The 57,671-nt window shown below is 41.4% G+C and carries 51 protein-coding genes; 18 read left to right on the top strand and 33 right to left on the bottom strand.

All coding sequences use genetic code 11. The features are described 5' to 3' along the window. Positions 1–241: 241 nt before the first annotated feature. The 4 genes from BUC20_RS21500 to BUC20_RS21515 form a co-directional block, all read right to left on the bottom strand. Positions 242–1,366 carry a FecR family protein gene (locus tag BUC20_RS21500; protein WP_073233101.1) on the bottom strand — a complete coding sequence of 375 codons (1,125 nt, stop codon included), beginning with the start codon at positions 1,364–1,366 and terminating at the stop codon, positions 242–244. Positions 1,367–1,439: 73 nt separating this feature from the next. Beyond that, positions 1,440–2,033: an RNA polymerase sigma factor gene (locus BUC20_RS21505; RefSeq protein WP_073233102.1), complete on the bottom strand. Its 594-nt coding sequence runs from the start codon at positions 2,031–2,033 to the stop codon at positions 1,440–1,442. A 217-nt stretch (positions 2,034–2,250) separates the two neighbouring features. After that, positions 2,251–3,267, bottom strand: a complete 1,017-nt coding sequence (locus BUC20_RS21510; protein ID WP_073233103.1) for a hypothetical protein — start codon at positions 3,265–3,267, stop codon at positions 2,251–2,253. 56 nt (positions 3,268–3,323) lie between these two features. Then, positions 3,324–3,923, bottom strand: coding sequence for a hypothetical protein (locus tag BUC20_RS21515; protein WP_073233104.1), 600 nt, complete (start codon positions 3,921–3,923; stop codon positions 3,324–3,326). 211 nt (positions 3,924–4,134) lie between these two features. Between BUC20_RS21515 and BUC20_RS21520 the strand changes: the two genes are divergently transcribed. Together BUC20_RS21520 and trxA are read left to right on the top strand one after the other, a co-directional pair. Continuing rightward, the gene (locus tag BUC20_RS21520) at positions 4,135–4,431 is read left to right on the top strand and encodes a Dabb family protein (protein ID WP_073233105.1); all 297 of its coding nucleotides are present in this window, start codon (positions 4,135–4,137) and stop codon (positions 4,429–4,431) included. Positions 4,432–4,494: 63 nt separating this feature from the next. Continuing rightward, positions 4,495–4,785 carry a thioredoxin gene (gene trxA / locus BUC20_RS21525; protein ID WP_073233106.1) on the top strand — a complete coding sequence of 97 codons (291 nt, stop codon included), beginning with the start codon at positions 4,495–4,497 and terminating at the stop codon, positions 4,783–4,785. Here the strand turns inward: trxA and BUC20_RS21530 are convergent. Together BUC20_RS21530 and BUC20_RS21535 are read right to left on the bottom strand one after the other, a co-directional pair. Next, a complete protein-coding gene (locus BUC20_RS21530; protein ID WP_073233107.1) occupies positions 4,778–6,484 on the bottom strand; it encodes an ArnT family glycosyltransferase in 1,707 nt (568 codons plus the stop codon). The genes trxA and BUC20_RS21530 overlap by 8 nt on opposite strands. Positions 6,485–6,498: 14 nt before the next feature. Further along, positions 6,499–7,008, bottom strand: coding sequence for a GtrA family protein (locus BUC20_RS21535; RefSeq protein ID WP_234994569.1), 510 nt, complete (start codon positions 7,006–7,008; stop codon positions 6,499–6,501). A gap of 316 nt (positions 7,009–7,324) precedes the next feature. On the opposite strand from BUC20_RS21535, the gene BUC20_RS21540 reads away from it, so the two are divergent. Further along, positions 7,325–7,717 carry a hypothetical protein gene (locus BUC20_RS21540; RefSeq protein WP_073233108.1) on the top strand — a complete coding sequence of 131 codons (393 nt, stop codon included), beginning with the start codon at positions 7,325–7,327 and terminating at the stop codon, positions 7,715–7,717. Between the two features lie 116 nt (positions 7,718–7,833). On the opposite strand, the gene BUC20_RS21545 is transcribed toward BUC20_RS21540, so the two are convergent. The 4 genes from BUC20_RS21545 to BUC20_RS21560 form a co-directional block, all read right to left on the bottom strand. Then, positions 7,834–9,342 (bottom strand): SusD/RagB family nutrient-binding outer membrane lipoprotein, encoded by a 1,509-nt coding sequence (locus BUC20_RS21545; RefSeq protein ID WP_073233109.1) that lies wholly within the window; start codon positions 9,340–9,342, stop codon positions 7,834–7,836. A gap of 10 nt (positions 9,343–9,352) precedes the next feature. After that, positions 9,353–12,469 (bottom strand): SusC/RagA family TonB-linked outer membrane protein, encoded by a 3,117-nt coding sequence (locus BUC20_RS21550; RefSeq protein ID WP_084529133.1) that lies wholly within the window; start codon positions 12,467–12,469, stop codon positions 9,353–9,355. Between the two features lie 83 nt (positions 12,470–12,552). Continuing rightward, on the bottom strand, positions 12,553–13,737 hold the full coding sequence (locus BUC20_RS21555; RefSeq protein ID WP_073233110.1) for a glycoside hydrolase family 130 protein: 1,185 nt from the start codon (positions 13,735–13,737) through the stop codon (positions 12,553–12,555). A 24-nt stretch (positions 13,738–13,761) separates the two neighbouring features. Next, positions 13,762–15,591: a sodium:solute symporter family protein gene (locus BUC20_RS21560; protein WP_073233111.1), complete on the bottom strand. Its 1,830-nt coding sequence runs from the start codon at positions 15,589–15,591 to the stop codon at positions 13,762–13,764. Between the two features lie 163 nt (positions 15,592–15,754). On the opposite strand from BUC20_RS21560, the gene BUC20_RS21565 reads away from it, so the two are divergent. Continuing rightward, complete coding sequence (locus BUC20_RS21565) at positions 15,755–16,633, top strand: AraC family transcriptional regulator (RefSeq protein ID WP_234994570.1); 879 nt, start codon at positions 15,755–15,757, stop codon at positions 16,631–16,633. Between the two features lie 73 nt (positions 16,634–16,706). On the opposite strand, the gene BUC20_RS21570 is transcribed toward BUC20_RS21565, so the two are convergent. The 8 genes from BUC20_RS21570 to BUC20_RS21605 form a co-directional block, all read right to left on the bottom strand. Next, positions 16,707–17,645 carry a DUF5007 domain-containing protein gene (locus BUC20_RS21570; RefSeq protein ID WP_073233113.1) on the bottom strand — a complete coding sequence of 313 codons (939 nt, stop codon included), beginning with the start codon at positions 17,643–17,645 and terminating at the stop codon, positions 16,707–16,709. A gap of 5 nt (positions 17,646–17,650) precedes the next feature. Continuing rightward, positions 17,651–18,325 (bottom strand): fasciclin domain-containing protein, encoded by a 675-nt coding sequence (locus BUC20_RS21575; RefSeq protein ID WP_159441141.1) that lies wholly within the window; start codon positions 18,323–18,325, stop codon positions 17,651–17,653. Between the two features lie 28 nt (positions 18,326–18,353). Next, positions 18,354–19,799 carry a RagB/SusD family nutrient uptake outer membrane protein gene (locus BUC20_RS21580; RefSeq protein ID WP_073233115.1) on the bottom strand — a complete coding sequence of 482 codons (1,446 nt, stop codon included), beginning with the start codon at positions 19,797–19,799 and terminating at the stop codon, positions 18,354–18,356. A gap of 11 nt (positions 19,800–19,810) precedes the next feature. Next, positions 19,811–23,335 (bottom strand): SusC/RagA family TonB-linked outer membrane protein, encoded by a 3,525-nt coding sequence (locus tag BUC20_RS21585; protein ID WP_073233116.1) that lies wholly within the window; start codon positions 23,333–23,335, stop codon positions 19,811–19,813. A gap of 237 nt (positions 23,336–23,572) precedes the next feature. Further along, positions 23,573–24,772 (bottom strand): FecR family protein, encoded by a 1,200-nt coding sequence (locus BUC20_RS21590; RefSeq protein WP_073233117.1) that lies wholly within the window; start codon positions 24,770–24,772, stop codon positions 23,573–23,575. A 78-nt stretch (positions 24,773–24,850) separates the two neighbouring features. Then, the gene (locus BUC20_RS21595) at positions 24,851–25,465 is read right to left on the bottom strand and encodes an RNA polymerase sigma factor (protein ID WP_073233118.1); all 615 of its coding nucleotides are present in this window, start codon (positions 25,463–25,465) and stop codon (positions 24,851–24,853) included. Positions 25,466–25,566: 101 nt separating this feature from the next. Continuing rightward, positions 25,567–26,256, bottom strand: a complete 690-nt coding sequence (locus BUC20_RS21600; RefSeq protein WP_073233119.1) for an MCP four helix bundle domain-containing protein — start codon at positions 26,254–26,256, stop codon at positions 25,567–25,569. Between the two features lie 25 nt (positions 26,257–26,281). Beyond that, on the bottom strand, positions 26,282–27,715 hold the full coding sequence (locus BUC20_RS21605; protein WP_073233120.1) for an ATP-dependent DNA helicase: 1,434 nt from the start codon (positions 27,713–27,715) through the stop codon (positions 26,282–26,284). A 68-nt stretch (positions 27,716–27,783) separates the two neighbouring features. On the opposite strand from BUC20_RS21605, the gene BUC20_RS21610 reads away from it, so the two are divergent. From BUC20_RS21610 to coaD, 3 genes are read left to right on the top strand one after another with little or no spacing between them, the layout of a single operon-like run. Beyond that, entirely contained in the window at positions 27,784–28,614 is an 831-nt protein-coding gene (locus tag BUC20_RS21610) for a DUF3822 family protein (RefSeq protein ID WP_073233121.1), read from the top strand. Then, on the top strand, positions 28,605–29,144 hold the full coding sequence (locus tag BUC20_RS21615; protein ID WP_073233122.1) for an RsmD family RNA methyltransferase: 540 nt from the start codon (positions 28,605–28,607) through the stop codon (positions 29,142–29,144). The genes BUC20_RS21610 and BUC20_RS21615 overlap by 10 nt, the downstream gene beginning before the upstream one ends. A 1-nt stretch (position 29,145) precedes the next feature. Then, on the top strand, positions 29,146–29,607 hold the full coding sequence (gene coaD, locus BUC20_RS21620) for a pantetheine-phosphate adenylyltransferase (RefSeq protein WP_073233123.1): 462 nt from the start codon (positions 29,146–29,148) through the stop codon (positions 29,605–29,607). Here coaD and BUC20_RS21625 read toward each other — a convergent pair. Next, positions 29,578–30,210 (bottom strand): NUDIX hydrolase, encoded by a 633-nt coding sequence (locus BUC20_RS21625; RefSeq protein ID WP_084529137.1) that lies wholly within the window; start codon positions 30,208–30,210, stop codon positions 29,578–29,580. The two genes, coaD and BUC20_RS21625, sit on opposite strands and share 30 nt — an antisense overlap. A gap of 351 nt (positions 30,211–30,561) precedes the next feature. Here BUC20_RS21625 and pyrE point away from each other — a divergent pair, with 351 nt between their 5' ends. Both pyrE and BUC20_RS21635 read left to right on the top strand, forming a co-directional pair. Continuing rightward, entirely contained in the window at positions 30,562–31,221 is a 660-nt protein-coding gene (gene pyrE, locus BUC20_RS21630; RefSeq protein ID WP_073233125.1) for an orotate phosphoribosyltransferase, read from the top strand. A gap of 7 nt (positions 31,222–31,228) precedes the next feature. After that, the gene (locus BUC20_RS21635; protein WP_073233126.1) at positions 31,229–31,627 is read left to right on the top strand and encodes an SRPBCC family protein; all 399 of its coding nucleotides are present in this window, start codon (positions 31,229–31,231) and stop codon (positions 31,625–31,627) included. Between the two features lie 70 nt (positions 31,628–31,697). Here BUC20_RS21635 and BUC20_RS21640 read toward each other — a convergent pair whose 3' ends face one another. From BUC20_RS21640 to BUC20_RS21680, 9 genes are all read right to left on the bottom strand, one after another. Continuing rightward, positions 31,698–32,405, bottom strand: a complete 708-nt coding sequence (locus BUC20_RS21640; protein ID WP_073233127.1) for a HEAT repeat domain-containing protein — start codon at positions 32,403–32,405, stop codon at positions 31,698–31,700. A 15-nt stretch (positions 32,406–32,420) separates the two neighbouring features. Further along, positions 32,421–33,062 (bottom strand): hypothetical protein, encoded by a 642-nt coding sequence (locus tag BUC20_RS21645; protein WP_073233128.1) that lies wholly within the window; start codon positions 33,060–33,062, stop codon positions 32,421–32,423. 28 nt (positions 33,063–33,090) lie between these two features. Further along, positions 33,091–33,807 carry a HEAT repeat domain-containing protein gene (locus BUC20_RS21650; protein WP_073233129.1) on the bottom strand — a complete coding sequence of 239 codons (717 nt, stop codon included), beginning with the start codon at positions 33,805–33,807 and terminating at the stop codon, positions 33,091–33,093. Positions 33,808–33,837: 30 nt separating this feature from the next. Next, the gene (locus BUC20_RS21655; RefSeq protein WP_073233130.1) at positions 33,838–34,674 is read right to left on the bottom strand and encodes a hypothetical protein; all 837 of its coding nucleotides are present in this window, start codon (positions 34,672–34,674) and stop codon (positions 33,838–33,840) included. Between the two features lie 103 nt (positions 34,675–34,777). Further along, entirely contained in the window at positions 34,778–35,281 is a 504-nt protein-coding gene (locus tag BUC20_RS21660) for a hypothetical protein (RefSeq protein WP_143166874.1), read from the bottom strand. A gap of 444 nt (positions 35,282–35,725) precedes the next feature. Next, the gene (locus tag BUC20_RS21665; protein WP_073233132.1) at positions 35,726–36,325 is read right to left on the bottom strand and encodes a DUF4082 domain-containing protein; all 600 of its coding nucleotides are present in this window, start codon (positions 36,323–36,325) and stop codon (positions 35,726–35,728) included. Between the two features lie 82 nt (positions 36,326–36,407). After that, a complete protein-coding gene (locus BUC20_RS21670; protein WP_234994571.1) occupies positions 36,408–37,148 on the bottom strand; it encodes an endonuclease/exonuclease/phosphatase family protein in 741 nt (246 codons plus the stop codon). 120 nt (positions 37,149–37,268) lie between these two features. Continuing rightward, positions 37,269–38,489, bottom strand: coding sequence for an MFS transporter (locus BUC20_RS21675; RefSeq protein WP_073233134.1), 1,221 nt, complete (start codon positions 38,487–38,489; stop codon positions 37,269–37,271). A 17-nt stretch (positions 38,490–38,506) separates the two neighbouring features. Then, positions 38,507–38,848 carry a DUF1801 domain-containing protein gene (locus BUC20_RS21680; RefSeq protein WP_073233135.1) on the bottom strand — a complete coding sequence of 114 codons (342 nt, stop codon included), beginning with the start codon at positions 38,846–38,848 and terminating at the stop codon, positions 38,507–38,509. Between the two features lie 398 nt (positions 38,849–39,246). Between BUC20_RS21680 and clpB the strand changes: the two genes are divergently transcribed. The 3 genes from clpB (at position 39,247) to BUC20_RS21695 (ending at position 43,425) form a co-directional block, all read left to right on the top strand. Then, the gene (clpB, locus tag BUC20_RS21685; RefSeq protein ID WP_073233136.1) at positions 39,247–41,841 is read left to right on the top strand and encodes an ATP-dependent chaperone ClpB; all 2,595 of its coding nucleotides are present in this window, start codon (positions 39,247–39,249) and stop codon (positions 41,839–41,841) included. 157 nt (positions 41,842–41,998) lie between these two features. Beyond that, positions 41,999–42,673, top strand: a complete 675-nt coding sequence (locus tag BUC20_RS21690; RefSeq protein ID WP_073233137.1) for an outer membrane beta-barrel protein — start codon at positions 41,999–42,001, stop codon at positions 42,671–42,673. A gap of 92 nt (positions 42,674–42,765) precedes the next feature. Beyond that, a complete protein-coding gene (locus BUC20_RS21695; protein WP_073233138.1) occupies positions 42,766–43,425 on the top strand; it encodes an outer membrane beta-barrel protein in 660 nt (219 codons plus the stop codon). A gap of 109 nt (positions 43,426–43,534) precedes the next feature. Here BUC20_RS21695 and BUC20_RS21700 read toward each other — a convergent pair whose 3' ends face one another. Next, the gene (locus BUC20_RS21700) at positions 43,535–44,737 is read right to left on the bottom strand and encodes an MFS transporter (RefSeq protein ID WP_073233958.1); all 1,203 of its coding nucleotides are present in this window, start codon (positions 44,735–44,737) and stop codon (positions 43,535–43,537) included. A 138-nt stretch (positions 44,738–44,875) separates the two neighbouring features. Between BUC20_RS21700 and BUC20_RS21705 the strand changes: the two genes are divergently transcribed. Together BUC20_RS21705 and BUC20_RS21710 are read left to right on the top strand one after the other, a co-directional pair. Then, complete coding sequence (locus BUC20_RS21705) at positions 44,876–47,161, top strand: glycosyltransferase family 4 protein (protein WP_073233139.1); 2,286 nt, start codon at positions 44,876–44,878, stop codon at positions 47,159–47,161. Positions 47,162–47,163: 2 nt separating this feature from the next. Next, complete coding sequence (locus tag BUC20_RS21710) at positions 47,164–48,177, top strand: glycosyltransferase family 4 protein (protein ID WP_073233140.1); 1,014 nt, start codon at positions 47,164–47,166, stop codon at positions 48,175–48,177. Here the strand turns inward: BUC20_RS21710 and BUC20_RS21715 are convergent. Further along, on the bottom strand, positions 48,167–49,717 hold the full coding sequence (locus BUC20_RS21715; RefSeq protein ID WP_073233141.1) for a glycoside hydrolase family 130 protein: 1,551 nt from the start codon (positions 49,715–49,717) through the stop codon (positions 48,167–48,169). The genes BUC20_RS21710 and BUC20_RS21715 overlap by 11 nt on opposite strands. A 426-nt stretch (positions 49,718–50,143) precedes the next feature. Between BUC20_RS21715 and BUC20_RS21720 the strand changes: the two genes are divergently transcribed. Both BUC20_RS21720 and BUC20_RS21725 read left to right on the top strand, forming a co-directional pair. Continuing rightward, a complete protein-coding gene (locus BUC20_RS21720; protein WP_073233961.1) occupies positions 50,144–50,785 on the top strand; it encodes an outer membrane beta-barrel protein in 642 nt (213 codons plus the stop codon). A 132-nt stretch (positions 50,786–50,917) separates the two neighbouring features. Then, on the top strand, positions 50,918–52,021 hold the full coding sequence (locus tag BUC20_RS21725; protein WP_073233142.1) for a C1 family peptidase: 1,104 nt from the start codon (positions 50,918–50,920) through the stop codon (positions 52,019–52,021). 109 nt (positions 52,022–52,130) lie between these two features. Here BUC20_RS21725 and BUC20_RS21730 read toward each other — a convergent pair whose 3' ends face one another. After that, positions 52,131–54,635, bottom strand: a complete 2,505-nt coding sequence (locus BUC20_RS21730; protein WP_084529139.1) for a S9 family peptidase — start codon at positions 54,633–54,635, stop codon at positions 52,131–52,133. Positions 54,636–54,801: 166 nt separating this feature from the next. On the opposite strand from BUC20_RS21730, the gene BUC20_RS21735 reads away from it, so the two are divergent. Both BUC20_RS21735 and BUC20_RS21740 read left to right on the top strand, forming a co-directional pair. Next, a complete protein-coding gene (locus BUC20_RS21735) occupies positions 54,802–55,692 on the top strand; it encodes a polysaccharide deacetylase family protein (RefSeq protein WP_073233144.1) in 891 nt (296 codons plus the stop codon). Positions 55,693–55,724: 32 nt separating this feature from the next. Beyond that, on the top strand, positions 55,725–56,588 hold the full coding sequence (locus BUC20_RS21740; RefSeq protein ID WP_073233145.1) for a polysaccharide deacetylase family protein: 864 nt from the start codon (positions 55,725–55,727) through the stop codon (positions 56,586–56,588). On the opposite strand, the gene BUC20_RS21745 is transcribed toward BUC20_RS21740, so the two are convergent. Together BUC20_RS21745 and BUC20_RS21750 are read right to left on the bottom strand one after the other, a co-directional pair. Beyond that, the gene (locus BUC20_RS21745; protein ID WP_073233146.1) at positions 56,581–57,033 is read right to left on the bottom strand and encodes a 3-oxoacyl-ACP synthase; all 453 of its coding nucleotides are present in this window, start codon (positions 57,031–57,033) and stop codon (positions 56,581–56,583) included. The two genes, BUC20_RS21740 and BUC20_RS21745, sit on opposite strands and share 8 nt — an antisense overlap. Before the next feature lie 3 nt (positions 57,034–57,036). Then, positions 57,037–57,615 carry a nitroreductase family protein gene (locus BUC20_RS21750; RefSeq protein WP_073233147.1) on the bottom strand — a complete coding sequence of 193 codons (579 nt, stop codon included), beginning with the start codon at positions 57,613–57,615 and terminating at the stop codon, positions 57,037–57,039. Positions 57,616–57,671: the final 56 nt, after the last annotated feature.

Here is a 57,671-nt window from a genome sequence, read left to right on the forward strand (position 1 = left end):
CATGAGTTTAAATTCATATTTTTGAATGTTTTGGTTTATTCATTAATTATCCAATAAGTATTTTTTGAGATCAACCGGAACTGTGTTCCATTCTGATATGATCGGATGGGCAATCCGGATCCTGTTGCGAGCAGGGTCCGGTTTATTCCTTCATAAGAGATCTTTGGTTCTTTTGTATCTATCTTTTCATATTCGACCGGTTTAGGGTTAACAATATGGTTAGCTGTATATTGGAGTCGGTTTATTTCGTAACGATGAGCTTTCTGCCTTCAATCTTAAAGTGTATCCCCTCAAATTCCAGAATTTTCAATACTTCAGATAACTTCACATTCCTTGGAATATCACCCATAAATTCATCATCCAAACGGTTCGCTTTGTAGACCAGGTCGATGTCATACCAACGTGATATTTGTCGGAGAACAGAATGAAGATTTTCTTTTTCAAAATGGAAGAATCCATTTTTCCAGGCCATGACCTGGTCTATATCAGCCGGACCAATCTTGATTTTCCCAGATGAATGGTCTGACAAGGTCGCCTGCTGACCTGGCTTAAGAAACATCACATTTCCGGCAGAGACTTTTACACTCCCCTCCAGCAAGGTGGTTTTTACCTCGGGTTCATCGTCGTAAGAATTGATGTTAAAATGTGTTCCGAGTACTTCGACCTGTTGTTCCGCCGTACTCACAATAAATGGTAATTTTTTATGCTTTGCCACTTCAAAATATGCCTCGCCCCGAAGCTCAACTTTGCGCTGGCTCAAATGGGCAAATGTGGTTGGAAACTTAATTGAAGATGCTGCATTCAGCCAAACATGGGTACCATCAGGCAGGTTTACCTGATACACGCCTCCTCTGGGTGTGCTGATGGTATTATACCCCAATTCCTTAAGACCGGATTCAACGATCGAATAGACCAACTGCCCGTTAGCATTTTTGGTGATCTTTACTCCGGATTGTTTTGCAAGTTCACCATTCCCGGCATCGGTTAATGAAATCTGTGAGCCATCAGCAAGTGTTAATGTCGCTTTATTGCCTCCAGGTTCAACATCCAGACCCAGTTTCACCTCAATTAAAGTCTTTAAATCTTTGTCTCTTGTATTCTTATAGAAATAGAAACCGATAGAAAGTGCAATCAGCACGGTCGCAGCTACAGCAATCCCTGGCCACAAACGTTTTGGCTTGTTCGTCCTCAGATAATCGATTTCATCGGAGTCAGAAATCTCTGCATCATCATTCCAGGCCTCCAATAGCTGACCATCCAGTTTACCCTCTTTCATCAGTTGCACAAACAACTCCAATTCCTGATCAGTCAGTTGTTTGTCCAGATAACGCTGAACAAGGATCTTATAAAACTCATTTTCTTCCATACGGTTGGCCTTTCAAATAGGAAGACAATATTTGAGGGGGGCCAGGGTAGCAGGATGCAGATTATTTTTTAAATTATTTGAGAAAGACAGTCAGAAGTACACTCAATGAGATTCCAAGATCTCTTTTCGCTGAAGCACTCAGGATTTTCATGGAACCTACCATATGATTTTTCACCGCATTTCTTGAAATACCCAACGCAGTAGCCACCTCTTCGTAACTTTTCCCCTGTTGACGGCATAACCGGAAAATTTCCCTGGTCCTGGCAGGTAAAGCATCAAGCGCTTTCTCCAGGTATTCATGATATTCCTTACTTAGCAGCCCTTCTTCTGTTTCGTTTCTTTCTTCCACAAAACTGTTCAGGACTTCCGCTATCGCCACATCCGACCGCATGGCTCTTTTAAGGCTGTTCAACGTATGGTTTCTGGCCATGATAAACAAATAAGCCTTAATCGACCGCACCTCGCTGAGCTTGGATTTACCTTGCCAGATCTTAATAAAAATCTCCTGACAAAGATCTTCAGATAGATCCGTGGAATGAACAAACTTCTTGATATAATGGTAAATCGGCCCACTATAACGATCGTAGAGTTCTGCGAATGCAGACTCCTCCCCGGCTATTAATTTAGCCTGTAGATCAAGATCTGAAAGTGTTTGCTGTAATGACATTTTGAATCCCCCGAAACTAATTTATCAAAATTAAATCAATGTTACCTACATGTTTCTGAATTAACAAATCTTTATGCCGGCTTTCCTTAACTTTTCAATAAACAGCAATGTAAGCAACATTTATCCCAAAATACGTTCATTAGTCATCAAAAAAATGAGGTTTCTTATATGGATATCCTATTCCTCATTTCATATTTCCAATTGTACTTCTGCTGTTTTACCGGAACTTCTCCAGAACAAACTCTGTTTCATCAAGAAAAGGTTCAATGGGATTTGTTTTACCAAAGCCTGTCAGGGTCAATTCTTTTGGTTCCTTACTCCCCTCCTTTACAAATTTCATTCTGACATCTGTCCCGCTGTAAGCACCATTATGGGTTTTCCGTACAATACTAAATCCGGCAAACCGGGATATCGGGTAAGTAATCAGCGGCAAACCGAAATGATAAAGCCTGATATTTTTCCTGTTGACATCAAATACAACCCTTCTGCTGATCATCGCAATGCCAAGACCAAGCGGAATCAGCGGCATAAACAAGAAAAACTGATCCTTTTCGGGCCAGCCGGCTCCTGAAATCAGAGGATACCAGCCAATTGACGCAAAGAGAAGAAACACCACAGCTATAGGAAGGTATTTCCATTTCCCTCCAAGAGATCCCAGCACATAACCTTCATTATGGGAACGATAAAAGGATAACACTCCTGCCTGTAGCGAAAGTTTTTTTTGGTCTGATACTACCGGACCTGTTGAGGTCTTCTTCATTTCAGAGATCGCTGGCAGAAGCACCTCATCAAACTCTCTTTTAGACTGGTCATTTTCTTTGAGAAAAGAAGGAGAAATCCGGTATCCCTTTCCATAGCGGTCTGCCTTACTTTTCAGGTAATACGCCATTCCAAAATTCGCTGTTATCGTAATGTCTCCGATTTCATCAAAAGACATGAGTCTCTTCTTTCCAAATAGCGTATAGAGATAAACCACTCTATCGTTTTGCTCAAAAACTACTTTTCTGCGACTATAAGTAAAAAAGGGAACGCAAGCAATGATCAATGGAAGGAGCAATATATAGCTTGCTAAATTTTTAGCCTCAATCTCCTGAACCTGTCCCTTTAACATGATCAGTAAAGTCATCAGGGGCAACAACAACAGCATAATGACAAAAGCGATACCAATAGGCACCAAAAAAGCCAATGGCCTGATGACAATCCGTTCTTTTTCTTTAGTGTAAAATTTAGCCATATCCTACTGTGTTATTTTTGTGATTTCTTTTAATTATATCCTTATTCTTCCAGTAGTTACTCTGAGGCAGCAGCACGAATGGCTCTTTTTTTCTTAACGTAACTGATGATAAATACCAGCAAAGCGAAGGGAACCACTAATACCAGAGGATTATCCGTCAGCCTCTTCAACAAAGTTATCTTTGCTTCATCCCATCCATGAATATCTTTATCAACAAGCAGCTCCTGGTTTAACCTAAGTTTAAAAATACTCACTTCTCTTTCATCCCCCATGATAAAGCGATATATCCCTTTTAAAACTCCATTTTCTCTGGCATCTGCAAGTTGTTTACGGATCACTTTCACCTCTATGCTGTCACCGGCATTGATTTTATCTTTTACACTTAACTGATCTTCAGTGAGGCCCTGCCATGGTAATCTTAAGTTAATGGCTTCATTTTTCACCTTCATATAGAAATATGAACTAATCACCCGGCTTCCTTTTTTCCTCTGCTGTTCCCAAATCTCTGTAACGACAAAGTGTTCAGTAATAAAATCCTTTTCCGATCTTGCTGCGTCTTCGGCATTGCTACTTTCAAAGCTGCTAAAGATCCAGAATGTGGCCGCTGTCATGACCACAAAGAATAAAACCAAGCCAAAAATCACCTTCTTTACCATCACGTTAATTTATTGTAGCTCAGATCAATAGTAATGCCAAATAATTAAAGAAAATTATTTCGTATTCACTGTAGCGTTTGACCCAAATACTCCGTTTTATTTAAAGCACGCTAGATTAAGATTCCGGGGGCAGGTTTCAGGCCCTGTCTCCGAGTCTTTCTTTTCCCTGACCTGTTCCAATTTGTTATATTTACCGAAAAACAATTAGAATATGTTAGCTCACCACGTTTTATTCTGGCTAAAAGCCGATACAACTACAGATCAGAAAAGTGCCTTCAGAAAAGGTGTGGACTCCTTAGAAAAAATTGAATCTGTAAAATCCTTCCATGTAGGCGTTCCTTCTTCCATTGACCGTGCCGTAGTGGACACCACTTACAGCTTCTCTCTGATCATACTTTTTGAAGATATGGCCGGACATGATGTTTACCAAACCCATGCTTTACATCTTGCATTCTTAGATGAATTCCGTAGCCTTTTTGAAAAGGTGATCATCTATGACGCGATATAAAAAATTAAACCGGAGAAAAGTACCATTACGATTCTCCGGAATTTCTTCTTAAAAACAACAAATATGAGTGCATTTCAAGAACTGATCCAGTCAGACACACCGGTCCTGGTAGATTTTTATGCCGACTGGTGCGGGCCATGTAAATCAATGAATCCGGTGATCCAGGAAGTAGCAAGAATTACTGAAGGCAGGGCAAGGGTCATCAAGATCAATATTGACAAAAATCAGGCTGCCGCAGCCAAGTACAATGTCAAAGCGGTTCCAACCTTTCTGCTTTTCAAAAAAGGAGAAATCATCTGGCGGCATTCCGGAATGATAGACCAGATGAGTCTGTTAAAACAATTGTCTATTTAACCTCAACAGAAATCATATTGCTGTTTCTTGCTCCTGAGAAAGGTTCCGTTCTTATAGAGAAGATCAGCTTATATTTCCCTTCAGATGAGGGGGCGGTAAATGTTGCAGGGATTTCTACAGTTTGTTTTGCAGGGATCCTGAGCTGCTCCAAATCAATCTTCAGGGGCTTAAATTCGGTCAGATCATCACCATTCAGGTAGCCATATTCCAGAATACACTTCCATTTTTCACCTGTATTGCCTAAATAGATTTCCTCCTGATAAGGATTGGTAATTTTCAGTATTACCGACACCGGCATTCCCTTTTTCAATTCTTTTCTGATTTTCACCGGATTGACAGCTACTTTCTGATACATCCGGACCTGCTCGATCCATCGCCCATAATAAGTATCTTTTGTTGTCCGGATGGTATCCTCCCGCAGCCCTCCTCCATGGCTGTTTGATAAAATATAATATGCTTTTTTATTTCTGATGCTATCTTCAAGTGGCCAGATGTCGTATTGGTTTTTACGGTAATATCTGGAATCATAGCCAAAACCTTTGGTCGTCTGGTTGTAATAGTTATATCTGGAAGGATCCTGAAAAGAATCAGTAAAGATCACCGGGGCATCTCCTGCTTTATCGTGGATTTTCTTTGTCCACACCTTATTTCCGAAGTAATAAGCAACCACATTGATTTTCATTAAGGCATCAATCGGGATGATCAGAATGATCCTTACCAACAGGATCATTGTTATATTAATAACAGCCAACTTCGTAAACCATCTGGGAATATCTTTGCCAGCCAGATAAATATAGGCCAGGATAAACAAACAAATCATCCCCGGTAAGGTCCAGTGTGCCCCTACTCTTCCTTTTAAAGTACTAAAAAGAAAAAAGATGAAAACACCATAAAAGTTAACTTTAACGGCCCTGATAAAAGCATCTTCTGTTTTTAATTCTACGGCCACCTTGTAGAGGAACCAGCCGATCAATGGTCCGGCAAGTGCCAGCTGAGCTAAAAGGTATTCAATGGTAAAATTAAACTTATAAAAAGCTGCGGAACGGTCAATTACATGGTAATAAAAAGAAGGGTAGTTATTGTGCACCTGCCACAAAATATGGGGAAGGAAAGCTAGAATAGCCACCCCGACAATTAACCAGAAGGAAGGCCGTTTTAATAGTTTAAGATTGGAGAGGATCGTGAAAAATATGACCAGGATCGCATGGTATTTGCTATACAATAAACACGCAATCACCAATGCCAGCAGAAAGGCCCATTTCAATTGGTCGGCAGCCACATACTTCTGGTACACATAAAAAAACAATACCGTAAAAAAGAACAATGGTGAATCTGGCGTGGTAATGAAACCATAAACATGAAAAAGAACAATTGCACTAAACAAAAGAATAAAGAGCTTTACGTTTTCAGCGTAAGGTTTCAGGATCTTCCAAAGCAGGAATACAGAAAGGGTACTACAGACGACCGAGAATAGCCTCAGGCCCAGTGTTCCAGGTAGTAAGGCATCTCCTATTCTCATAAACAACGCCACCATTGGCGGATGATCGAAATAGCCCCAGTCCAAAAACCGGGAATATACCCAATAATAAGCCTCATCTGCATGTACCTCTACAAAGCTTGCCTGAATGATATTCAAAAGGGTCCATACCCCTAAAAAAATAAACAGTATTTGCTCAGCACTCTTTTTCGTTTGTAACATTTAATGATCAGGTTTTAACTCGAGAAGGTATACAGGTAATTGGCAAAAAAGTTCCATAAAGAAATGATTACGATGGCACAGGCTTTAGCGACATAGAAATTCCATTTTAACTTATCATTGAGCAGGTAAATCAGCACATTACTTAAAAACAGACCCACCAGTGAGATCATAAAGAATTTGCCAAACTGGGTAATGCTCGCCGGATCATGGTTATCAAAAGTCCAATAGCGGTTTAAAGTGTAATTTGTTGTAGTCGCTACGATAAAACCCAATGAACTGGAAATGTATTTATGAATCTTTAATTTCTCTTTACAGAGGTAAGTGACCCCAAAGTCTACGATAAGCCCTGAAAAACCTACGACACCGAATTTCAAAAACTTAAAAAGAAAAGTGTTATTTAATTCAATTGTAGCAAGGCTCGTCATAGGAAAAGATACTTTTCCCGCAAAAGTACATATAAATTTCAATTCCCTTCCCCAAAACCATCCGTCGAAGCTTTCTGAATCCCCTTCCAGAGGTTCCAACTTCCAGAATTAAACCAAAGTTTTTATTATTCAATAACGATAGTACAAATTAAGAAGATTGTATAGAATAATCTATAAAAAACGACACGTCCCCACAAGGAGACAATTGTAACATTTTTTTTAACGAGCTCTCTACTCAGCAGCAAAAAACACATCACAAACATATTTAAATCAACACATTACAAAAAAAAATCAGGAAAAAACTACTATTTAAGATTTCCAGATTAAGCTTTCAAATCAAAAACGACCAGCGATTGGCATGGCATTTGTTTTTCGGCATTTTAAATTTTATAACCAATAACTATTTAAAAAATCAATGAACAGACTTACAAAAATCCTTTCACTATCATTAATTTTAAGCTTAACCTTATTATTTGCGTGTAAAAAAGACAAAGATGATGCACCTTCGAATGGCACGCATAAAGTAGTATTCAAAGCCATCGGTTCTGCAGGCACAAAAGTCAGCACCGCAGTTTACACAGATGGCTCTGGTAAAACGGAAACCTTTACTAGCCTGGATACCCAAAACTGGACAAGCAGTGAATACACCATACCTTCGTCAGCCCGTTCCGTACATTTTGGCGCAAATGGAATTGGAGTAGATGCTTCTTCTACATTAGTGGTTGAAATCTGGGTCGATGGTGTTAAAGCTGCTGACGGAAAATCTACAGGAAAAATCCTTAGCTCAAGCGCAAGTTTATCTTTTTAGTATTTTTTTAACACAGGGTATCCTATAACACAAGGATACAGCTTACTGACAAAAGAAAAAGGGGGAATAATTGCCTGCTCCGCAAACAACGATTCCCCCATTTCAGGTATTTTTCCTTATTTATCCCACCAGACTCTGGTGGTATAAGTATCTGGCCCTTGCTGTGCATTGGCCTGTTTTACATTTGTTCCATTAGCGCTATACTCATTCCTTGGAAAGGTAAACCTTCTCGGAATTGTTCCGCCACTAACATTTCCGGGATAATTTACCGGAGTTAATTGAGGGATTCCCGTTCTTCTCCAGTTGGCATAACTCTCCCATCCATTTAAGAAGGTAACCACCCAATATTGTTCATTAATGGATTTCAACTGCTGTTCCATATTACCTGCAATCGGGAAAGGGTTTCCTGTACTCAGGTAAGCACTCACATCTGAACCGGAAATGGTTCTGCCATAGAGTTTCTGCTGATCCATTGAAGCTTCTACTGCTGCGCGATAATGAGTTGCCGCAACATCGGAAGTCCATTGTCTTGCGGCAGCCTCTGCCAGCATCAGTTCCGTTTCTGCATAGGTCAGAAAAAAGGTAGGTGCCGATAAAGGAAGGATCGTGCTGACATTGAAGGTAGAATAAGTGGTTAGGTCAGCTCCTCCGGGAGTACTGCCTATGGTTGTTGCATTATAGCCATTTGGCAATCCTTTTTGCAAAGCCGGGCTGTTATCACCATTAGACAATGAGCTGTAAACTGCCAACCGGGGATCATTGGTTCCCTTGAGGTAATCCATAAAAGTTTTACCGATCTTGATGTCTCCGACTTTAAGGATTTCGAATTTCTGAAAATCAAAGGCAATCGGATTGGCCAGCTCCTGCTGCGGTCCGGTATGTCTCATGTAACAAATATCGCTGTTGCTTTGCATCACTCCGCCCTGGATGGCTTTTAATACCCATTGTTTTGAAGCGGCAGGATCCACTTTGATCAGGCGCAGTCCCAGACGCAACATCAGCGAATTACCGAGGCGTTTCCACTGTTCAATTGCTCCTTTGTAAATGATATCCGCATTCCCAAAGGTCACTTTACCAGGAACAAAAGATGTAGTGGCCTGTTCCAGCTCTGTTAACATATGCGCGTAGATATCCGACTGTTTATCATACACAGGTTTATAAATTTGCTGTAAAAAGCCCTGTCCCGCTTCTGAATAGGGCACATCGCCGTAGGCGTCCGTTAACCTGTGCATTTGCATCACTTTCCAGATTCTTGCTGCGGCATACAGGTTTACCTTTTCAGGATCTTTTTTCAGCATGTCGATCAGCACTGCCATGTTCGATACCGGAACGGCATATTCTTCATTGAATAAAAGAGCAGCACTTTCTGAAGGCAGGTATTTATCCCCTTCCAGGTCATCTATTTTTGTCGTTGCGGTCTGCTGGACCATCATCATTCCAAAACCTACATTGCTTCGTCTGGCAACCGATGTTCCCGCCTGACGCAATTCCAGTGCGGTAAATAACGGTCCCGGTTCTACTTTCGTGGGTTGATTCGGGTTCACATTCAACTCTTCCAGATCTTTGGTACATGAGGTACCCAGCAAGATCCATAATGCTGCTATAAATAAGGTGTTCTGTTTCATGGTTTTGATTTTAAAACTTACAATTCAGGTTTAAGCCAAATGAGCGGGTTGCAGGTACAGAAAGCATCTCTATCCCTTGTACATTTCCCGTCAGGAAAGTAGATTCAGGATCTACCAATGGTACTTTTTTATAAAGTGTAAACAGGTTTCTTGCCACAAATGAAAGGCTCACATCACTCATCTTTACTTTTTTCACCCAATTTTTGGGCAAGTTCACACCCAATACCACCTGTCTTAACTTCACAAAGCTTGCATCATATACAAACTCTTCAGCAATGTGATTGGCCACCCAGCTGTAATATTCCTGTGCCGGAACATTTACTGTATTTGGTTGCCCCTGCTCATTCACACCCGGCCCAACTATACCTCCCTCACGACCAGGTAAAGTCTCTTTACTCAATCCCGCCAGGTAAGCCAGGTTATTTGTTCCGGAAGAGATTTTACCCCCGAATTTAGCATCCAGCAAAATACCCAGGTTAAAGCTTTTATACCTGAAATTGTTATTGAATCCTAAAGTATACGGAGAAATGCTGCTACCAATATTTCTTAACTCACCTTCTAAAGGAAGTCCTTTATCATTATAAATAATCCTTCCGGCAGCGTCACGTTTATAACCGGAGCCTTCAATTATACCAAAAGGTTTTCCTACTTCAGCCTTAATGTATACCGGAGTACCTCCATCACCATATAATCCCGGCCTGCTTTGCTGTACAATGATCGACTGCTGTCCGTCGGCAAGGGAAAGAATACTGTTCTTATTATACCCCATATTGAAAGACATATCCCAACTCATGGATTTTTGTTTAAAAACGGTCCCGGACAGCATCATTTCCAGCCCTTTATTCACCATTTCACCACTGTTCAGACGCACATTATTAAAGCCCGAAGCAATAGAAATCTGGCTGCTCAGGATGTCATCGGTTGTTTTCCGGTTGTACCAGGTCAGTTCCAGACCAATACGATCATTGAACAACCTCGTGTCTAATCCAAATTCATAAGATCTGGAAGTTACCGGTTTTAAAAGTCTGTTGGGAATTGTTGACTCACTGATATAAGCCAAAGACTGTCCGAGATGCTGCTGGCCAAAATAGTAAGTCAGGGATTGTGCATAGGCACCGATATCCGAATCACTTCCTGTTTGCGACCAGGCAGTACGGAGCTTGGCAAAGCTTAACCAGGATGGCATAGTAAGCGCCTGTGAGGCGACAAAACTAAAGCTCGCAGAGGGATAAAAAATACTGTTGGTCGCACGGCTCAAGGTAGAAAACCAATCGTTACGCCCGGTAAAAGTAGCATACAGATACCCTTTATAACCCAGCTCTGCTGAAGCAAATACAGAGTTGATTTGTTTCCTGTACAGGTCATAACTTCTTCCCTGCGTCACCGTATTATTTACCGAATAAAAGAAAGGAACAATAAACTGGCTTCCTGAGGCAGTGAGATTGGACACTTTACTTTTCATGATGTTTCCACCCACAAAGGCATCCACTGAAACATCCGGACTCACATTTTTCTTAAAGCCAAGCATCAGTTGTGAATTGAACTCCCCGTCGTAACGTTGACTTTCGCGCATGCTTCCATTGGCAATCGCACTACCTTCCGGCGTTACATTTTCTGCAAGGCGGTAAGCAAAATCAGTTCCCGCCAGCAAACGTGCATACAGATAAGAAGTGAAGTCATATTTAATATCTGCCGAAGCGATTATACGGTCCTTTCTATCTCTGTTCTGCATGTCGTAGGCAATAAAATAAGGATTTGCCAGGTAGATATTTGAGGACACCAGGTATTCATTTCCATTCTCATCCACTCTTCTGTCCAGGTTTCTGACATCGTAATTTGTAGGGAGTAATTGCACACCCACATTTGGATTCCAGGAGAAATCACCTGAGCTAGGTCTGTTTTCTACCCGCTCCCGCACGTACTGTATACTCATCTGTGCAGTCAGTTTATCGGTTGCTTTTAGATTTCCGTTCAGGGAGAAATTGTTTCTTTTCAGGCTTGAATTTGGCATCAGGTCATGGTTATTCAGGTCTGATGCAGAGAAGCGGAGCGTTGCTTTTTCTGATCCTCCATAAAGGGAGATCGTATTGGCAAAGGTATTGCCATTTTTATAAAAATTGCGACTATTGTTCTTCACCGCAGCGTATGGACGTGCAATCCCATCGAACTGGATCACCGGAGAGCCGTCCAGCCTGGCGCCCCAATTGGACGTTCCTGCCTGAAGTGCAGTAGCCATGTCTTTAGGTGCCAGCCCTTTTGTACCCTGCCCATAGACATACTGATAATCTTTTTCATTGTTAAAAATTGGCTGATCCAGCGTATAAGCACCATTATATTCCACACCTACTCCCTTTTGGGATTTTCCGGATTTTGTGGTAATCAGAATGGCTCCATTGGATGCCCTCGAGCCATAAAGTGCAGCGGCTGGTCCGCCTTTCAGCACACTCATACTCTCAATATCATCCGGGTTGATGCTGGAAATCCCATCTCCGCCATCACCTCCGCCATAAAACACAGAGCTCTGACCAAAATTGGCATTGACCAATGGGATTCCATCAATCACATATAAAGGCTGGTTGGGTCCGCTAATGGAGCCGTTTCCACGAATCACGACCCTGCTGGACCCCATAGACCCTGAAGCAGGCTTAGTCACATTTACACCCGCTACCCTACCTACCAGGGAGTTCGCTACGTTCGTTTCCCTGGCTTTGGTAAACTCTTCCCCTTTTACTTCCGTTACCGCATAACCCAATGCCCTTTTTTCTCTTTTGATCCCAAAGGAGGTCACGACCACTTCATTAAGGACTACATCATCATCGTCTAGAGAGATATTGATTTCTTTCCTTCCGTTTACCGGCACTTCTTTTTCTTTGAAACCAATAAAACGGAAGATCAGGATGGCATTGGCAGGTACTTCCAGTGTATATTTCCCATCCTGATTACTCGTTGTGCCTTTGCCTGCCTGATTTTTCAGCAGCACAGAGACACCAGGTAATTTATTTCCTTTGGAATCGGTAACCGTTCCTGTTACCGGACTATCCTGAATGACCAGATGCGTTTCCGGAGCAGTTTTACTCCAGGCAAAGGCAGGGCCAAGCAGTATTAATATCGTAAATAAAATTTTCATATTTGGTTGTTTTTTTGGTGGTTGATTTTTTTCTAGTGGCCTTGAGCCACTCGTGGGATGATGCGTTGGTTTGCTGTCATTCTTTATCCCATAGGCAATTCGTCTTTTCTGTTCTGATCAATTAATTTATAAATCCGCTGTACAGTAGCTGCCGATCTCCAGCCATCTTCCGGGGTATGCAACACATAATCCAATAACTGATCGATGGTACTTGTGGCCACATGAATGCGTGAATCTGAAGAGGCGTAATAGATAAAAACTTTGCCGTCCTCATCAGTGATCCAGCCATTACTGAAGACCACATTAGAAACATCGCCCACTCTTTCTGCACCTTCAGGAGCAAGAAAATACCCTGCAGGTTTATGGATTACCCGGCTGAGCACTGTTAAATCCGTCATGAATACATATAAGACATAGCGGAGTCCTGCTGCGGTATTCCTCACTCCATGAGCCAGGTGTAACCAGCCATATTTGGTTTTTATAGGTGCCGGACCTTGTCCGTTTTTAGATTCATAAACCGTATGGTATTGTTTTTTGTCCACGATCACCTCTTCGGGAACACAGGCATTCTCCATGGATTCTGACAGGCCAAAGGCGATCCCTCCTCCTTTTCCGGCTTCAATAAAAGAATCCTGAGGGCGGGTATAAAAAGCATATTTACCATTTACAAATTCCGGATGGAGCACCACATTTCGTTGTTGCAGAGAGCTGGTTTTAAGGTCTGCCAGTCTTTCCCAGGTGATGAGGTCTTTAGTACGGACAATACCACATTGTGCCAGTGCTGCGGTCTGGTCTCCTTCAGCAGCATCGGGATCCCGCCTTTCTGTACAGAACAAACCATATATCCATCCATCCTCGTGCGAGATAATCCGCATATCGTAAATGTTCGTATCCGGAATTTCTGTTTCAGGAATGATCACCGGACATTCCCGGAATTTAAACTGGTCAATTCCATTAGCGCTTTCTGCAATGGCAAAAAAGGATTTCCGGTCATTTCCTTCTACCCTTGCAATGAGCAGGTATTTATTGTTCCATTTGATCGCTCCCGGATTAAACACCGCATTGATTCCAATGCGTTCCATCAGGTAGGGGTTGCTGTCCCTGTTCAGGTGATAACGCCAGTATAAAGGGGTATGTTCGGCAGTTAAAACCGGGTATTTGTAGCGGCTAAAAACGCCATTTCCTAAGCCTTCTTCCTCATTTTCGCGCATAATCAGGGATTGATGAGCAGCCATAAGCTGCGCCAATCTCTTGTCGTAATCCATCATATATCTTTAGTTCTGTTTGTGTGTTTAGTCTTCGAGTTTATTCCACCATGTTCTTTTGAGGATGAAAATGATGACCGCCAGTATTGCGATTGTGACCAGCAAAGGCAATTTCATCATCAGGATCAGGTACATTGGCAACAGGGTAAGGCAGAGCTGCGCGATGATCCCCAGGACCACATTGAACATGTCTCTTCCAAAATTTTTGTTGGCCACAAAGGCAGGATCATCAGCCAGCACCAGTTCGTGGACAGGGCCCCAGAATCCCCATGGCCGGACCGTCTTATAAAAACTTTTGAGCGTCTCCTGATCCGTTGGCGGTGCCAGGTAAGTCCCGATCACAGATCCCGCCATGGAAAGGGCAAACAGCAATGGGAAATAATATAAAAATTCAACTCCCGCAAAGAATCTGGTAAAGACCAGTGCAGAAACAATTCCGGTAAACATGCCCCAGAAAAAACCATTGGAATTGAACCTCCACCAATGCCATTTCAGCACATTGGCCGCAATATACCCTCCATATAAAGCAGAGACAATCCATTGCAATACACTGTTTACATCTTTTGCAAAGAAGCCCAGAGTGATCCCTACTGCTACGACCAGTATGCCAGAGCAGTAGTTCATGGAAATGATCTTTTTATTGGAAGCCTCCGGATTGACGTACTTCAGGTATACATCGTTTACGATATAAGCCTGCGCAGCATTTAAAGTCCCACTGAAAGTCCCCATAAATGCGCCCAGCAATCCGGTGAGTACCAGTCCAAATAATCCGGCAGGAACGAAACTATTGATGCTTGCCGGCAGGATGCGTTCGTAATCAATGGCACCATCAAGTCCGCGGAGATTCATTTGGTCGTAGTAAAGAATCCCCAGAACGGTAAGTCCCACAATCAGCGAATAGCGGATCGGCAACAAAACGATCGATACAAATCCACTCATTTTGCTCGCTTCTTTAGGAGAGCGTGTAGAGAGGATTTTTTGCATATCATAGTTAGGTGGCGGACCGGCTAATGAGGCAAATGCTCCTTTGAACAACATCATCATAAAGAATATGCTGAACAGGGAATAGCCGTCGCTTTCTATTTTCTTATTGACATCAGTAATGATGTCCGTCCAGTCCAGGTCCAGGTGTGTTCCGAAGAAAGGGCTGTCCCAACCTTCCGGCACGTGTAATTTCTGTCCATTCAGGTTAACTACGGCAATCACTGCGATGGAGATACAGACTACCGTCATGATGGCGTATTTGATCATGTCTCCAAATACAATCCCATGCATTCCACCGAGGATGGAATAGAACATGGCGAACAGGGTAAAAATGATCCCGTAGAAATGGGCTACATAGTGCGGGGCTACTGTAAAAGGGACATAATCTTTAACCAAATCCCAGGGGATAAAAATCTCTACAAATTTACCCAGGCCAATAAAGCCGTAAGCAAGGAAACCCAGGCAACTCAGTAAAGCAAAGGTGACGACGACCTTATGAGAAGCGCCGACACCTCTTCCTGAAGTTCCAAAGCGGGTAGACAACCATTCGGCTCCCGTCGTGGCATTTGACCTTCTCAGCCATTTGGAGAGGTACATCATCAGAAAGACCTGATTGAAGACCGGCCATAACCAGGGAATCCAAATGCTTTTCATGCCATAAACGAAGCAGAGACTTACCATCCACATCGTTCCGCTGATGTCAAACATATCGGAAGCATCACTCAGTCCCAGCTTATACCATGGAAGGGACTTCCCTCCCATGATATAGCTTTCTTTATTTTCTTTTGCTTTCTTGCGGTACCAAAAGCCAATAATGATGGTGCTGATGAGATACGTTACTATAATAATGATGTCAACGGCTTGAAACTTCATAGACTCAAAACTATACTATTTTCGAACGCAGCTTCAATACTATTTTAACATTTAATTGTATTCAACAAACAAAAAGACTCATTATCATAGTATTAATCCTAATTTTCCATAGTACTATTTTAACAGAAACATAATCAATTCATATCAAAATTATTATATTTATATGATGGGCAGTAATATAGTCAGGGAGATCACCCCTTTAACTCAAAGCGATTGTTTTACCATTTTTTCCAGGACGAAGAAGGAGTTTGACTTTCCGCTTCATTACCATGAGGAATATGAATTGAACCTGATCCTGCATGCCAAAGGAGCGAAACGGATTGTCGGTGATCATATTGATACGATTGAAGATGCAGAGCTCGTTTTTATAGGTCCAAACCTTTACCATGCCTGGTTTACCCATCAATGTAAAAGTGAAGAGATTCTGGAAATCACCATTCAGTTCCATAAGGACCTGTTTGATGAGCGCTTACTCAAAAGGAATCAGCTGAGTTTCATTTCCAATATGTTTGAACGTTCGCAGAAAGGGATTCTTTTTTCTGCTGAGACTATAGAACGGCTCAGTCCGCGGTTGCTTTCATTAAACCAGAAGAAGGGTTTTGATTCTGTGCTGGAGCTCTTTTCCATTCTGCATGACCTGTCGATTTCCAGAAACATGAGGACATTGTCCAATTCTAGTTTCAACAATGAACAGTTTAATTACAACAGCAGAAGGATAGAAAAAGCATTTGATTATATGAATGCGAATTACAACCGGGGGATTTCACTGGAAGAAGTGGCCAAAGTAGCCAGTATGCCGGAAGTCTCTTTCAGCAGGTTCATAAAAAAGCGGACGGGTAGTACGTTTATTGACAGCCTGAATGAGATCAGGTTAGGGCATGCCACGAAGTTACTCATCTCCAGTACACAGACCATTGCTGAGATTGCTTATAAATGTGGGTTCAATAACATATCGAACTTTAACCGGATTTTTAAGAAAAAAAAGAATTGTACACCCAAGGAATTCAGAGATAGTTTTTCCGGGACAAGGTCTTTTATATAACTGAATTTAGAATAAAAAAAATGACGCTCCAAAGAGCGCCATTTTTATACGGGGGGGGTGGGGAATTTAAATATTAATCATTTCCAAGGATGATGTCCATCTGCCATACTCCATCCTCTACGATTGTAAAATCAAGCCAGTAGTTCATGGAAGAGCCAAATATACTGGTGTCATTCAACTCATCAATCCGGATTAATTTCCCGGCGACATAAGGAATCGGATATTTCACATCCAGTTCTATCCGGTCAGTCAGTGTAGTCATTTTCAAAGGGTTCCCGGCTCCAAGGGTTCTGAAATCTTTAAAACCATCCGTAAATCCGGCCTGTCCTTTATACTCAAAACCATAGAACTCTTTAGGATTAATCGGAACATCACTTCCTTTTTTAAAGTAGCGTACGATCAATTTACCTCCGGTAGGTTGCAAACGGGTGAATTTAACATCCAGACTTGTTACTGAACCATCCACCCCACCACCACTGCCCAATCTCCAAAAAGCGGGATTTTTCAGTTGATAGACCACCTTAATGTTGATCGCATTTTTCAACACGACTTCACCTGCCGGATTTTTTGCAAGAATATCAACCACATAATTTCCTTCAGGAAATTTCAGTGGATCACGAACTTCCGGATAAATGATCAGACTTCCATTTACCGGGTTAATGTCCAAAGCCGGTCTGACTACCGGAGTTCTCTTTACATCAATTTCCTCCATTTTAGTATCTCCGTCTGAGTAAATTCCAGTCCAGGAATAAGTATTTACCTTGACCTCTCTGAGAAACTCAGCAGAAGAACCATCCGATTTACGGATCGCCGCAATAGAAAACTCCATTGGTTTGGTAGATTCGTCGGTCAACATCGCTCCGGATGACCAAAGCACAAGACCAATATTTGCGGTTTGATTTGCTGATGTATATTTTAGGTTATTGCTTAGAAATCCATTTTTATCCTGCTTTTTGCAAGAATAAAGAACAGTGATCAGCAACAAGAAGCTAATGCTTAATATCTTTTTCATACTTGTTATTTTTTTATGATCATTTTAGTGTGAAAATTTCCGCCTTTATCTAATACGTGAATGATACCATTGGCAGTAATCAGATTATGCGTTTTCATCTGAAGCGTATCATTTTTAGAATCCTTAATTGTCCGGCGGTGTTCGTACACGATTTTCATCCTCCCCTGTCCAATTGCAGTCACCCCGCCATTGTTGTAATCCTCCCTGACACCTGTGATCATTAAACTATCCCCATTATTGTCTTTATAATACTTACGGCCATCAGCATAAGCTTGTTCCAGGGTGATTTTTGCACCAGGAACAATAAACCGGTTTAACATATACTTTAAGGAGTCAACATTCATTTTACTCAATGGCCGGTTACGTTGTTTCGGATCTGAGGGTTTCTGTCGGTACTCATTCTGAAACAAAATCACGCCTTCATTAATTGGAGGAAAGAAGGTGATACCAGGTTGATTGACCAGTGCTTTGGTACCGGTCATGTCGATGATTTTAATCAAAGAATCGAAATTCCCCTTAGTACGACTGTTTAAGAAGTCGTACATCGTCATTGCTTTTTCCTCTTCACTTTGCATTGCAAGTCCGCCATCCAAATAGTAGTCTTTCTTTTTACAGGCTGCCAGCATAGCGATGCAAAAACAAGTGTAAAATATAGTTTTAAATACGTTTATCTTTTTCATATCAATCTTAATTAGATCCTTCATGGAGTTATTTCCAGAACTCATTCTGGGTAATTACATAGTTACTCGCAGCGATGATGCTCGAACTTATTGGTAAAAGCCAGGCTCCTTTTTCGTACCAGTCTGCCTGTTTAATTTTACTATGTAGTTTTGCCATTTTCCTTGTTCTCACCAGGTCAAAGAAATATTGTCCTTCACCCATCAGTTCTTTTCTGCGTTCCAGAAGAATGGTATCCGCCAATATTCCACCGCCAGTGTAATTTGGTCTTTTTGCCCGTTCACGGATTTTATTGAGCTCTGTCATGGCCTCTCCCGGTCTGTTCAGCGCGTCCAGCGCTTCCGCACGAAGCAGGATAATATCCGACAGACGGGTGATGATCAGGTTGGACTCATTGATGTTTTGTGAGGTCGTATCTCCCTGGGCTTTCAGTGTTCTGTACTTTCCGAAGTAAAGGATTTCGCTATCCCAGGTACTTTTGATAAACCAGACATCTCTGCGGATATCACGTACCCCTTTAGGAAACAATACGGCACGAACTGCCGGTGTAAAACCCAAAACATATTCATCAGTACCGCCACCGCCATCACTTTGATCTTTATACCATGGTCTCCCAAGTGTTCTGTTGTACATTTTATTTTTCTGCAATTCGTTGTTCTTTGAATCAAAGTCAAGTTCAAAAATTCCTTCCGGAGATTTTCCAACAAAAATGTTTAGCAAGGCTGTAGAATCTCTGACAAGGCTATATTTCCCACTTGTGATCACTTCATTACATAGTTTCTCACATTCGTCGTACTTATGCATCCAGCCCATCAGATGTGCCTTAATTGCCTTTGCAGCACCTTTATCTGCCCTAACGGCTCTGTCCGCATTAGAATAGCTGACTTCCAGGTTACTGATGGCGGCATCCAGATCGTCACTGATTGCTTTAAAAATTTCTTCCTGAGTACTTCTGCCGACATTTGAAATGTCTACTGATTTCATAATTAAGGGAACGCCACCATATAAACGAACCAGGTAGAAATAACTTAAAGCCCTTAAAAATCTGGCTTCTCCAAGGTATCGTTCTTTCTCTCCTGCCGTATATCCTGAAATGGTTGGAATTTTCTCCAGTATCAGGTTACATTGCGAGATAGTCGTGTAGTACCCGTTCCAATTTCCGGCTCCTGCCTGAATCAGGTCATTTACCCCAGCTCTTCTTTGCAAATCGGTTTCCATTCTGGAGCCAACATTTTTAGCTTTATTAAAATTATCCGCCTGAATATCGCCGAATAAAAACACCTGATCAGGAAGGAAGGTTCGCAGCATATTGTAAGCGCCGGCCAATCCATGGTTAATATCGGAAGGGGCTCTGAATGCATTCGCTGCGGTTGGGCTTTGGATGATATCGCGGTCTATGATTTTCTTACAGGAAGCCAGTACGAAAAGCAGGCAGATGATCACCAATCCTATTTTCTGTGTTTTATCTTTTATCATGATGATTAATATTAGAGTTCAAAATTAAATCCGAAGTTAAATTTCCTTGGTATCGGGTATCCGTTACCTGTTTCTTTGCCATAAGGGTCTACATTCTCCGGATCTACGCCGGAATATTTCGTGATCAGGAAGACATTATCTGCACTTGCAAAAACGCGCAATCTGCGGCCTTTAAACCTCTTGATCAGATCCTTGGAAAAATCATAGGAAAGGCTGATACTTCTCAACCTCAGGAAGCTTCCATTTTCGAGGAACAAACTACTATTGCTGACATAATTTCCAATAAAATCATAATTCACCTGATCTTTTCTCCATGGGTTTATAGTCGGGTATTTTGCATCTGTATTTGAAGGGGTCCAGATGTCATATTTAGAGACATCCAACAGGTTGCGTTGCCCTGAGGGATAATTTAAGTTCCCTCCTCCTTCCCATCCTACGGTACGGAACCTGTCGTTGAGGGTTTGATTGATGACTTTGTTACCAAGTGAATAAGTCATAAATAAATCCATCTGAATTGCGGAACCTGATTTAAAGGCATAACGGAAAGAGTGATTGATACTACCATACACTTTTGGACTAGGGTCTCCCATGTAGATTTTATCAGAATAATCATCATCATCAAGTCTGATTAACCCATCACTGTTCTGATCTTTGAAAATGATATCGCCAGCCTGATACGTTCCTCCAAAGCCTCCCACGTTTTTATAAATTGACCTTAACCTCGCACCAGTATAAGGATTGATTGGTACTTCTCCATCTGTTTTATACACCCCCATATACTCATATAAATAGAATCCGTTCAATGGCCTTCCTAGTTGCAGGTATGGACCTGTAGCCCCTCTCGGGATACTGCGTCCAAAATCAGGAAGTTTGGTCAGTGTATTTTTGTTTCTCGATGCATTGATGGTGATATTGTATTGAAACGATTGATTTAATGGCAGTGTATATACTGTTAATGCGACATCAAAACCTTTGTTTGACACTGCACCACCATTGATAAAACGTCTTTTGTATCCACTTGTGGAAGGAAGTGGATCTTCGAATAAGAAGTTATCTGTCTTTTTATAATAATAATCAAAACTTCCTGAAACGCGCCCATTGAAAAGCTCTAAATCAATCCCTCCTCCATAATTGATGGAAGTTTCCCAGGTAAGGTTTGGCAAAGGAACACCATTGGCCCCTCCATAATTCGGAGCTAAGACAGAGGTTCCGTTATAGGTCATATCCGCCACATATTTTCCCACAGCAAGGTAGTTGTCATCATACTGCGTTCCGGCTCGACCCACACTCGCCTTCAGCTTACCCAGGTTAAACCAGGTATTTGCCAGTTTCTCAAAGAAAGGCTCTTTTGAGAAGTTCCATGCTGCGGAGGCCGAAGGAAAATATCCCCAGCGGTTATCGGCACCGAACTTTGAAGAACCATCCGTACGCATAGCTGCCTGAAAGATATATTTTGCTTTGTAGTCATAGCTTAACCTTCCATAGTAACCCAGTAAGCCATAATTCGTATTGCTCGTCAATAAGCTCAGGTTTGTTTGAGGATAACCTGAAATGACCTGTTGTGCATCACTTGGTCCGTTAAAACCAGAGCCCCGGATGAAATCTGTGCTGCTGGTATTGATGGAATTACCAGCTACAAAATCAAAAGTATGCTGGCTTTCTGTGGTGTAATGTGCTCGGATATAAGTTTCACTCAATAGGTTTAGCTTTTCCTGAGCATAATACGAAGCAGAGGTCTGTCCATTACTTGCTGCTCCGGAAGGAATAAAACCCCGTTGCCGGTCAAAAACATAAGTTGCTGCGGCTCTGGAAGTGATATTTAACCATTTCGTAATGTCATATGATGCTTCCAGTTTACCAATTACATTCCTGCTCAGGTTTAGATTCACTGATTTTTGATACGCATCGAGATACCGGCTAAAGAAGCCGCTTTTTGGTGAAGGAAGCAATGAAGAACTAAAATCATTTCCAATTACAGAAGCCAGGTTATCAGGTCCTCTTTTTGCACTTGCATCTACCTGATTTAAGATGGCTTGTGCAGAAATGTTCAGACTTGGCAATGGACTGAACTGACCGGAATAACTCAGGGAGTACCTTTTGAATCCCGAGCCTACTACAATTCCTGATTCATCGTAATAGTCGGCACCGATTCTGTAATTCGCATTTTCAGTACCCCCACTTACGCCAATATTCACGTTTTTGAAAATCCCGTTTTTAAATAACAGCCCCTGCCAGTCTGTAGAATTGTTGTAAAATGAATTTAAACTATCCGTCAGTTCTATACCCAACCAACCGTAACTATCTTTAGGAATACCGTTTGATTCCGGATTTGATTTCTGATACATCTCCCAAAGCGCCAGCTTCTGTCTGCGTTCTGCGTTTCCGCCAATTGTTCTTCGAAGTTCCGGAGAAACAGAGATTCCGAACTGGCTGTTTACGGCAACAATAGGTTTCCCTATTTTCCCACGTTTGGTCTTGATCATGATCACCCCATTTGCCCCTCTTGACCCATAAATTGCAGTCGCCGAAGCGTCTTTCAAGACATCAATGGAGGCCACGTCATATGGGTTAATCCCGGCCAGCAAACTCGTTAAAGACTGATTAGGGTTACTGGTACTGAAATTATCCTGTTCCATCGGCACTCCATCAATCACAAATAAAGGTGGGCTTACAATATTGGAATTCGCATCTCTGGATACAGCTGCAAGACCACGAACCTGAATATTACTCCTTCCTCCTGGTAAACCAGTGCTGTTTTGTACCAGTAGTCCGGGTACCAGTCCCTGTAGCATATTCTCTATAGTAGCGTGCGGCTTGTTTTCCAGCTGCTCTCCTTTAACCTGAGAAATAGAACTGGTATTCTTAAGCTTCGATTGCTCACCATACCCGATTACCACTACATCATCCAGTTGTGACTGATCTTCGAGTAATACAATTCTTAATTTCTCTTCTCCTTTTACCGCTGCTTCCTTGGCCTTATACCCCAGGAAACTAAAGACCAACACATCCGTTTCTTCTACACTAATGCTGAAATTCCCCTGATTATCAGTAAAAGTTCCTTTTTTTGTATTCTTTACCTTCACATTGACGCCAGGCAAAGGCAAACCTTTCGCATCTACCACCCTTCCGGTTACGGTTTTCAGGACCGGTTGAGCTACCGCCTCCTCTTCTCTTCTCCGCACCACAATCGTATTCTGGTTGATGGCATAAGTTAAAGGTTGTCCATCAAAACATTTCTCCAATACGGTTTTAAGTGATTCTTCCGTTACCTCCAGGGTAACGGGTTTTGCTTCTTTGATTAGTTTAGGGCTGTACAGGAACGTAAAACCACTTTGCTTTCTGATCTTCACGAAAAGACGTTCCAGGGAGATATTTTTTTCAGACAAAGTGATTTTTTGAGCAAATCCGCTTGCGCTCACCTGTAAAAAAGCCGCAATCATTAATACGACGGTCATTTTTATGCGCATGATGATCTGTTTTTTTAAGCGCAGCCGACGGTTTTCATACGCCGACCGGCAATGAATATTTTTATTCATACTTTTGTATAGTTTGGGTTGAAATTAAATGGTCTTCAGAAAATTCATTTGGCAGATCCCAGACAGCATGGTCGGGAGGTGGTTCGAAGCACTTCCCGGCTTTTTATCCGGATCGCCATGGAGGTGGGGCGTATCTATTTCTTCATATGTTATTGGTTTAGGTGAGTTGATCAATTGCTTTTCATAGGCAGATGATTTTTTTGATATGAGTGGTTAGTTCATATTTATGCGGTAGTACTAGTTTGCGATAACGGTAATTCTCCTTCCTTCTACTTTAAAATGAACTATTCCTGTTAATTTGAGCATTTTCAAGACTTCAGATACGTTTTGGAAGCGGGAAACCGAGCCTGTAAGGTCCTGATCTCCGACATTCCCTTCGTAAACAATCTCCATATCATACCAACGGGCAATTTTCCGCATTGCTGAGGGAATACTCTCGGCATTAAATACAAAGAAGCCGTTTTTCCATGCCATACTCTCTTCGGCATCAACCTCTTTGACCAGGAAAGTACTTCCCTCTAACTGCGACTGTTGTCCGGGTTTTAAAATGACCTGACGTTGATTTGATGAACTGATCACTTTTACGCGGCCTTCAAGTAGCGTAGTTCGTACTCCTTGTTCATCATCATAACTGTTAATGTTAAAATGGGTGCCCAGAACCTCTACAGTTTGCTGCTTACTCTGTACCAGGAAAGGTTTGCCTGTATCTTTGGTAATTTCAAAATAGGCCTCTCCGCTCAGCTCCACTTTACGTTCTTTTCCTGTAAATGATACCGGGAATTTTAAAGTGGAAACCGCATTCAGCCATACTGCACTCCCATCTGGAAGGTTGATTCGATATTGTCCTCCTCTTGGTGTAGATATCGTATTGTAAGTGACCGGGCTATCTTGCGAAACCGGGCTGGCATTATAGATCAGCTGCCCATCTTTTGATTTTATAATCCGGAGTCCCGACTGACTGATAAGGGTACCTGTTTTTGCGGAATCCAGGTTAATAATTTTCCCATCAGCCAGCATTAAAATGGCTCTGTTTCCTCCCGGGGCAGCATCGTTGAGCTCTAGCGATGCCAATTTTGTTTCCGGTTGTTGTTTTTGATGGTTATAAAAAAATAATCCCACAGAAACCAGCAGGAATAAACTGGCCGCAATCGCCAGATAGGTTTTCCCGGAGGGCTTAGCCCTCTTCTCTTCCTTTTTGTACATCCGGATTACCGGAATCTCTTTATCAAGACTCCGTTCTATTCTTTGGATCAACGCTCCGTCAGGAATTTCGGCACCTGGATATTGAATCAGGATTTCTTCCCAAAGCTCAAGAACAGACAAATATTCCTTCTTATCAGCCTGCTGAAGCAATTCCTGAAAGGCAGCATCTTGTTCGGCACTCAGTTTACCTGATGCCAATTGTTCCAGCAGTTCTTTGGTCTCTTTTCGGTTCATTTAATGGGGCCGTTTAAGAGTAAGACAGCAAGCGTTTACAATTGGACACCTCCAAATGAAAAAAAATAAAAATATTTGTTATTTAATCCTAAGAACTGCCGAACAGCAGAGAATTATAGCAGTCAGATCGGCATGGACACGCAGGTATTCTTTGAGGTATCTGACCGCAGAATAGAGCTGTTTCTTTACCATAGACTTAGAGATTTGCAGCTCGGTGGCAATTTCATCATGTGACATTTCCTGGTAAACACTCATTTCAAATATCTGTCTGCGTTTTGGGGGCAACAGATTAATGGCATTTTGTACAAGCGTATTGTATTGTGCAGTGATAAAGGGTTCGTCTGCCTGATTTCCACTGGCCTCAGTATGGCTGCTGATATAATCGATTGCTTTTTGTTTTACCTTACCATGTTCATAAATGTTCACCAGTCGGTTTCTGGCCATACGGTACAGGTAACTGCTGAAAGAGTTGATGTCAGAGAGTTCCTCTTTTCTCTCCCAGACCTTCATGAACAGGTCATGAAGAATTTCTTCCGTATCCTCTCTGGACGAGTTTACAAAGGGATAAATGTATTTGTATAACCGGGGAAGATAAAACTTATAAATTGCCGCAAATGCCTCACGACTACCCCTAGCGGCATCCTGAAGCAGCATGCGCTCTCCCTGGAGTTCGTGCTGTCCTTTATTTTCCATTTAAAAAGATCCCCCCTTCTTTTGATTGCCGTTAAACCAAAGCTAAGTAAAAATTGCGTTACCCTAAAGGGCTGGAGCTAAATATCTCCCTTTAGGCCAGCTTAATTCAGGTTGAATTTGTCATTCCTCACCTGTACTACATTAGAAGCAGAGATGATCCCTACAATCAGGATACCAATCAGCACAGCCAGGGCAATCTGCAGGGTAGAATACAACTTGCTTCTGGAAACCATTGAGGCAGAGCTCTGGATCAGTTCCTGCCCCACCTGGGTCTGGATGCTCATCATGTCGGTCAGTTTTTCCAGGGCTTTCATAGAATTTTCTCTTCCTATGGTTTCATACAGCTTCCTGCCATCTTCCAGGGTATGGCTCAGACTTAAAGCAATCACATGCTGTTCTGCAGCAATTAATCCTGCCAGGCGATTTTTCAATTCGCTGAGCTGCTCTTTCTCCTTTGTCACCAAAAAGGTTTTTTCATACTTTTTCAGGAGAGAATCTATCGTGCTGTTTAGCCCATTCACCTGCTCTTTTAAGCCAGCAGCATTAGAATGAGAGAGTTTTCCGGAATAGAGGAAGCTATCCAGGGTATATTTTTTTTCAAAGATATTTTCGGCTATATAAAACAAGTCTGTGGCCGGAACCAGTCGGTCGTTATACATGGAAACAAACGACTCGTTCATGCTTTTGACACTCTTATCCTCTAAAATTCTGATTAAGATCATGCACGCCATAATTGCAAACAGGAGTGTGGCGATTTTCATTTTCTGTTTTATAGAATAAGCAAACTTCATATCATTAAGTATAGGTTTTCAAAAACTATTCTTCCAAAGGAGAAGAAAAGAGATTAGGTGCAAAATTTACTAAAAATAATTCTCTTTTCGCCCTGGTTACGCCAGTATATAACCAACGAAGAAAATCCAGGTCGATCATATCCTCCGTTAAATAGCCCTGATCTACGAATACGGCATCCCATTGCCCACCCTGGGCCTTATGACAGGTAACGGCATATGCAAACTTAATCTGAAGCGCATTATAGTAAGGATCTTCTTTAATCGCTTTAAACCTTTCTCTCTTATTCGTGATGTGTTCATAATCCAGGTTCAGGCCTTCAAAGAGTTTGTTGCTCTGTTCGTAAGACAGGTTTGGCGTTTCTGCAGTCAGCGTATCCAGCATCACTTTGCAGGTGATCTGTCCGGCATCCGGAAAATCCATGAACTCCAGTATCACTTCCGAAAAGCGGAAGCCATAACGTTCTTCTTCGCCCCTCACCCTGACCACTTTTGCCATATCGCCATTGGCAATAAACGCCGCAGATTCATTTTCCGGCAACCAGAAATAATTATTCCGCACCACCATGATCTGGTCGCCTCCGGTTAGCTCTTCTTCTCTGTACAGCAAACGGGCACGGATCTGCTGGTTGTATACATTTGCCGATTTATTAGACCTGCAGACCACCAGGGAATTTTCAATTCCAAACTTATGGTAGGCATATTCCAATCCTTCCACCAGCTTTACACCCGTCATCCTGAAAATATCCTTATAATTTTTAGTGATAAACTGAGGAAGTTCAATGCCCTCTGTATCCTCCTGCTCTTCGTTGATCAACCGCCGCAGCATCGTGGCATTGGCGAGAATTCCTGATTCCTTCTCCTGTCTGACCACTTCTTTTAATTCTACCGCTTTCACTTCCATCCCGAAGTTTGAACTGAGGTAATCTTTATTTAAGGCCGGGCTATCAATACTTCCCACCGGAGGCAGCTGTGCGGTATCCCCGACAAACACTGCTGCACAGTTTTTGGAATTATATATATACTCCATCAGGTCTTTCAGGAAAGAAGACCCGGTCTGGGTATTCCATTCGTCCGCAATCATGGAGGCTTCATCAATGATAAACAAAGTATGTTCCGCCAGATTAGGCGCAATTAAAAAAGACATATCTGTGGAAACTGCCGAACGTTTTCTATAAATTCTCTTGTGAATGGTGAGTGCTTTCCGGCCGGTATAATTGCTCATCACCTTTGCTGCGCGACCGGTTGGCGCCAGTAATGCCGCTTTCAGTCCGAATTTAGGAAGTGCTTTTACAAGGGCCGCTACAGAAGTTGTTTTTCCTGTACCTGCATATCCCCTCAGTATAAAACATTGATCATCCAGTCTTTGGGACAGAAAACGAGCCATCTCGCTGCAAAAAATAAGCTGTTCAGCGGTTGGGATGAACTCGTAAGATTGCGCTATAATTGATGCTTTATCCATTTAACAAAGATGCAATGGTGATGTTATAGAAAAAAGGATTAATTTTGATCATAAATAATTTGATACCGATGAGCCATAAAAACAGCATATTATTAGTTGATCCGGAGTTCGATCCTAGTACTGCGCCAGACTGCAATTTATTGTTAAAGATTACAGCAGATAGCTTTTCCTATGCAATTATAGACAAAACAAGTAATCAGTTAAAAGCAGTATATGACCAGCAGGAATGCCGCGATATTGCCCGCGACGTTTCCACAAAATTAAAAAACGACAGCTATTTAAACCTTCCTTTCAAAGACATTAAGGTGGCTGTTTATACTGAAAATTCGATTTCTGTTCCGAATGCTTTGTTTGATGCCCAAAACCTGGATCAATATGCAAAGTTTTTCACCGAGGAACAGTCAGACAACTTATACATCAGACCTTTTAGCAGTTATGGTTTCACTTCGATCTTTACCTTACACCGCTTTATAGACGAGGCGCTGGCCGATTCGTTACTGAGCTGTAAGCTGTTTGACCAGCTGGCTCCGGTACTGGCTATGGCCAAAGACCAGTCACAAAAATCTTTGATTCTTGATTTCACTGCCGTTTCATTTAATGCTGTGGTGACCGATGAGGAGAAAATGATCTTCCGTAATTATTACGAAGTAGAAAATACAGAAGAATTCAATTATTATCTTTTGTTCATCATCAATCAGCTGGAACTGAACACCAAAGAATGTCATGTTCAGTTGAGTGGTATTGTTCATGAAAATGACCATTACTACCAATGTATAGCAAAGTATTTCAAAAATATCAGCTTCAATACCCCCTTAAGTGATCAGGTAGATCACAAAATTTTAGACGACATGCCTGCTCATTATTACAGCAGCCTGCTAGCCCTTGATATATGCGAATAATTGGTGGTACATTGAAAGGTATCCGTTTCAATGCCCCGGAAAGCTTACCGGTAAGGCCCACAACAGATATGGCCAAAGAAGCTCTTTTTAATATCCTCTACAATACTTACGATTTTGACAGCTGCGATGTGCTTGATCTTTTTTGCGGAACAGGGAACATCAGCTTTGAATTCGCCTCCAGGGGAATCAGAAAAGTAACTGCCGTAGACAAGCATTCGGGTTGTATTTACTGGGTAAAATCCGTGATTGCCAAGCATGGACTTGAAGCCATCGATGTACAGAAAGCAGATGTATTTAAATTTCTGGAAACACATAACAAAGCTTACCAGATCATCTTTGCTGATCCACCTTACGACCTGCCTACCATTCCATTGATTCCACAACTGGTGATGAAAAACAACCTGTTAACGGATAATGGATTATTGATCGTAGAACACCCTTCATTACTAAAACTAAAGGACCAGCCTGGTTTTAAAGAAACCAGAAGGTATGGTAATTCCTCTTTCAGTTTCTTTGAAAAAACAACATAATATGAAGATTGCCTTATTTCCGGGATCATTTGACCCCATTACTATTGCTCATGTTGACATCCTGAAACGTTCTTTACCACTTTTTGATAAGGTGGTTGTTGGTATCGGATTAAACAGTTCTAAACAGAGTTTTCTTTCCGCCGAAAAACGCGAAGAGATTGTGAAAAAGGTTTTTGTGAATGAGCCTAAAGTTGAGGTACAACTTTATGAAGGGCTAACAGTTGATTTCTGCAGGAAGATCAACGCGCAATACATGGTTCGGGGCATCCGGTCTGTGGGTGATTTTGAGTATGAACGTGCCATCGCACAAATCAATCAGACCATGATGCCCGAAATGGAAACCATTTTTATCTTAAGTAAGCCGGAGTATTCTGCGATCAGCTCTACTATTGTAAGAGATATCCTGCGAAACAACGGGGATGTAAGTCAGTTTTTACCCAAGGATGCTATCGCTTTCCTGTAGTAAAGCACCTACTTCCAATACCTGAATAATAGAAGGATAAGTATTACTCAATACCGGAGCAAGCTCAGATTTGTTTAACCAGCTTGCTTTGGTAATGCCTTCTTCCTTTTGAGGGATGAGTTTAGGTTCACCTTTTACGGTCATGCTGTACCAGTTGGTTTTCTTGAGGACGATCTTGCTGCCTATGGTATATACATGGTAGGTTTTACAAAGCTTTTCATCATTGGTCAGGATTTTTACCCCACATTCTTCTTCCACTTCCCTCAATGCCGCTTCCTTCATCTTTTCGTCTTTCTCGACCTTTCCTTTTGGCAGGTCCCATTTTTTGTTCCTGAAGATGAACAGGTAATTTCCTTTGGCACTTTTTACCAGGCCACCCGCAGCTTTAATCAGGGTAAGGCTGTTTTTAATCTTTTTGAACATCGCCTGAGGATCCGTATCCAGGAGCAGATAGTCTTTATCTGTATCAGCGGTAATGCCTTTATAAAACTTTCTGAAATCAAAATTCTGAACGTCGATTTGCTGAATTTCTTTGTCTTGTTTAGGTCTCTCGGCTGCAATAAACAAGGTGCTGTCGTTGATATAAATTCTGTAATTCTTCATGATAAACGCTCAAAATGGTTTTAATAACAGGCCTATAAAATTCCCATAGAAACAACAGACCCCTTTGAATAGTATTCTAAAGGGGTTTTCAATGGGAAAATCTACAAAATCACCTGGATATTTGAGTTTTTAAAATTATAAAAATTTATTCAGTTATCTCCATTAACCGCTATTTTAGTTATTATCACCCTGATTCTCAAAGGATGGCAAAAAACTGCTTTTCTTCACAACAATAAATCGCGACATTTGACGCTAAATAAGAAACAATTAAACGAGGATTTTTATGCCTTGTTCTTCACATTACTGAAAGTAGTGCTAGGACAAACGTATGAAATTCTGTAATTTTGGAGCATGTATAATAAAAGTGATATTGAATTAAAGGTAGCTGAATTTTTATTACAAATAAAAGCAATAAAGTTACAGCCTAACAATCCATTTACATGGGCTTCGGGTTGGAAATCTCCTATTTATTGCGATAATAGAGTTACCCTTTCCCATCCCTCGGTAAGAACCTATATCAGACAGAAGCTGACGCAATTGATCCAGGAAGAATTTGGTTCCGTAGATTTAATTGCTGGTGTAGCCACTGCAGGTATCCCTCAGGGAGTTCTTGTTGCTCAGGAGCTGGGATTGCCATTTGCTTATGTGAGAGCTAAAGCAAAAGAACATGGCACAGGAAGTCTGATTGAAGGAGAAATTGTTGAAGGACAAAGAGTAGTAGTTGTAGAAGACCTGATCTCTACAGGTAAAAGCAGTTTACAGGCAGTAGAAGCATTGAGAAATGCAGGTCTTTCTGTAGCCGGCTTAGTATCTATCTTCACCTATGGTCTTGACCAGGCTGAAGAAAACTTTAAAGCTGCAAAATGTCGTTTCGCCACTTTATCTAATTACAATACATTAATTGAATATGCTGCTGAACATAGCTTCATTGCTCAAAACGATGTAGATCTATTGGCCAAATGGCGTAGAAACCCTGCAGATTGGGGAAAAGAATTAGAACAACTAACCTAAGATCATAATGACAGTTATCGAAAGTACTACTGATATCAACCAGCCTGTAGAAAAAGTTTATGCATTTTTAGCTGATTTAAACAATCATCAGCAACTGATGCCTGAAAACATCTATAACTGGTCATCCACCAATGATGAAGCGAGCTTTACCATTCAGAACATGGCCAAACTGGCAATTAAAATTTCTAACCGCATAGAGAATCAGGAATTAACGGCTATCCCTACAGAGAAAGCTCCTTTTGATCTGGAACTGAAATGGACTGTTGCAGATAATGGCAATGGTGGTACTACCGCAAAACATATCATTTCTGCAGATCTGAATATGATGATGAAAATGCTGGCTGCAGGTCCGCTGCAGAAACTGGCTACTCATCAGACTGAAAGACTGGCAGAAGTATTAAAGTAAATCAATTTCTCAAAGTATATAAAAGGGGCTATCTGCAGAAGGTAGTCCCTTTTTTTATGCCTTGGTATAATCAGTAAGATTTAAGGGCTTCAATTGTTTTGTTTTTGGCAACATCCATGTCCCCTGTTACCTCTCCGTATTTTGATTCTTTCAAACCTAATTTTTTCTTCAGAAGATCCTGAGCGGTGATCACCAGACCTTCAATTGCTTCCTGTGCTGATTCTTCTTCTATCGCATCTTTAATAAAGCGGAGGATATCATCTTTGGTTTTTGGATGATTAAACCAGATTTGCCGCATGGCTGTAGCGGCATAACCTCTCAATTGTGGATCAGGATCGGTTAATAAACGTTCGTTTAAAACCTTCAAGTCAGTTTTACTTCCAACCCAGCCCAAAACAATAATGCTGCTATATCGTAAATTCCATTCAAGGCTGACCATATTTTCCAGGGCAATATCCCTGGTATGCTTTCCACGAAGATGCCCGGATAGTTGAATCACATTCGCCCTTAGCCCGATGTCATCAATGCCATCTTTATACTTTTTGTACAAAAACTCACCGGCGCTTTCCTTATCCCTTCTATCAGAAAAGAAAGCAAATAAATCCCGCTGAAGGTATTCATCGTTTTTATCCTTTAATATCTTAAAATGAAATTCAAGTACTTCTTCTTCATCGGATGACAATAATTCATCTTTAAAATCAAAAATACCGTCATCAGAATCTTCCAGAAGCAGCAATTCTTTATAGTGTTTTTGCAACGATTCGATTTTGGATTTCATTATAGCTGATTTATATTATTTTTTATTCCAATCTGGTGTAGGGCAACCATCCGAAAGGCCTGTGGTCGTATCAGAACCTGTATTAGCTGGAAAAATATCTACCGGAAAATCCCTTTCAAGACGAGCCACACTTTCATAATGTCCAAATTCGGGATAAGGTTCATATAATCCATCTATTACAAAGCTCTTATTGCTTTCATAGTCCTGAATTTTCTTATTCTGCTCATCATACTTGCGATAGCTGACATGCCCGCTTTGATCAAACACAAAATGTAAGCGGTAATCTTCATTTTCATTGCTTTCGGCACTAAAATGATAATACCAGATCTCTTCCAAAAAGATCTGATCTGCATAAGTTTTAGAGGGGAAAAAGAAATAACTCAGGTAGACCCTCTGAGCTCCATCTATGAAATTAGCCCTGATGTGTCCGCCCTTTAAAACCAGGTAACAAAAAAGCTGATTTTCTTTAAGTATGCTGAGTTCATAATGCAATCCATTTTTATGATTTATCCTTGCAATGTCCTCAGCGCTCATCAACCCGGTTTCGTATTTCTTTTTGTATTTCGTCTTATTGGAGAGATCTAATCTCCCGATGAGCTGAACCTCGGTCTGAAGCTTTTTCACTGATGCCCAATAGTTCTGGTATTTTATTTCCATATGATCTGATAAAAGACTTTCCCCCTGATCAACAAGTTTTAAGTACCGCTATGGTCTTAACCTTTGCTGCTTCCATATCCCCAGTTATCTCCCCATATTCAGATTCTTTTAAACCCAGTTTCTTTTTCAAAAGATCCTGAACAGTGATGATCATTCCTTCCAATGCTTTCTCTTCTTTTTCGCCTGGAATTGCTTCCTTTATATGTTTCAGAATGTTTTCTTTACTTTTAGGATGGTTGAACCATATCTGTCGCATAGCGGTAGCCGAATACCCTCTTAACTGAGGATCAGGATCATTCAGTAACCGTTCGTTTAAAACTTTCAACTCCGCTGTACTTCCTATCCAGCCCAATACAATAATGCTTCTGTAACGCAAATCAGCTTTTGGGAGGTTAATATTTTCCAGCGCAACTTCCTTCGCATGCTTACTTTTTAAATTCCCCAAAAGCTGGATAACATCCGCCCTGACTGAAATGTCTTCAATTCCATTTGAATATTTTTGATAAAGAAAGTTGGAAACCACTTCTTTATTTCTGTTATTCACTGCTTCAGCAAAGAAAAATGATTTTATAGTACTCCGCAATTGCGCAGACAAAGCCTTGTCTTGTAAAATCCGATAATGAAAATCCAGAAATTCAGGACTATCCGACGACAACAATTCTTCTTTAAAATCGAAGATGGTATCATAGGGGTTTTCAGCTATTTTTAGTGCTTCATAAGCAGCGTTAAGGCTTTTTATATCCATTTTGCTATTCTACTTTTAATGTGGGATTGCTCAGCAGGCCATCGGTTCATAATTTAAACCTTTGATCTTATTTTGTTCCAACAACCGATATAACTTCTGAGAAATGATGATCGCCCTGACCGTAAAACCCCCGCCACCAAAATGCTCTTTAGTCATAAAAAAATCAAGATCACCAGGTGCCGACTTAAAGTCAGGATAAAACCCTTCTCCTTTCAGGATGTATTTATTGATTCCCCATTGCTCTACTTTTTCTATTTCATTAACATGATGGTTATTGATATCCAGATCAGCATTAGATATACCCTGAGGAAGAATCTGCAGTACCTTTTTCAGTTCTCTTTTTGTTTTATACTCCAGTACAGGCATAGATTTTATCCCCAGAGGCTGAAATATGGTTTTATAAATTTCGGGCCTGACAAAGATGGAATCCTGTATCCAGAAAGCGGAACCAACTGACGAACTGCCCCAATGAGGCTCCTTTTTCAATTGATAACTCCCGATTTGTTTTCCTTTCAGCAGACCAAATTCCGGGTCTTTATTTTCAATTTCAAAAACGTCCTTTAAATAAGGATACAGATCAAAAGGAAATTCATATCCCGCCGATTCCGGTTGAGGATAGCCGATCAATTTAGCCGGATAAACATGCAGAAATGAAGAATTACGCCTGTCTTCTTCCGAAAATTCAGTTTCCAGGCTGATTGCATGATCCCATTCTTCAGCAATGATCTTCTTGACCACACCAAGTCTGGCATGGTCGACATCAAGAAGAAAGGCATCAAAACCGGGCACCACATCTATTCCCAGCGTTCTTAATTTTTCTACTTCCTCCTGATTGAAATCTTTAAATACCCGATACCTTACTTTCATCAGAAAATGATAAGAACATTAACCACCAACCTGTTTGCTATTCTCCCATACCTATCATCCGTTTTCATTCCGGTTGCAGCGCCATAACACATTACCGATTTCATTAACATTTGAGGATAAAACCTAAGCTGCCTTTATAGGTGATATTGTAAAATGAGGCCGGTAAGACCTGTTTTTTCATATATACCAGGATTTCATCTTCCAGCTTCTTCTTATCGGTTTCGCTCATTCCGGTACAACTGATATTTTCCCCTTCTTTCAGTGCGCTTTGAATTTTCCCCTGACCATCTACGACAAAAGAAAAACTGAACATGATTTTATCACAGCCGGTACAGTCGGATTTAATCCTTTTCGAAGCCAGGAAAGGATTCAGGCAATTGGCCATAAAGTCAATATTGATTTCTGTCCAGTTTAAGGTTCTTGTGTCTTCGTTAACAATTACCGATACGCTATCCTGGATTTTAGGCGGAGTTAAAGTATCCTTTACCGCTGCGGTTTCCGCTATGGTTTTGGCCACAGCATTTGTTTCTTTGGGAGCAGGGCTTTTAGACTGACATGCGGCTAAGATACCTAACAGGCTTAGCCAAAAAAAGAGTGATGGTTTCATCAGCATATATTTTTGCAATGACTATGAAGTGGTCACAACAACTTCATAGTTTCATCTGAGATTAAACATATTTAATTCTTTGAGTCCCTATGGAAATTCCTCCCAATAGCAGGATCCAACCGACAGTTTCGCAATAATTTTGCGCCATCGATGTTTGCCTTAAGATTAAAAAAAATTAAGCTTCAGGCCAATCGTTAAAATTCTGATCAGTAGGAAACATGGGCTTTCGGATACAAAACCATAAAGAAATGCCAATGTTAAGGGAATGGGCCCCCGAATCCGGGGAATAGGAATCGTAGAGCACCTGGTACTCTTTTCCTGTAAAATTTAATCTCGCTTTGAAAGCCATAGGTTTAAAATTTCAAGGTAAAATGTATAATTATCCTAATATACAAATTATCTCAATACACTGACAAAAAGCAGATTAACAAATCATTGTTTTTTTCAATAATGATATTCGAAGTCAATCATCGGCAATAAACTACGGGTACTGATATCAGATATTTCATCACTGAGCAGGGGATTGTGCTCATTGCTAAAGAATCCGTTCGAAAAAGTGACTACATGCTGTTTTAGCGGATATACCGGAGCTCCTTCTTTATTGCTCAGCCAACCAATATAATCGGTCATGTTATGATATGGCCCTCCACCGATATAGGTCCTGCTGATATAATAGGTTTGCTCCGGAGAAATTGCCACCGGGTTTTTCAGGGTAAAATACTGAACAGAAGAAGTGTGTTCCGGTTTCACCAGGCAAGTACTCAGGGCCTTTGTTCTGCCCACCTGCCATAAAGCAATGCGGTAGGTGATCCCGGGCTTCCATGCCTGATATCCGACTTTAGTAATCAGAATAGGCTGTTCTGCATTAAACTGGCAGGCATGGGTTTTCAGGTCCATGGCCACAATACTGCGGTAATCTTTGTTCGAGAGGAAGAGCGCAACCCATGTTCTGAGTGCATAAAAGCACATCGGTGCTTCAGGAAATTGCTGGGCCAGTACAGAAAAAGGAATGCCGGCAAGAGAGGAGATCAACTTTTTCATCATTTTCGTTGTAGGTTTATACGTTCATATCCACCAAAAACAAAAATTGTTACCCTCTGCTTATGATTTTCAGCTCTTCTGCAGATTAATTTAAAGAAAACTCCAGGTATACCGGCACATGATCAGAGATGCGTCTGGCTTCTTTCAGATCAAGGAAATCGGTATAAAAAGGAACGATTCCGGCATCAGTTACCCTCAGCTTGTCTTCCGGATAAAAGAAATTATCATATTCCGAAGCCAGGCAATCATCGTTAATGCAACGTTGCTTCAGCGAGGTTTTCTGTTTTACCATCGCTGAGGTATAGCCCATCTTTCGTAAAGGGTTAAAGACAGTATGAGACTGCGGGAGGTTAAAGTCTCCGCAAAAGATCAGGAGATCATCCGGATAAAGATCAGGAAGGAATTTGAAATACTTGATCTCTGTTTCCGGTTGTTTGGATTTCGGTCGGGCATGGAAAGAGCTTAACGTAAAAGTTTTCTTTCCCGCTTTAAATCTGGCAAAATAAGGCTCTCTGTCGATCATCAGATGATAGTCTTTTTCCAGCCAGGCCTCCCCTATCTTTTTCAGTTTACGGCTCTTCCAGATAAAGGCGTATCGTTCCTTACTATAGCGATCGCTGGAAGTTCCATGACTAAAAGTATATTCCCAGATTGCCCCGTTACGGTTTAACTCTTCTGCCAAGCGGATGACTGCCCTTGGCCCACCATAACCCACTACCACCTCCTGTATGGCCACCACATCGAAATTTCTGATGGTATTGGCAATGAAGGTCAGCTGTTCATCGGTTTTGGACTGACCAAAATCTTTCAGGTTCCAGGAACACACCCTGATTTTTTGCGCGGAAACTTGAAAACAACATAAAACGAACAGGAAAAGCATCGCATTCCTACGAATGCACGAAAAGGACTGTATCAATGAAAACTGGGGTTAAGCGAATATAAAAGGTTATTTAATGGTATTCAACTTCATTTTCTTCATGACAAAGAAAAATCCGATAGCGGTCAGGAGCAATACAATTGCTGTTCCCCACCACAACACAGGAAAGCCGTATAAAGCGGCCACACGGGTTCCCACAAATGGAGAAAACACATGTGCTGCGGAAACGGAAAGTGCATTGATGCCCATATAGGCACCTCTGGTTTTTATGGTAGACCTTTGCAGCGTAATCGTGGCCATAAAAGGCATCGCCAGAATTTCTGCCAGACACAGGACAAACATGGCCATATACAAGACCCACATTCCATGCGCCAGGTTAAGGATCAGGAAGGAAAAGCCACACAACAAGGTTCCCAGCACAATGATATCCCGGGGTGATAAGCGTTTTTCTGCGATGTGCACCAACAGCATTTCCAACAGGAAAACCACCACTCCACTGAAAGCCAGAATCACTCCGATATTGGCTTCAGTCATTTGGTAAACTGCTCTGTAATATAATGGTAAGGTGCTTAAAAGCTGGAAAAAGCAAATGGTAAAGATGGAGCAAAGCAAGCTGAACAGCATAAACAGTACATCCTTATAAGGAGAACGTTCCTTTACCACAGTTTCCTCAACGGTATCGTCAACCGCTTTCTTTTCTACTCCTTTTCTATTCCTGAAATAAATGAAAAACAAAACGGCAGAGAAAAAGGCGGCAACGGCATTTCCATAAAACAGAAAGGTATAGGAAATTGCAGCCAGAAAACCTCCTAATGCGGGACCGATAGAAAAGCCAAGGTTCATCGCCATTCTATTTAAAGAAAAAGAGCGGATGATGTTATCCGGCTTGGAATAGTAGGCAATGGAAACAGAGTTTGCCGGTCTGAAAGTTTCTGAGATCAGGCTGAGTACAAATACGCCCACCGCCAGTTTTACAACCGTATTGAGTTCAGGAAGCAGGAAAAACATAGGTACGGTAAGGATCAGACTAAACAGCTGAACCTTAAAATGTCCTACTTTATCCGTTAGCCATCCTCCGGCAAAAGACCCTGCAACAGCACCAATTCCAAAACAACTCAATACTGTTCCGGTATCTTCCAATGAAAAACTCAAATGATTGATCATGTATACCCCCAGGAAAGGGATCACCATAGCCCCACTCCTGTTGATCAACATCACTAATGCCAGCATCCAGGCTGGCGCCGACAGGCCACGATAAGCATCTAAATATAAACGTAAAAACTCCTTCATCTCTTCTCCTCTGTAAGCTATAAATTCAATGCCTGTTGTAAAATGCTTTCGATCATTTCTACTTCCAGGTCTTTGTTTGGGTCTATCAAAAGGATTTTCATTCTTGCCCTTTTCTCTGTTAACAGTGCGGGGTGATCAAGTTGATTTCCATTGGCCATTCCGATATAAGGTTGTCCGTATTTCTTATGAATCCAGAGGTAACAGTACATTTTACCTTTGACATAGAAAAAGGGCATCCCATACTTCCATTCCGGTTTGATCCTGGAATCCTGCTTTAAGATCAGATCGCTCAAGGCAAGTAAACATCCTCTGATGGGTTCTTCTTTTTTTAAATAAAAGTTTTCCAGGGGAGTCAGCATACCGATCGATTTAAATATCTTTCTGAAGGCGCAAATTTAAGAAGAAAATATCGCCTTTCGGGGCTGAAATGCAATCATTATCGGAAATCAGGATAAATTTCTGATAACGATTACAAAAAGATTTGAGTACATTTATTGATGACCTCATTTTCCTTTAATATGGATCCTCTGGAACTGGGTACTTTGGTAGTCGCGCTGCTGCTCATTGTCTATAGTATAAGGAGAATCCGGGCAAGAAAAAACAGGTAAAGTACTGATCACAAAGGAATTATCAGACAAAATTTCAGCATAAACCACTATTTATCAGACAATTAGTCATCTCTTTTTAATTCCGGCAGACATATTTTCCGATATTTCCTCAAAGAACAATATGGCATTTACTTTGTTTATCTGATAGCATGAACTTCAACAACTTTACTATAAAAGCACAGGAGGCGATTCAACAGGCCTCTGAAATAGCTCAGGGCAATCAGCAGCAGGCTATTGAAACAGCACATATCCTGAAAGGGTTGCTCACTGTTGATGAAAATGTAGTTTCTTATGTTTTAAAGAAATTAAATGTAAACCTGAATGTCTTAAGTCAGCATTTAGACAGTCAGATTGCCAAATTCCCCAAAGTGAGCGGCAGCAGTCCGTACTTAACTTCAGGAAGCAATTCTGCTTTGCAAAAAGCACAGTCTTACCTGAAAGAATTTAAAGATGAATTCGTTTCCGTAGAACACTTATTACTGGGTTTACTCTCGGTAAATGACCATACTTCCAAATTATTAAAAGATCAGGGCGTAACAGAAAAAGACCTTAAAAAAGCAATTGTTGCTCTGAGAGGATCAAGCCATGTAACTGATCAAAATGCGGAAGCCACATACAATGCATTAAACAAATATGCCAGAAACCTGAATGAATATGCAGAATCAGGGAAACTGGATCCGGTAATCGGCCGTGATGAGGAGATCCGCAGGGTGATCCAGATCCTTTCGAGAAGGACAAAAAATAACCCGATCCTGATCGGTGAACCAGGTGTTGGTAAAACAGCCATTGCCGAGGGGATCGCTTTCCGGATCATTAAGGGCGATGTTCCTTCAAATCTGAAGACAAAAACGGTGTTCTCTTTAGATATGGGTGCCTTAATTGCAGGTGCCAAATACAAAGGTGAATTTGAAGAACGCTTAAAAGCAGTGGTAAAAGAGGTGACACAAAGTGATGGTGACATTATTCTGTTTATCGATGAGATCCATACCCTGGTTGGTGCCGGGGGCGGTGAGGGTGCAATGGATGCGGCAAACATTTTGAAACCTGCTTTGGCCCGTGGAGAATTACGTGCGATTGGTGCAACGACCCTGGATGAGTACCAGAAGTATCTGGAAAAAGATAAAGCTTTAGAGCGTCGTTTCCAGAAAGTAATGGTCAATGAACCGGATACCCAGGATGCGATTTCCATCCTCCGCGGATTAAAAGAACGCTATGAGACCCACCATAAGGTGCGGATTAAGGATGAAGCAATCATTGCCGCGGTAGAATTGTCGCAACGTTATATTGCAGATCGTTTTTTACCGGATAAAGCCATCGATTTAATGGATGAAGCGGCTTCTAAACTCCGCCTGGAAATGGACAGTGTTCCTGAAAAGGTAGATGAACTGGACCGTAAAATCATGCAGCTGGAAATTGAACGCGAGGCGATCAAAAGAGAGAACGATGATAAAAAAGTGAAATCTCTTGGAGAGGAGATTGCCAACCTATCTGCAGAACGTGATGAACTGAAAGCCAAATGGCAAAGTGAAAAAGACCTGGTAGACGGAATAAATACGGAAATCGAGCAAATAGAAAATTATAAACTGGAAGCTGAGCAGGCTGAACGTGCAGGTGATTATGGCAAGGTAGCGGAAATCCGTTATGGGAAAGTTAAAGAGGCTCAGGATAAGGTAGAAAAGCTGAAAGCAGAACTGGAAGGTCAGCAGACAGAAAGCAGGATGCTGAAAGAAGAAGTAACGGCAGATGACATTGCAGGTGTGGTTGCCCGCTGGACAGGCATTCCGGTTACTAAACTGGTATCCAGTGAAAGGGAAAAACTATTACACCTTGAAGATGAGTTGCACAAACGTGTAGCAGGTCAGGATGAAGCCATAGAAGCGATCTCTGATGCCATCCGCAGGTCGAGGGCCGGATTACAGGATAAACGTAAACCTATTGGCTCTTTCATCTTTCTTGGAACGACCGGGGTCGGTAAAACAGAGCTGGCCAAAGCATTGGCGGAATTCCTCTTTAATGACGAGAATGCGATGACGAGGATTGACATGAGTGAATATCAGGAACGCCATGCCGTATCCAGACTGATCGGAGCGCCTCCGGGATATGTGGGGTATGATGAAGGCGGACAACTGACAGAAGCTGTACGCAGAAAGCCCTATTCAGTGGTGTTATTGGATGAGATTGAAAAAGCCCATCCGGATGTATTCAATATCCTGTTACAGGTGCTGGATGATGGCCGTTTAACAGATAACAAAGGCCGGGTGGTGAATTTCAAAAACACGATCATTATCATGACTTCCAATATTGGTTCTCATTTGATTCAGGATAACTTTAAAAAACTGGACGATGAAAACCGTGATGAGGTGATTGCCAAGACCAAAAACGAATTGTTCGAACTGCTGAAACAAACCATCAGACCGGAGTTTCTAAACCGGATAGATGAACTGATCATGTTTACTCCATTGAACCGCAGCGAAATCAGGAACATCGTTGACCTGCAGTTCAGACATGTCCAGGAAACCCTGGCCGAAATGGGGGTTGAGATTGAAGCTTCAGTAGAAGCCCTGGATTGGCTGGCAGAACTGGGATATGATCCTCAATTTGGTGCAAGGCCTTTAAAACGGGTGATTCAGAAAAGAATTCTGAATGAACTGTCTAAGGAGATATTATCCGGAAAGATCGATAAGGACAGCAAAATCAAACTTGACACATTTGATCACAAATTTGTCTTTTTAAATAACGAATAACATTTAGATACATAAATTTTAGTCAGGATAATTAAGGTTTCGTAATCACCTTAATCATCCTGACTTTTTTTATGATTTGTTTATACAATTTTCACAACAGCATATTTAATTCAATAAATTTTAATTAATATTGCTATACACAAATGAAATCAACAGTATGAACAAAAAATTAATCATCGCGGCCGCGCTATGCGGTCTCGCGCTCGGTTCCCGCGCGCAAACAGAAAAAGGGAGTTTCCTCTTAGGTGGGGATTTCAATTTCCACAGTAAAAGGGACAAGGATGATGCTCCCCGAACCAACTCTTTCGGGCTGGGGCCAAAATTCGGTTACTTTATCAGTGACAATTTTGCCATTGGTTTGGGTGCCTCTTATTTTTACAGTAATCAGGAATCATGGACTACAGATGATCAGGGACCAGAAGGACCTATCAGGAAATTCAACAATGGATTTCGGCAATCTGGTTTTAACATCGCCCCTTTTGTCCGTCATTATATTGATTTAAATGCTAAGTTTAAATTCTTCAGTAACCTTTCAGTTTCTGCAGGAAAAAGCTGGGGTAGATCTCTGGGTGAACCAACAACAAATAACTATTTATCAAAGTTTGAGTTAAAGTATTACGGAGCAACTCTCTCGCCTGGCTTTGTCTTCTTCCCTACAAAAAAAATAGCCATCGAACTTTCCACGACTTTGATCAGTTACCATAGGTCTGAAGACACTTTTAAGTACGATCCGAACAATGTCAATACCTTATACGTACCTCAGATAAGGCATATGTTTCAGTTTGGGTTAAGTACCATTCAACCTGCCATTGGCGTAAATTATCATTTTTAATTTCTATCCGACAAATTCACAGGACTACCCTAATGCTACGAAAACAGCATTTAAAGGCGTAGATCTCAAAATTAAACACACAAAATCAATATATGAAAACAAAATTAGTGATCACCCTTGCACTCAGCATTTTTACATTAGCTTCAAATGCTCAAACAGAAAAAGGAAACTTTTTAATAGGAGGCAGTATAGGCTATTCTACAGCTAAGAGCAGCGCAGGTAGTAGTAGTCAGTCCCACAGGTCAACCGCTTACACCATCTCCCCTAAAATAGGTTATTTCATAGATAACAATTTTGCCATAGGAACCAAATTACAGTATTCAGCAAATAAATCCAACTACAGTAATCGTAATTACCAAAATGGAATACCTGGTGAATGGACATATAACGTAGACCGAACCGATTCTTACGGGATCAGTCCTTTTGTCCGTTACTACGTTAACATTACGGATATATTAAAGTTTTATGGAGAATTCGAGATGTCTTTTGAGACTGGAAAATCAAAAAGTAAAAACGACAAGGGTGAAATGATCACCAAAGACAAGTTCAATAATTACCGTCCGGCAATCAGCCCGGGTCTGGTCCTTTTCCCTTCAAAAAAATGGGCTATTGAATTTTCTTTCCCCTTAGTTAGTTATGAAAAAAGAACTTTTTCCAGAATTTCAGGGCAGGAGGAAAAAGCCAGTACTAACTCGTTTAACTTCGGCTTGAATACATTTGCTCCAAAATTAGGCCTGAACTATCATTTTTAGTCCGAAAACTGATCTGAACGATTGTTTTTTCAATCTTCAGCTCCCAAAAAAGCCGGATAGCAAGAGTGCTATCCGGCTTTTTTTAAAGCAATAAGTGCTCAGCAAAGGCTTATTTTTTCGCTTCAATATTGGGAAGAAATCCGGTAAGCAATCCAATCAATGGAAGAAATGAACAGATGTGGAATACATATTCAATGCTTGTGTTATCTGCCAGTTTACCCAGCAAAGCAGAACCTATCCCTCCCATTCCAAAAGCAAATCCAAAGAATAGTCCGGCTACCAGCCCCACTTTCCCCGGAATCAGCTCCTGTGCATACACCAGGATGGCAGAAAAAGCAGAAGCAAGGATCATCCCTATCGGAACGATCAGCACACCTGTCCAGAATAAATTGGCATAAGGGAGCAATAAGGCAAAAGGGGCTGTTCCCAATATAGAGAACCAGATCACGTATTTACGCCCAAAACGGTCTCCAACGGGGCCGCCAACTAAAGTTCCGGCAGCTACAGAAAACAGGAATACAAACAAATATATCTGTGAGCTCTGCACCGATACATGAAACTTATCGATCACATAAAAGGTAAAATAACTCGTCAGACTGGCCATATAAAAATACTTTGAGAAGATCAGCACCAATAAGATCGCTACTGCAAAAATCACTTTATTTCTGGAGAAAGTATTGACTACTGTTTCTACTTTAACCCCTTCTTTGGCTTTTTTCAGCATATGTCCTTTATACCAGTTCCCTACCCTGCTTAAGATCAGAATGGCCAATAAAGCAATCAATGAAAACCAGATGACACTGAATTGTCCGTAAGGAACAATGATCCAGGCCGCAAGTAATGGTCCAAGCGAGCTACCTGCATTTCCACCCAGCTGAAAGATGGACTGTGCCAGCCCCCTTCTTCCGCCAGATGCCGCATGTGCCATTCTGGAAGCCTCAGGATGAAAAATTGAAGATCCTGTTCCGATCAAAGCAACCGCGACCAGCATCATGTAAAAGCCGTTGGAAACAGACAGGATCACCAGACCAAGCAAAGTGAAGCCCATTCCGATCGCCAGGGAATAAGGTTGAGGTTTTTTATCGGTATACATCCCTACAAAAGGCTGGAACAGCGAAGCTGCCATTTGAAACATTAATGTAATCAGTCCGATTTGAGAGAAACTAAGGTGGTAACTTTTTTTAATTACGGGATATATAGCCGGGATTAAAGATTGAATGGTGTCGTTTAAGAGGTGCGAAAAACTAATGGCAAAGAGGATCGGGAAGACAGTATTTTCAACCATTTTCCCCGTAGAAGGAGCAGTATTCATGTCAAAATTATTGTTAGACACAAAGGTATAAACTATTTTGTTTAAGATTTTAACGTTTTTGATACATAAAACAGCAAGAAAAACAAACATTCCCTATTTAGAATTGTTATTAAAGTAGTTCATTCAAATCATATACACATGAAAATCGCTTATATCTCTTCTTATCCACCACGTGAATGCGGAATCGCTACGTTTAATCATAACCTGCTTCGTGCAATAGGTCATGATAAAGTTGCGGTATCCGACGATAGCTTTGTAGTGGCGATGAATGATGCAGAGGGTTTAGATGAATATGAATACCCGAAGGAAGTAAAATACATCATTCGTCAGGAAAACCAGAAAGACTATATCCGCGCGGCAGATTATATCAATACCAGTTTGGCTGATGCCTGTATCCTGGAACACGAATTTGGAATTTATGGTGGTGAAAGCGGCGTTTACATCCTTCCGCTCATTGCCAGATTGAAAAAACCGCTGATCACCATTTTCCATACGATCTTAAAAGATCCCAATTATATGCAGCTGACCATCATCAGGGAGATTGCAAAACACTCTTCCAGAATTGTCGTAATGAGTCATCGGGCTGTTCGATTCTTAACCAGTATTTACGGAATTCCCTTTTCGAAAATACAACTGATAGAACATGGGGTACCTGATCTGGAAGCGAAAGTGGAAAATCCGGTAAAGCAGTCGCTTGCATTCAAAAATAAAAAGGTCTTGTTCACCTTTGGATTGATCAGCAGAAATAAAGGATTAGAGACCGTTATAGAAGCATTGCCTGCAATTGTTGCCCGGCATCCGGATGTGATGTATGTGATCCTGGGTACTACACATCCCGGAGTCGTGAAGAATTCCGGTGAGGAATACCGCGATAGCCTGAAGCGGCTTGCAAAGAAGCTCAATGTAGAAGCCAACCTTACTTTTATCAATAAATTTGTCTCTGAAGAGGAATTGTTCGACTACCTCACCGCAGCAGACATGTACATCACCCCTTACCTGAACGAAGCACAGATCACCAGCGGAACCTTATCTTATGCTGTAGGCTCCGGCGCTGCGGTCATCTCTACCCCTTACTGGCATGCACAGGAACTACTGGCAGAAGACAGAGGCAGGTTATTTGATTTCAGAGATTCTGAAGGACTGTCTGTCATTGTCAATGAATTGCTTTCAGATGAGGAAAAGCTGAATTTGTTAAAATCCAACGCCTACGAATACGGTTTACATTTACGCTGGCCAAGTACCGGTCAGGTGTTTATTGATGTGCTGGACGAAGCAGTATCGAAATACTTGTCGGAAATGGAAAAAGCGGGTAAGCAAATCATTGATCCGGATATGATGCCTGCCTTTAGTCTGGCTCACATCCAAAGATTAACAGATGATACCGGAATTGTACAACACGCTAAATATGGGATTCCCAACCTGAAAGAAGGATATTGCCTGGACGATAACTCCAGGGCATTGATCCTGGCCATTCTGGCCTATCAGCAAAACAAAAGCAAGGGCGCCCTGGACCTGCTTCCCATTTACCTTAGTTTCATCCAGTACATGCAATGTGAGGACGGGAACTTCAGGAATTTCCTGAGTTTCAAAAGAGAATATCTGGATGAGGTGGGTTCTGAGGATTCTTTCGGCCGTACCGTTTGGGCTTTGGGATACCTCATCAGCAATGCGCCTAACAATTCTTACCGGGAGTTTGCCAAAGACCTGTTCTTAAAATCCGCTGATCACTTTAAAAGATTAACTCACCTGAGAGGGATTGCCAATACCATTATCGGATTGGCGAAATACGTTGAAGCACATCCTTATGATGGCCATATACGGGAACAGATGGACTTGCTTGTTGCTCCTTTAAAGGCTTCCTATAAAGTAAATAAAACCAGTGAATGGCATTGGTTTGAAGAAAAAATGACCTACGACAACGGTATTCTTCCACTCGCTTTGTTTTGCCATTATGAAGTCAGCAAGGACCAGGAATCGCTGGATATTGGTTTGGAAAGCATGGCATTTCTTTCCAAAAAAACATTAGCTGACGGGTATTTAAATCCTGTAGGAAATGATGGATGGCTCTTTAAGGAAAGTCCGGAAATGGCTTTGTACGATCAGCAGGCTATAGAAACCATGGCCATGGTGCTGATGTATTTCAAAGCCTATGAGATCACGGGCAACCTGGATCACATCAAACAAATGTATTTGTGTTACCAGTGGTTCTTAGGAGAAAACAGCCTCCACCTGCCATTGTATGACCACGAAACCAAAGGTTGCGGGGATGGTTTGCAGCCTCATGGTGTGAACCGGAATCAGGGTGCGGAAAGCACGCTGGCCTATTGGATTTCGCACCTGATGGTCCTTAAAGCTTTAGAATCTGAGTACGAGTACATTCAGAGCGGAGATTTGCTTTCTTTTCAAAAAGAAGCCAATATTTAAGGATGAAGATCGCTGTATTAGCACCCGTAGCCTGGAGGACACCTCCAAGGCACTACGGGCCCTGGGAACAAATGGCCTCTAACTTAACGGAAGGATTATTAAACGCCGGGATCGATGTGACGCTCTTTGCTACCGGAGACTCCCTGACTTCCGGAAAGCTGGATGCGGTAATCGGGGAAGGATATGAGGAGAACCGGGAACTGGATGCCAAAGTGGTAGAATGTCTGCACATCAGTAACCTGATGGAAAAAGCCGGGGATTTTGACCTGATCCACAACCATTACGACTTTCTTCCGCTGAGTTATTCGGGTTTGATCAAAACACCTCTGATCACGACTATTCATGGATTTTCTTCTGAAAAGATCATTCCTGTCTATCAGAAATATAATGATCGCGGGTATTACGTTTCCATCAGTGATTCCGACCGTCATCCTTCCCTAAAATATATGAAAACGGTGTATAACGGCATCGACACTTCTGCATTTGTCTTTAATGGGCATCCGGAAGATTATCTTTTATTTTTTGGCAGGATCCATCCGGACAAGGGGACAGCGGAGGCGATACAGATTGCCATTCAAAGCAATAGAAAACTGATCATTGCGGGGATCATTCAGGACCAGGACTATTTCAGAGATCGTGTAGCGCCATTTTTAAACGCCGACATTGAATTTGTAGGTGCAGCCGGACCTGAGCAACGGAACGATTATTTAAGGGGCGCCAGCGCTTTGTTACATCCCATCAGCTTTGAAGAACCTTTTGGATTGAGTGTTGCGGAAGCCATGCTTTGCGGCACTCCTGTGATCGCTTACCAGCGGGGATCGATGCCGGAACTGATCAAACATGGAAAGACGGGATTTTTAGTGAAAGATGTGGAAGCTGCAGTGAATGCGGTAGCCCGGTTGGGAACGATAAAAAGGAAGGATTGCCGGGAATGGGCAATCAGCAGGTTTTCTCAGGAGAGGATGGTAAAGGACTATCTTAACCTCTACCATCAGATCTTATCTTCTATTTCTTAACTTCTTCTTTTAATGTTGTTGTTTCTTTCATTACTACTTTGTCCTTTAATGCTGCTTTTTCCTGCGCGGCAATGGCACATGCAGAGCTTTTCAATTTGTCCAGGACAAGATCGATCTTTACCGAAGCAAAAGAGGAGCAATAATCAGATAGTCCATAAGGAATGATCAGTTCATCATTGTGAATGATCGAGCCGCAGGAATACAGAACATTGGGTACATAACCTTCTCTTTCATCAGTATTAGGAACAACCAATGGCTCATCTAACCTGCCTATTTCAATTGATGGGTCATCGAGGTTAAACAAACTCGCACCTAAACAATAACGGCGCATTGGCCCAACGCCATGGGTAATCACCAGCCATCCGTCTTTCGTTTCTATCGGAGATCCGCAATTGCCGATCTGGATGAATTCCCAGGGGAACATTGGTGACTGCAGTTTTACAGGATTATCCCAGACCGTTAACTTATCAGAGTACATGAGGTAATTGTTCCAGCCATCAATTCTGGACATCATGGCGTATTTCCCATTTATTTTACGCGGGAAAAGTGCAAGGTTCTTATTCTGAGCACCAATTCCATGCAGCGGGCTGATTTTAAAATCATAAAAATCCGTGGTCTGCAGGAGTTTTGGCATAATCATCGCCCCGTCAAAAGCAGTATAGGTGGCGTAATAGATCACCGAACCATCACTTTTCACAAAACGCACAAAGCGGGCATCTTCAATTCCTTTACGCTCAAACTCTGAGATCGGAAAAATAACCCGGTCCGAAATGTCGGTATCCCTCGAAAAGCTGATCTCATGATAGGTATCCGATAACCACAGGATTTTATCGTACTCCAGCTTTCTCAAGTCATCTTCCTGGAGGTTTTTAGTATCAAGAATGATCCTTCTTAAAGTAGCATAATCAAACTTTTCTTCCAGCTTCTTCCCGAGCTCATCCAGGATCTCAATATCAATTTTAGAATCTGCAGCCTTCTTGAGGAACAGTTTCTTGTTGTAGACGGCATTTTTAATGACCTCTGCTTCATCAATATAGTTTCCGGCAGGAATTACCGTAATGTTGTTGTCTTTGTCGATCAGCGCCCTCCTGAAGACTACAGAGGAAATGTGTCCCTCACCTACTGCCCTAAAGCTGATGATGACTCTTTTTTCTCCTTCTACCAGTTCGGACTGATCAGGATCTTCTACAATGGAAGGATTAAAGAAAGCAGCTGATTCTATGGAATATTCATGTGTAAAATAGGAACCAATCAATAGCCGCTGGTATTTATCCAGGGATTCGGGATCAAAACCAGCATCTTTAATGGCATTCACTACTTTCTTACAATGTCTTGTTAAGATTTTGGTAATGTTTCTGTGGCGTTTGGAGTATTCCTGCAATAAGGGGGAAATGATCCCAAACACGTCCTTGTCGGACAGTGCCATTACATGCTTTACTACTTCAACTGCTCTTTCGTCTCCATTGAAAAAGAAACGTGCGATCACTCGTTTTGGATCAGGATATACTTTAACCGGTTTTCGTTCTACTAATAATCTCATGTGTTATTAACGTTTCAGAAGGGTAAAAAGGTTTTATGAAATTAGAATTATTTTCAAATAAAACAAGATTGATTCTGAGAAAGAGATTTCGTGTATACATCTATTGTCATGACGGGTGTCAGAATATGTGTCAGGATGTGTGCCAAAAAGGACACAAAACAGGCTGACAATATTACAAAATAAGTCAAACTGACTACATCATTTCAAGACCCTAAAATGACAAACCTCAGGCGTTTGTCATTGCAAAATAATAATGATTTTTTAACATTTTCTTTATCCACTTATCAATTAACAAGTTAGGCAAAAACACCTGTTTGTGGCACATCAGTATATATTTCATTTGGCACATCTGTTGACTATATGACATCAATGGTCAGAATATATAAAACAAAAGATGGCCAGTTTTATCAATTAAAAAATAAGAAGATGAAAAAATTATTATTATCATTAGTTGCAGTTTCTGCATTTGCTTTTAGTTCTCAGGCACAAACTGAAAAAGGAAAAATTATGGTAGGTGGTAATGTTGCATTCGATACGAAAAAGACAGATGCTTCCGGCGCAAAATCAAACACAAATTTCCAGATCGTTCCAAGCGTTGGTTATTTTGTAGCAGATAACTTTGCAGTAGGTACTGGTATTGGTTATGGTTACAGCAAAACAAATGGCATCGCTGTAGCTGACGGTGCAGCAGCTATATTAGGCAACAAAAACAGTTCATTTATCGTAAGCCCTTTTGGTCGTTATTACGCAAACCTTTCTGAGTCTTTCAAATTTTTCGGACAATTATCAGTTCCAATGGCATTTGGTAAAGACAAAGCAGTAGATGCTAACGGTAACACTGGTGCTAAAACAGGTACGACTACAGAAATTGGTGTTGCATTATCTCCAGGTTTTGCCTTCTACCCTACCAAGAAAATCGGTATCGAGTTTGCATTAAACGGATTGAACTACAACAACCTTCGTAAAGAAGATGGAAATGGCAACAAAGTTAAAGGTGCTGGTTATGATGAGTTCAGCTTCGGTGCGAACTTCTTCTCTCCAAAACTTGGTATACAATTACACTTTTAAGCAGCTCTACTTAATTTAGATTTGGTTAGATAGACAGGCCCGGGCAAATTGTCCGGGCCTGTTTTTTTTATGGATTTTTTTCTAATTTTAGCGATGAAAGCAGTTCATTGCTGCGGCTAAACTTATATATTCATGAACAAAATACTTTTAATCGCCTGTGGCATCGGGTTCTCATTTTCCGTAAATGCTCAGGAAAGTCCTTTAAAAACCATAAAGGACAACGCGACAACAACTGTTAAAAATCAGGGACAAACAGGAACCTGCTGGAACTATTCTACCACTTCATTGATTGAGTCGGAAGAAATGCGCAAAGGATTGGGCGAATTTAACCTTTCCGAGATGTATACGGCCCGCAACATTTACATTGAAAAAGCTAAAAATTATATACTCCGTCAGGGGAAGGCACAATTTGGAGAAGGTGGATTAGGGCATGACCTGATTCGTGCGGTTTCCTTATATGGTGCCATGCCTCAGGAAGCTTTTCAGGGAGCAACAGGGGAAATTCCTAACCATACCGGCCTGGAAGAAGCCTTAAAGACTTACCTGGATCAGGTTTTGAAAAAACGTCCTCTTGATGCGAATTGGCTAAAAGGATATGAAGAGATCCTGGATAAAAAAGTAGGTACACCTCCTGCTACTTTTGATTATAAAGGGAAAAATTACACGGCAAAGAGTTTTGCGAAAGAGGTATTGAAGTTTGATGCAAATGATTATGTGAACATTTCTTCTTTTACCCATCATCCTTATTATTCTTCATTTATACTGGAAGCGCCTGATAATTTCGCAAACGGATCTTTTTACAACCTTCCGCTTGATGAAATGGTAAACCTTACCAAAACGGCGCTTAAAGATGGGTATACGGTAATGTGGGATGCGGATGTGAGCAGCAAGAATTTCCAGCAAAAGAAAGGTTATGCGATGATGTTTGCAGATGATGCAGATGTAAAAGCAGAAAAGCTGAACCCTAATGCAAAAGAAACCGCTTATTCTGCAGAGTTGCGTCAGCAATTGTATGAAGACCTGACGACTCAGGATGATCATTTAATGCACCTTACAGGATTGGATCAGTCCAGTGATGGGAAATACTTCTTTAAAGTTAAGAATTCATGGGGTGATGTAGGCCCGTTTAAAGGATATATTGAAGTTTCAGAACCTTACTTTGCGATTAACACGGTTAGTTTAGTGGTGCCGAAGGCGGCGCTGTCTAAGGAATTGAAAAAGAAATTAGGGCTGTAAGTTCTAGTGCCGACTTAAAATAAAATAACCAATGCGCTTTAAGGACATGCAAATCTTTCTTTCAAAGGATTTGAGGATGCAAAGCGCATTGGTTATTTTAAAGTCAGGATTATTTTTTCTGTTCTATTTCTCTCTGCATCTCCAACACATCTATCTGATCTGTTTGTGAAAAATCACCAATCAGGTATTTATTGAAATGATCAGCGAGCTTCCAGAAAGTATACTCTGTTAAATCGCCGAAACCATGACGCTGTCCCGGTACAATTACAAATTCAAACCTTTTGCCAGCTTTCATCAACGCATTTGCTACCCTGATCGTATTTGCCGGGTGTACGTTGTTGTCAATATCACCAGTCATCAACATCAAATGCCCTTTCAGGTTTTTAACCAGATCAGGATTTTTATCAATGCTGTATTTGAAAGTGGTGTCTCCCTTTGCAGAGACAATTTCTTTCACACCATGGTGTTTTTCACTCCACCAGCGGTTGTAAATGCTATTGTCGTGGTTACCTGCATTCGATACGGCAGCTTTAAAGAAATCAGGATAAACAAGCATTGCTGCTGTTGACATAAAACCACCACCAGAGTGCCCTGTGATTCCTACCCTGCTTGCATCAATAAAAGGATTTTTATCCGCTAACTGCTCTACCGCAGCCTTTTTATCTGCCAATCCATAATCACGCAGGTTTCCATAACCAAAGGTATGGTACCATTTAGATCTTGCAGGATTACCTCCACGGTTTCCAACAGTGATTACAATGTACCCGAATTGAGCTAAGCGCTCTGTTCTGTCCATACTCTTGCTAAAAGCCTTATTAACCGCTTCAGTTTGAGGTCCTGGATAAACATACTCTATGATTGGGTATTTCTTATTGGGATCAAAATCGAAAGGTTTGTACATCACCCCATAAATATCGGTGATGCCATCATCTGCTTTTACTTTGAAGGGTTCAGGGAATTTATATCCGGTAGCCATCAAAAGAGACAGATCAGTAGTTTCCAGGTTCATCACCACTCTTCCATTGTTGTCCATCACCACTGCTTTAGGTGCGGTATTTACCCTCGAGAAGTTATCTACAAAGAATTTGGCCTCATCGTTCATGCTAATCGCATGATCAAAATCACCCGGGTTTAACAGCTTTATGCCAGAACCATCAAAATTGATGCGGTATAAATGTACGTAGTAAGGATCTTCTTTGCTTTCTCTACCATTGGCAGTAAAATACAACACCCTGTTTTTCTCATCAATATTGACGATTTCTTCACAATGGAATGCACCTTTGGTGATTTGATTTTTCAGTTTCCCGGCAGCATCAAACAGGTAAAAATGTCCCCATCCATCACGTTCAGACCAATGGATTAATTCTTTACCGTCGTTTACCAACCCAGGGCGGTTCACTTCCACATAGGTATTGAAACGCTCGTCAATCAATGGAGAAACTTTACCCGTATGGATATCCACGGTACACACATCTACCCTTTTCAAGTCTCTGCTGGTCCGGGAGAAATAGATTTTACTGTTGTTCCCCAACCAGATGGAAGGTCTGAATTCGTTGTCTCTGTCTTTATTTAATGAAGGTGCTCCCCAGGCAGAAACACTCTGATCTTTAAAGGCAGCAGTGTTTAGTTTTTTATAGGTTTTAGCCGTAAAATCAAAAAGTAACATCTCATCGATTGGCGCTTCGGCCTCCCCCGGCATCTGGTACTTATAAGTTTCCAATGTTGGTCTTCCTGCACTGATGTTGTTGATTACCCAAAGGTCTTTTACTTTTCGGCTATCGGTTCTGTTTAAGACAAAATATTTAGAGTTTGGCGACCATAACACATAAGCCCTTCTTCTCTTTTTGTTGTTCTTTTCATTTTCTTCGTTGTTTTCCCCATCGCCATTACTGCCGTAGGAATAGAACTTCAGTCCGTCTTTGGTCAGCTGATTTTCTACAATGGTACTATCCTCTTCGTTCTTAACCGCTTTTTTATAATTCTCTTTATCCATCCAGTACAGGTTATAGTTTCTGGTAAAGATGATGGCAGAAGAATCCGGAGCCACCGAACCCCAGGTTGGTTTTGCTTTAGGCTTCGCGTAGTTTGAAACTTCGGTTAGTTTTGCCGTAGCCAATACATAATTGAAGAAATAAATCTTTTTCTGCATGGAATCTGCAGCTTTTTTATCTTTTCTGTCCTTCTTCAGTTCATCTACAGAGCTCTTCAATTCAAAAGTAACCGCTTTCTCATCGCTGGAGAATTTCAGGTTTTCTAAAGGGAGGTGCTGTGCATCAAAGGGGTCACGAACAATCATCGTAATCTCTGCAGCAAGCTTTGCATTGTCAAATATTTTCTTTTTGGTCTTTGCAGATGGATCTACCAGATACCATTCTTTTCCTGATGGAGTTTCGTACTCATACCAAAAACGGTTGCTCAGTTTTAGCCAATGTGGATCTACTGCGGTAGAATAGACGATCTTTTTGAGCTTTGCAGGTGAAAATCTGGAGGCCAGCTGGTAATTGGCTTTCGGTGCAGCTACTGTAGACTCTGTAATGGTAAACGTTTTTGTTTGTGCCATGGCACTATACCCCATACAAAGCGACAATAGAAGTGGTGTGTAAAGTTTCTTCATTTGTGCTTTTTAATAAACCGTCTAAATTATTGATTACAGACGGAATAGGAGCGCCTTCTTTGTAATAAATACGATAGTTTTCCAGAAACAGATCTGAACATGAAGGTTTACAGATTTTATGAGTAAATCAGGATTGATTTTTTAGTTTTGTATCAAATACTTATTTATGAAATATTACTTCTTACCCCTTTTCGCTGCGGCAGTAATTTTTACTGCAGGATGCCAGTCAAAATCACAGAGCAACGGCGCCGGCAAAAACACGAAAGATTCCCTGACAGCCACTACAGATGGAGGAAGTACTCCAGAGGCTGGAACCGCTCCCGCTGCTACCGGCGACATCTCTAAAATGAAAGTTGCCGATGCAAAAACTATTCTTGCACGTAAGCAGGTACCGATCTTATGTTACCACCAGGTGCGCGACTGGAGAGCAAAAGACTCCAAAGCAGCCAAAGATTATATCATTCCTATTGCGACCTTCAAAGATCACATGAAAATGCTGGCCGATAGTGGGTATCACACGATCCTTCCTGATCAGCTTTATGATTATTTAAACAACGGAACAGCCTTACCAAGCAAACCAGTTATGCTGACTTTTGACGATACCGACCTTGATCAGTTTACCATTGCCGCACCGGAGATGAAAAAATATGGTTTTAAAGGGGTGTTCTTTGTCATGACTGTTTCTATCGGCAGACCGAATTATATGAGTAAAGATCAGATAAAATCTCTTTCCGATATGGGCCATGTGATTGGTTCTCATACCTGGGATCACCATAATGTTAAAAAATATCAGGGACAGGATTGGGTAACTCAAATTGAAAAACCTACTAAAACTCTGGAAGAGATCACCGGAAAGGACATTCACCATTTCGCTTATCCATTTGGATTGTGGAATCCTGAAGCTATTCCTGAACTTAAAAAAAGAGGGATGAAATCTGCATTTATCCTGGCCACTAAACGTGATGAAAATGATCCTTTATTTACCATCAGAAGAATCATTGCCAGCGGTTACTGGAGTTCGAAAACATTAAGCAACAGCATTAAAAACAGCTTCTAAGCTGATCATCTATCTCCTGAAAAAGAAATAAAATGAAAAGTACCTTATTAAAACTGGCCGCATTCTCAGCATTGACCCTTTCGGCTTGTGTTGGCAATAGTCAGGCGGGCAAAGAAACTTCAGCTGCAGGAAAAGACACTGCTGCAACAGCTGCTACAACTACAGGCAAAGACAGCCTGAGCAGCAAAGCTGCTACTCCGGCAGAAGTGATTGCAAAAAAGGAAGTTCCTGTCCTTTGTTATCACCAGATCAGGGATTGGAAAGCAAGTGATTCCAAGCGTGCGCATGACGACATCATTCCTCCGGCAAATTTCAGTCAGCATATAAAAATGCTGGCAGACAGTGGTTACCATACCATTTTACCTGATGAGCTTTATGACTACCTGAATTATGGTAAAAAGCTTCCGGAGAAACCCATCATGATCACTTTTGATGATACCGACCTGGATCAGTATACCGTAGGTGCCAAAGAATTGAAAAAACATGGTTTTAAAGGCGTATTTTTTATCATGACGGTTTCTATTGGCAGGCCCCGTTACATGAGCAAAGCTCAGATTAAAGAGCTTTCTGATGAAGGACATGTGATTGCCAGTCATACCTGGAACCATAAAAACTTTGCACAATTTACGGATGAAGACTGGGAGATCCAGATTGATAAACCTACCAGAACACTGGAAGCCATCACCGGAAAAAAAGTGGAGTATTTTGCTTACCCTTATGGCGTATCCAAAGCAGAGAACCTGCATAAGCTGAAAGAACATGGCTTTAAAGCAGCCTTTATCTTATCTACCAAAAGGGATCCAAACTATCCTTTGTTTACGATCCGCCGTATTATAGATCCCGGAACTTATACTGCCCGAAATCTATATAACAGCATCAACAAAAGTTTTAAATAATATCATTGAGGAGATAATCTTTGCCATTAAAAGCAAAGGTATCTCCTTTTTGCTTTCCGATCAGCAGCTTGCCGATTGGCGAAACCGCAGAAATAGCGAAAATGCTTTCTCCGTCAAGTTGGAGCTGTCCGGCACTAATGCTGATGTAAAACGTCCCCTGGGAGGTATACGCCAGGTTCCCATTTCTCACCCTATCATTTCCAGGTGTATCTTTAATGGAGTTTAAAAGCTGCAGGTTTTGCTGTGCATCCATCAACAGGCTTTTGTTCCTGGTAATGTCCTGCTGCATCATCTCTCTTGTCGTTTCAAATTTATCGCCGGCACTGCTTTTCGTATCGTCGTTACTGGCTTCACGTGCCTGTTCCAAAGCCGTCTCTGCAGTCTGGATTCTTTGTTCTATAAAGCTCAGACAAAGGAGGTATAACTTTTCTTTAATATCCTGCATAAATTATGATTCTACCCATTTGACCTTATCTTCGATTGGTGTTCTTTTGGCTTCTCTTGGTTCCTCATTATGGTATCCCATATAGAAAAGTCCGAAACACTTCTCCCGATCGTTCAGGTTTAAGAATTCTTTCAGGTCTGCAATCATTCCAGGTGAACTCCAATAAGCACCAATGTTTAAGGCTTCAGCAGTAAGCGCCATGTTCTGCACTGCACATGCCAGCGCTGCCAGTTCCTCCCATTCCGGGATTTTATCCCCATGCAATTCAGCGTTTAAGGCAATGATGCAATTGGCTTGCGCCGCTTTTTCCAGAATGCTATCGTATTTCTTTTGCAGGAACTGATGCTCAGGCATGGTGGCTTTATACAATCTGGCCAATTCTGCTCCCAGTTTCATTTTGCCTTCATTTCTGAAAACAGTGAAACGCCATGGTTCCGTTAATTTATGTGTAGGCGCATAGTTTGCGCTTTCCAGAATTTGCCTGATCAGTTCAACAGGAATCTCCTGTGCGGTGTAGCTTACCGGGAAAATGCTGCGGCGACGTTTTATGATGCGACTAAGGATATCTATTTCTTTTTCCATAATTCTTAATGAGAATGTTGACAAAAATAGTACTTCTCCCCTCTTAATTGTTTGCC

This window comes from Pedobacter caeni, from assembly GCF_900129215.1.
GTDB lineage: Bacteria > Bacteroidota > Bacteroidia > Sphingobacteriales > Sphingobacteriaceae > Pedobacter > Pedobacter caeni.

What these genes read in the sequence shown, in the direction of transcription:
- BUC20_RS21690 (WP_073233137.1), top strand. Translation starts at nt 41,999, where the DNA reads ATGAACAAAAAATTAATCATCGCGGCCGCGCTATGCGGTCTCGCGCTC.
- BUC20_RS21640 (WP_073233127.1), bottom strand. Translation starts at nt 32,405, where the DNA reads ATGAAATCCAAAATCGAATCGTTGCAAAAACACTATAAAGAATTGCTG.
- BUC20_RS21740 (WP_073233145.1), top strand. Translation starts at nt 55,725, where the DNA reads ATGAAAAGTACCTTATTAAAACTGGCCGCATTCTCAGCATTGACCCTT.
- BUC20_RS21745 (WP_073233146.1), bottom strand. Translation starts at nt 57,033, where the DNA reads ATGCAGGATATTAAAGAAAAGTTATACCTCCTTTGTCTGAGCTTTATA.
- BUC20_RS21540 (WP_073233108.1), top strand. Translation starts at nt 7,325, where the DNA reads ATGAACAGACTTACAAAAATCCTTTCACTATCATTAATTTTAAGCTTA.
- BUC20_RS21710 (WP_073233140.1), top strand. Translation starts at nt 47,164, where the DNA reads ATGAAGATCGCTGTATTAGCACCCGTAGCCTGGAGGACACCTCCAAGG.
- clpB (WP_073233136.1), top strand. Translation starts at nt 39,247, where the DNA reads ATGAACTTCAACAACTTTACTATAAAAGCACAGGAGGCGATTCAACAG.
- BUC20_RS21715 (WP_073233141.1), bottom strand. Translation starts at nt 49,717, where the DNA reads ATGAGATTATTAGTAGAACGAAAACCGGTTAAAGTATATCCTGATCCA.
- pyrE (WP_073233125.1), top strand. Translation starts at nt 30,562, where the DNA reads ATGTATAATAAAAGTGATATTGAATTAAAGGTAGCTGAATTTTTATTA.
- BUC20_RS21735 (WP_073233144.1), top strand. Translation starts at nt 54,802, where the DNA reads ATGAAATATTACTTCTTACCCCTTTTCGCTGCGGCAGTAATTTTTACT.
- BUC20_RS21550 (WP_084529133.1), bottom strand. Translation starts at nt 12,469, where the DNA reads ATGAAAATTTTATTTACGATATTAATACTGCTTGGCCCTGCCTTTGCC.
- BUC20_RS21600 (WP_073233119.1), bottom strand. Translation starts at nt 26,256, where the DNA reads ATGAAGTTTGCTTATTCTATAAAACAGAAAATGAAAATCGCCACACTC.
- BUC20_RS21520 (WP_073233105.1), top strand. Translation starts at nt 4,135, where the DNA reads ATGTTAGCTCACCACGTTTTATTCTGGCTAAAAGCCGATACAACTACA.
- BUC20_RS21675 (WP_073233134.1), bottom strand. Translation starts at nt 38,489, where the DNA reads ATGAAGGAGTTTTTACGTTTATATTTAGATGCTTATCGTGGCCTGTCG.
- BUC20_RS21700 (WP_073233958.1), bottom strand. Translation starts at nt 44,737, where the DNA reads ATGAATACTGCTCCTTCTACGGGGAAAATGGTTGAAAATACTGTCTTC.
- BUC20_RS21625 (WP_084529137.1), bottom strand. Translation starts at nt 30,210, where the DNA reads ATGAAGAATTACAGAATTTATATCAACGACAGCACCTTGTTTATTGCA.
- BUC20_RS21615 (WP_073233122.1), top strand. Translation starts at nt 28,605, where the DNA reads ATGCGAATAATTGGTGGTACATTGAAAGGTATCCGTTTCAATGCCCCG.
- BUC20_RS21605 (WP_073233120.1), bottom strand. Translation starts at nt 27,715, where the DNA reads ATGGATAAAGCATCAATTATAGCGCAATCTTACGAGTTCATCCCAACC.
- BUC20_RS21565 (WP_234994570.1), top strand. Translation starts at nt 15,755, where the DNA reads ATGATGGGCAGTAATATAGTCAGGGAGATCACCCCTTTAACTCAAAGC.
- BUC20_RS21705 (WP_073233139.1), top strand. Translation starts at nt 44,876, where the DNA reads ATGAAAATCGCTTATATCTCTTCTTATCCACCACGTGAATGCGGAATC.
- BUC20_RS21750 (WP_073233147.1), bottom strand. Translation starts at nt 57,615, where the DNA reads ATGGAAAAAGAAATAGATATCCTTAGTCGCATCATAAAACGTCGCCGC.
- BUC20_RS21505 (WP_073233102.1), bottom strand. Translation starts at nt 2,033, where the DNA reads ATGTCATTACAGCAAACACTTTCAGATCTTGATCTACAGGCTAAATTA.
- BUC20_RS21590 (WP_073233117.1), bottom strand. Translation starts at nt 24,772, where the DNA reads ATGAACCGAAAAGAGACCAAAGAACTGCTGGAACAATTGGCATCAGGT.
- BUC20_RS21660 (WP_143166874.1), bottom strand. Translation starts at nt 35,281, where the DNA reads ATGAAACCATCACTCTTTTTTTGGCTAAGCCTGTTAGGTATCTTAGCC.
- BUC20_RS21500 (WP_073233101.1), bottom strand. Translation starts at nt 1,366, where the DNA reads ATGGAAGAAAATGAGTTTTATAAGATCCTTGTTCAGCGTTATCTGGAC.
- BUC20_RS21650 (WP_073233129.1), bottom strand. Translation starts at nt 33,807, where the DNA reads ATGGATATAAAAAGCCTTAACGCTGCTTATGAAGCACTAAAAATAGCT.
- BUC20_RS21560 (WP_073233111.1), bottom strand. Translation starts at nt 15,591, where the DNA reads ATGAAGTTTCAAGCCGTTGACATCATTATTATAGTAACGTATCTCATC.
- BUC20_RS21730 (WP_084529139.1), bottom strand. Translation starts at nt 54,635, where the DNA reads ATGAAGAAACTTTACACACCACTTCTATTGTCGCTTTGTATGGGGTAT.
- BUC20_RS21575 (WP_159441141.1), bottom strand. Translation starts at nt 18,325, where the DNA reads ATGAAAAAGATAAACGTATTTAAAACTATATTTTACACTTGTTTTTGC.
- BUC20_RS21635 (WP_073233126.1), top strand. Translation starts at nt 31,229, where the DNA reads ATGACAGTTATCGAAAGTACTACTGATATCAACCAGCCTGTAGAAAAA.
- BUC20_RS21680 (WP_073233135.1), bottom strand. Translation starts at nt 38,848, where the DNA reads ATGCTGACTCCCCTGGAAAACTTTTATTTAAAAAAAGAAGAACCCATC.
- BUC20_RS21585 (WP_073233116.1), bottom strand. Translation starts at nt 23,335, where the DNA reads ATGAATAAAAATATTCATTGCCGGTCGGCGTATGAAAACCGTCGGCTG.
- BUC20_RS21515 (WP_073233104.1), bottom strand. Translation starts at nt 3,923, where the DNA reads ATGGTAAAGAAGGTGATTTTTGGCTTGGTTTTATTCTTTGTGGTCATG.
- coaD (WP_073233123.1), top strand. Translation starts at nt 29,146, where the DNA reads ATGAAGATTGCCTTATTTCCGGGATCATTTGACCCCATTACTATTGCT.
- BUC20_RS21595 (WP_073233118.1), bottom strand. Translation starts at nt 25,465, where the DNA reads ATGGAAAATAAAGGACAGCACGAACTCCAGGGAGAGCGCATGCTGCTT.
- BUC20_RS21510 (WP_073233103.1), bottom strand. Translation starts at nt 3,267, where the DNA reads ATGGCTAAATTTTACACTAAAGAAAAAGAACGGATTGTCATCAGGCCA.
- BUC20_RS21570 (WP_073233113.1), bottom strand. Translation starts at nt 17,645, where the DNA reads ATGAAAAAGATATTAAGCATTAGCTTCTTGTTGCTGATCACTGTTCTT.
- BUC20_RS21545 (WP_073233109.1), bottom strand. Translation starts at nt 9,342, where the DNA reads ATGAAACAGAACACCTTATTTATAGCAGCATTATGGATCTTGCTGGGT.
- BUC20_RS21530 (WP_073233107.1), bottom strand. Translation starts at nt 6,484, where the DNA reads ATGTTACAAACGAAAAAGAGTGCTGAGCAAATACTGTTTATTTTTTTA.
- BUC20_RS21610 (WP_073233121.1), top strand. Translation starts at nt 27,784, where the DNA reads ATGAGCCATAAAAACAGCATATTATTAGTTGATCCGGAGTTCGATCCT.
- BUC20_RS21580 (WP_073233115.1), bottom strand. Translation starts at nt 19,799, where the DNA reads ATGATAAAAGATAAAACACAGAAAATAGGATTGGTGATCATCTGCCTG.
- trxA (WP_073233106.1), top strand. Translation starts at nt 4,495, where the DNA reads ATGAGTGCATTTCAAGAACTGATCCAGTCAGACACACCGGTCCTGGTA.
- BUC20_RS21665 (WP_073233132.1), bottom strand. Translation starts at nt 36,325, where the DNA reads ATGATGAAAAAGTTGATCTCCTCTCTTGCCGGCATTCCTTTTTCTGTA.
- BUC20_RS21655 (WP_073233130.1), bottom strand. Translation starts at nt 34,674, where the DNA reads ATGAAAGTAAGGTATCGGGTATTTAAAGATTTCAATCAGGAGGAAGTA.
- BUC20_RS21725 (WP_073233142.1), top strand. Translation starts at nt 50,918, where the DNA reads ATGAACAAAATACTTTTAATCGCCTGTGGCATCGGGTTCTCATTTTCC.
- BUC20_RS21645 (WP_073233128.1), bottom strand. Translation starts at nt 33,062, where the DNA reads ATGGAAATAAAATACCAGAACTATTGGGCATCAGTGAAAAAGCTTCAG.
- BUC20_RS21695 (WP_073233138.1), top strand. Translation starts at nt 42,766, where the DNA reads ATGAAAACAAAATTAGTGATCACCCTTGCACTCAGCATTTTTACATTA.
- BUC20_RS21720 (WP_073233961.1), top strand. Translation starts at nt 50,144, where the DNA reads ATGAAAAAATTATTATTATCATTAGTTGCAGTTTCTGCATTTGCTTTT.
- BUC20_RS21555 (WP_073233110.1), bottom strand. Translation starts at nt 13,737, where the DNA reads ATGATGGATTACGACAAGAGATTGGCGCAGCTTATGGCTGCTCATCAA.